Below are 57,671 nucleotides of genomic sequence, written 5' to 3'. Positions count from 1 at the left end.
TATTGAATCAGAAGTCTTTTTACGCTAATATTCAGAATCTAAGCGGTTTGTTGCTCTCTCTAAAACGAGTTACACAAGCCAAATTTCTGAGACTAGGTAGTTGCTCGGAATCTAAGCGGCTTGTTTCACTCTCTATCGTTTTGTTTATGCATGCGATAACAAAGGAAACATGAGTTGCTGATCATCAAAAATGTTTTCACCGTTATTATGAATGAACAGCGTTTCATCAGTTCTAAATTCATTTAATGGCTGATTGCCTGGCGTTGAAAAGCCCAAATGACAACTTATCGTAGTCGCACTGGCTAATTCATTCAAAATTTCTGGCAATTGGGCTGTTCTTTGACCAAAAATATCGAGACATTCCAAGTTATTTTTATTTTGAATCGCCACAACTACTACGTCACGTTTTTTCGAATAATACACACAATCGCGCATGAAATTATCACAGTAAAACATCAATAATCCGTAATTATCAATAAAAGATAATTTAGCATATGGGTTACCGGCTTGATACTTTTGTTGAAGTATTTTTTGATCAACCGTTTGGTCCATATTCAATTTTCTAAAATCACCGGTCTGAGGACGTATTGGCAGCGTAGTTTGATACTGTCGAGCTTTTTGGAAGCCAAACTTAGGGTAAAAGTCTAAGACAGTCTCATTCGCGAATAAATAAATGCCATCGCTTCGATCAGCAAAATCATTGAGGACCGTTTCCATTAAATATTTAGCTAAACCTTGATGTTGATAGTTTTCAGCCGTCATGACTGTGCCTAACTGTATATAGTGCTTGATCTGACCATCTAAAACCATCTTCATTCGATTGACCGAAACATTGGCAATAACTTTGTTGTCATCTACCAAACAATAAGGAATATAATCATCCGACCAAAAGCCCTTTTGGTACCACTGTTCAAACGATAAATCAAAAGTTGCTCTTGCCAAGTCAATAAAACTCTGGCGAAGCACTTCATCATCTCGAACTTGTTTCACTAATTTATATTTCATATTAACTCCTATTGCAAAACAAAACCCCAACGTCTGCCGTTGAGGTCTTTTTTTACTCGTTATATGGATGAACACAATCAGCCAAACGCGACTGAATATAATTCAACTCTGTTTTTTTAAGTTCCCGACTCTCATCGATTGTTTTGACAAGGCCAAGAATCGTCTCTTTATCAGTCTCGTTAGTCAAATCCAAACAGTACCCATTGCGACGCAAGAAGAAATCCATTGCAGCAATAGCTGTCTGAGTGTTGTACTTTTCAAAAATATCATCACTGATGATCGTACAGAACAAATGCGTCAAATAAACATTCAGTTGGTCAAATTGATTCAAGAACTCAACGTTACTAGCTAAGCGTTTTTCACTGAAAGTTATTTCTTCACTGTCATTGATAGCCAAATGAATCGCCACGATTTGATCGTAAGTTAGTTTTTCTAGTTTGTTATCCATTATTTTACCTAATTAAATTATTTTTTCGATCTCAAGTAAGTCGCTGACTTTGTGATCATAGTCAAAATCGACTTCATTAGCATTCAACAAGATCGTCTTTGCACCTACGTTATGCCCAAAATCGACGTCGATCTGCCGATCCCCAATGACCCAAAGGTCTTCTTTTTGGATGTCGTATTTATTCATCAAATAATTCAACATGTCAGGATCAGGTTTACGCTTGAAACCATTGGAAACACTAATTATTTCCTTGAAATAGTGTTCGATCCCTAACGATTCAGCTAAATCATAGATCGAATTGTCTCGATGCGTAATGATGAATTGCATCGCATGCTTTTCATCATAATACTTTAAGACATCTTCAATATGTGGGATCAAAGTAATTTTGTCGTGAAAGTCCTTTTCATAACGAAAGTAGGCTTTATAAAAAATATCGACTGCTTTTTGTGTATCATCTTCATCTTTTAATAGATCTGTTACAAATTTTCTAACTGAGTTTTTTTTAGATTCTTTAAAAATAGTATCCTTCGATAAACTAATATCAAAATTCTCTCTAAGAGACTTTTGCGTAGCTGAAACGATCCCTGGATAACTATTTGCAATCGTATCATCGAAATCCCATACAATACTTTCCATTATCAACGCTCCATCAAAATAGTTACTGGTCCATCATTGGTCAATGACACTTGCATGTCGGCACCAAATTCGCCAGTTTCAACATTCAAATCATAAGCACGCAAAGCCTGGTTGAAGCGGTCGTACTTTTGGCTGGATGTCTTAAAGTCTCCTGCTCCAGTAAAACTAGGTCGATTGCCATGCTTAGTATCAGCATACAATGTAAATTGAGAAATTGATAGAATTTCTCCATCAATATCTTTGATCGATAAGTTCATCTTATCATCGGCATCAGAAAAGACGCGCATATTAGCCACTTTCCGAGCCATGTATTCCAAAGTTTCATCTGTATCTTCGTCAGCAAAAGCTACTAGCAAACAAAATCCCTGATCGATTTGACCAAGGATTTTGTCATCTACGGTAACTTTAGCTTTCGACACTCGTTGAATAACAACTTTCATCTAAGCTACCGTCCTCTTGATTTCGTAAACATTCGGGATATTCTTCAGTTTAGAAATAATATTATCCAAGTGTTCCTTGTTATTGACACCAATACTTACATGAATGATAGCCAATTTATCTTTATCCAAACGGCCGATCACATTGTTGAGCGTATTGGTATTAGAATTTATTACTTGTAATACTTCGTTGATCAAGCCATTGCGGTTGAAGGCATAAACGTCCAAATCAGCTGTGTAGCGCTTCTCTTTAGTAACGTTGTCCCAGTTGACATCAATAAATCTTTGTTTAGCTTCGTCGCTTTGAACGTTAGGACAATCAGCTCGGTGAATCGTCAAGCCACGGCCCTTGGTGATGTAACCGACGATCTTGTCGCCAGGAATTGGGTTACAGCACTTAGCTAAACGGATCAACAAATTGTCGATTCCTTGAACAGAAATACTGCTGTTGGCATTGTTACGTTCCTTCTTTAACTTAGGACTGTCAACTTGAACCGGTGTCTTGTCATCGGTCGCAGTGATAACTTGCTCTTCAAGTTCCTTCTTTTCGGCTTCTTTTTTACGTTCAGGATCTTCACTGACTAACTTGTGAACCACGTTGATCGGTGAAAGTTCTCCATAACCGACCGCATTGAATAATTCATCAGGATCAGTGTAATTGAAGATCTTCATAGCCAATTCCAAGTGTTTCTTATCAAGATATTTCTTACTAGAAAGGGAACGGTTCTTCAATTCGTTTTCGATCGATTCACGGCCGAGAACGATATTCTCCTCACGGTCTTTAGTTCTGAAGTAACGTTTGATCTTGTTGCGAGCTCGGGCTGTATAAACGACGTTGACCCAGTCACGACTTGGTTCAGAATTAGAATTCGTCAACATTTCAACAATGTCGCCATTCTTCAACTGATAATTCAATGGCACCATTCTGCCACTGACTTTGGCACCAACAGAGTGGTTTCCGACCTCAGTGTGAACTTGATAGGCAAAATCCAAAGTGACAGCACCCTTAGGTAGTTCAATGACTTCGCCTTCAGGTGTAAAGACGTAAACTCGATCGTTAAAGATCTCGCCTTTGACTGACTTCATAAAGTCCGCCGCATTGTCAGAGTTCTCCTGCAATTCTAGGATTTCACGGAAGACATCGATTTTTTGTTCATCGTTGTCTAAGTGAACGCCTTCAAAGTTACCTTCCTTGTAAGCCCAGTGAGCAGCCACACCATATTCAGCCACTTGATGCATGGCAAAGGTTCTGATTTGAACCTCTAGTGGTTGGCCTCCTGGTCCAATGATCGTCGTGTGCAATGATTGATAACCATTGGCCTTAGGTACGGCAATGTAATCCTTAAAACGACCAGGGATTGGCTTCCACTTGGAGTGGATCGAACCTAAAACGGCGTAACAATCTTTGACGGAATTGACTACGATCCGGATAGCTAACAAATCATACAATTCAGAGAATTGCTTGTGTTTGTCACGCATTTTTTTATAGATAGAATAAATGTGTTTAGGACGGCCATAGATATCGTATTTGATGCCTAAAGCGTCGACGCTGGTCTTAATATAATCAATCGCTTCAGCGATATAAGCTTCACGTTGATCACGTTTACTATTCATCAAATGAACGATTCGATAGTATTGTTGAGGATTGATATAGTGCAAGGATAGGTCTTCTAGTTCCCATTTGATCTTACTGATACCCAAACGATCAGCTAGTGGAGCGTAGATTTCCAAAGTTTCATTGGCAATTCGACGTTGTTTGTCTGGACGCAAAGCCTTTAGAGTTCGCATATTGTGCAAACGGTCAGCTAATTTTACCATAATGACCCGCAAGTCCTTAGCAGTTGCTAAGAGCATCTTACGGTGATTTTCAGCCAACAATTCTTGGTGAGAATTATACTTGTACTTGCTGATCTTAGTTACGCCGTCAACGATCGTTGCCATTTGGTCGCCAAAGAGCTCACGCACATCCCCTAGAGTGATATTGGTATCTTCGACTACATCGTGTAAATAACCCGCAGCGACTGTGTAAGGGTCCATGTGCAAGGATGCCAAAATCTCAGCTACTTGAGTTGGGTGAATAATGTATGGTTCACCAGTAGCACGCTTTTGTTCTTTGTGAACATAGGCCGCAAAGTTGTAAGACTTATTGACAAATTCCACGTGTTCCTCATTCATGTAGTCCCGGCAAATATCTAGGACTTCTTCTGGCGTATAATCTTTAATTTTCTTCATAAAATATTCACCCCGTTACAATAAAAAGCACTCAACGAGTGCTTTACTTTACATATCATTATGCTTATTTAATCACAAAAACACAATTACTTTTCTTTTTCAAATAAGAAATATATTAGAATACTCAAAACTAAGTATATTCCAGCAAGAAAATAACCATAGCGACCATACTTCACTAATACGCTGATCACAAAGATCACTGGAAATATCACTAGATTATAAAACGACAACTGATATTTTCTCGTAAACCAGCCAATGAAGCCAGCAAAGAAAATATTAATAATGAAGAACAACCAAATAATTCGATTGGTTCTTCCTAAATGAAAGAGATTAAATAAAATTGGCATTACGAATACCAATAAGATTGAGATTAAAGCAATGTAAGTCGTCTTCGACTTTTCAACATTTTTCCAAATATTTTTCACGATCTGTTCCTCATTTTACAGTTAGTTCGTACTTATATGATAGCACTGATAGGAAATACATGGGTGCTGTTTCTGCTCGCATAATTCTTGGTCCCAAACCGACTGATAAAAAGTCCGCTTGATTCAAAAAGTCGATTTCTTCTGGGGCAAAGCCACCTTCTGGTCCAAAAGCACAGATGACTGATTTAGGCATTTCATTTAGAGTCTGAGCTAAACGACTGATCTCGCCTTGTTTAGCCGACTCTTCATAAGCTACCAAGTTAGCTTCAGCTTTATATTGAACTAAATCTTTCAATTTATCGACATAAATGACTTCTGGAATGATACGTCGCTTTGACTGTTGAGCCGCATTTTTAGCAATTTCTTGCAACCGAGCCAATTTCTTTTCAACGACGTTAGGTTTCCAATTCATGATCGAATATCTTGAATCAAAGAAAATGATTCGTTTAGCGCCCAATTCCGTCGACTTCTGCGTGATCCATTCGATCTTGTCCTTTTTGGATAAAGAACATGCAATCGTCACGTCGATCGGCATTTCTGTACTATTCTTAGTTGATTTTTCAACGTCGACTGCAATGAATTTACTATCAGGATCAATGGAATCGATTGTCGCCATGAATAAATTTTCAGTTGGATCAACTAGAGAGATCACATCACCAGATTTATGGCGCATTACTTTAGCCACATGCTTGATAGTTTCTGGATCTACTATTTGAAACTTATTACTATTAATTGTCTCTTTAACGAAGTATTGCTCCATCTTCCGCCTCGTACTCTTCTTTTCTTCTACAGATCAACGTTGACCAACCTTTCAAATGGAAGGCTTCCAAAACTACAAAACCGATTCCAGCCATTTTTTCAGTGATCAATGCTTCTTTTTCATTGATAATACCAGATAAGACGACAAAACCGTTCTTATTCAAATGACGGTCAATATCAGGAATGAATTGTTGAATAATATCTTGCAAAATATTAGCCACAATAACATCAACTTTGCCCTCAACGCCATCCAACAATGAATTTTCAAAGACTTCAATATCTTCACAGCCTGGGTTCAACTGAATATTCTCTTTGGCAGCTCTGACCGCTTCAGGATCAAGGTCATAAGCTTTGATATCCTTTACACCGAGTTGACGAGCTTGGATCGAAAGGATTCCTGAGCCAGTTCCAACATCGTACATCGATTCAGCGTCGCCTAGGATCAATTCCAACGCTTGCATACATGAATAAGTTGTTGGATGTGTACCAGTACCAAAAGATTTACCTGGGTCCATGACAATAATATGTTCATCGGCATATTTAGGCTGGTAGTCGACCCAATTAGGTACGACCGTTAGATAGCGACTAATTTTGACTGGGTGGTAATATTGCTTCCATTCATTTTCCCAGCTGCTATCATCCATTTCACTGACTGAAACTTCAACGCCAGTGATGTCAAAGCCAAATTTGGGCAAGGCCTTCAATTGTTGTTTTAAATCATTTAGAATTTTTTCGTCATAATTATTCTCATCAAAGTAAGAATTGATCTTTGTTTTTACATTATCATTTTCATCATCGACAAGCTCAGTTCCTTGAGCGCCAACACGCATAAAAATGTCAGAAATAATTTCTTGGTCGAAATCATTGGGAACTGCGACCGTTATTTTTTTCCAAAGCATAAATGTTCCTCCATTATTAATAAGATTACTAGAAAAAGTCCATAAAAAAAAGACGTTACCGTCTTTATTTAACTAAAAAATTAATTGTATTCATAAATTCTGCTTCATGGGATTGAATTTTGGCCTTTGAGGCTTCCAAACTCAATCGATCCAACAAGTTATGCTCGGTATCAAGACAATTGATGGCATCGATCAAATCAATGAAATAGTTATCGAGACTCTGGGCAATCAAGGAGTCCTCTAACTGGTACTTAGTGATATATGAGTTGCATAATCTGATAAATCGGTGAATGTTAGAAATATAATTATCAGTCAAACGTGCATAAGTTTCGTAACGTAAAGCTTCCCCGCGTTCAATGATTTTCATCGTCTTAAAATATTCCGTGAATACTTCCCGATAAGTTAAAAATCTTTCTAATAAAACATTGGTTTCTAAAATACGATATTTATTAGTTTCTAGCTTCATAATAGTACACCTCATTTCTTCTTTAAAAATAATATCATATGATATAAATTATTAAAAGTATTAGTTTTAAATAATAATAAGATTAAAAAAAAGAACAATCTACTTGTTGTCAGATTGTTCCTTAGTATCAAATGCTTTTTTTCGTAAAGATTCATTATCCTTAAATAACTTTTGAGCCTCAGATAATTTCTTAGGACTATTCTTAATTTCTTGAGAAATTTTACTAAAATCATTTTTGGCAGGATCTTCTTGATGCTTTCTGAAAAGACTCATACTAATCGCTCCTTATCCTGTTGTATCGCTATTTATTATATAACAATCATTGAAAATATATCATTAAAAATGAAAATAAATTATCACTTTCCAAAATATCTTTCCTTTTAAAAAATAATAGCTTTGTTATTATATACTAAGTAAGCTTTAAAGTAATAGGGATTGGTGACAAATAATAATGAGTAAAAAGAAAAAAGTACAAAAAACTCTCGTTGAAAAAATTCTCGATAAAGAAAAGGTCAGCTATGAACCCATCACTTTTGAAACTGAAGCTGATGGCGATACACAAGAATTAGTAACTGACCAAAGCACTCGCGACGGATACAAAATTTATAAAACTTTAGTCCTAACTGGTAACAAGACTGGTCCATTAGTTGGCATGTTGCCTTTGGACAAACACTTGAGCTACAAGAAGTTAGCTAAGATCTCTGGCAACAAAAAAGTTGGTATGGTCCCCTTGAAGGACCTTGTGAAGACAAGTGGCTTTGAACACGGAGCCAACAGTCCAGTTGGTATCCATTCCCTGCACAACTATCCGATCTATTTTGCTGATGAGGCCGATCACTCAGAAAAAATCATTGTTTCAGCTGGTAAAATCGGTCAATCGATCCTAGTTGAACCACATGAATTAGCCAAAGCTGTCAACGCTAGCTTTGGGGACTTTGCAGTTGATAATCCAGAATAATTCAAGTAAAAATGGTCTCTGATTCCAATCGAATCAGGGGCCATTTATTAGTTTAGCTTCACTTTCTAATTCATCTTAAATGATAATTCAATTTGCTTTCGCATCTCAGGATCAGATTCAGTCAAAAAACGACGGTCGACCTTAAATAATTCCTGGTAGAACAAACGACGAGCATAATTGTCAACATCATCCAAGAAACCAGCATTGCCAAAGCTGAATGTACTCAACCACAAGTTGTTTTGATCATCCAAAGCTCTAATATAAATTACTACATCATTGTCATTAACATCTTTTACTTCCATGGGACGATAAAAATTAGCGACAAAAATATTCTGACGGATCTCTTTTGACGATACCTTATTGACGCTGTCTTTTTTGCTTTCCGCAATGATCTTAGGAAAATCCCTTGCATAATAAGGTTTCCCGACAAACATCAAGTCGACTATTTGTTGATTGTGCTGTAAAATTTGATTCAAATCTTTTTTTAATTGTTCTTGAGTATATTCCATGATTGACCTCTTTCCTCTATTAAGACTATAATTTTATGTAAGCGAAAACACAAGGCCATAAATTGCTTTGAAAGCACAAAAAAACTCCAATGAGCTATCATTGAAGTTTAATTAATATAATTTATGCAGCTTTGTTTTTCAAATTTTCGATAGCTTTTTCAATGGTTGTACCGTTACCAAAGTGATTGCTATCATTAACATCAACTGCTGTGAATAATTGATCGTTAAGATCTAAAAGAATTTTGTATTTCATTATTCACGCCTCCTTTATGTTCCGTATATCTAAGAGATAGCGACTGATTGTTATATTACATGCTTGATCAATCAAAGTCAATCAAAAGGTCTTTAGCTTGATTTTATATAAATTATGAATATAATTTAAGACACAAATAAAAAAGGAGAACTAAATGAACAACATTTGGAAATACGTTTTGGGCTTCTTCATTGCCCTAATATTATTCTCACTCTTGATCCACGTGATATTACCTTTGGTATTTATTCTAGCCATCATCGGCGGAATTTATTACCTAATCAAGAGACACCAAAAGAGCAAGTTCACGCCTGAGGGTCGTCGTAAAGTAAACTAAAATATAATTTCTTTTATTTAATTCAAAAATCCACTGATTCTTAAATTTGAGTCAGTGGATTTTTATGTCTGCTTTAAAAGAGTTCAGCAAACTTATTTTCGGTTCTTTTTCATATTTGGTTGTTCACTGCCGTCTTCCATATTTTGTTGCACTCGTTAATTTTTACTTGGTTGGTTTATCAATATCAGCAGTAGCCGAGATCAACAACAATACTCCCCCAGCAACTGCAGCCGAGAGTAAATTGGAATTACTGAACCATTTAAAAATAAAGCCCAAAATAGCAACTACTAATAGTAATATGCCCAACCAGCGATCTAATTTCATTAATAAATTCATTTTGCACGTCCTTTTATTATTATTTTTAATCAAAAAATACTAAAATAGAAGGCGAATTGACTATTATTGATATTATACATTATCTGGAGGGATAAAAATGGACAAGGCACAGAGACTGAGTATTTTAGATGATTTGATCAAGTTGGAGACCGTAAATGGCAATGAAGAAATTGTTGCTAATTATCTCAAGGATCTCTTTGAAAAAAACGATATCGAAACTGAATTGAATAAATATTCTGATGGCAGATATAACTTGATTGCTACGATCAAAAAGGGCGACGGACCTATTCTTGGTTTCACTGGTCATGAGGATGTCGTCCCTACTGTTGACGATAATAAGTGGAATTACGGTCCCTTCAATCCTAAACACATCGATGGCAAAATCTTCGGCCGTGGCTCATCTGACATGAAAGGTGGACTCGCTGGACTTGCTATCGCTATGATCGAGCTAAACGAAGATGCAAACTTTACTGGCAACATTAAATTCATCGCCACTGTCGGTGAAGAAGTTGGTGAAATCGGTTCTGAAAAATTGGCTGCTGAAGGCTACGCCGACGATTTGAGTGCTTTGATTGTTGGCGAACCAAGTAACTCAACTTCAACTCTAGCAATGCAAAAACTGATCCACACCGGTTTGATCGAAACTAATGGTCAAACTCCAGAGACAAGAATTGCAGCTTTCTGTGCCCACAAAGGTTCAGTTACTTATAAGATCGTCTCACGTGGCCGTGCTGCCCACAGTTCCATGCCAGAGCTTGGCATCAATGCTTTGGATAATTTGATTGCCTACTACAACAAGCAAAACGATTACTTTACTGAATTAGTCAAAACTGAAGACGACGTCTTGGGGACAACTAAACCATCCGTTACGATTTTAAACGCTGGTAAACAAGAGAATACTATCCCTGATTACGCTGAAATGACCGTTAAGATCAGAACTATTCCAGAACACAGCAACGACGTTATCATCAAAGAACTCAAAGATTTAATTGCTAAAATGAATGCTGCTGATCCTAACATGAAACTTGAATTCCAATTATTGAGCAGCAACTGGCCTGTTAAAACTGATCTCGATTCCGACTTTATCAAACTCGTCAAAGCTAGCTACAAGGACGTTTTAGGCGTAAACATTTTGGCCGTCGGTGCTCCCGGTGGTACTGATGCTTCGAAGTTCGTCCAAGCAAACCACAATCTTGATGTTGTTGTCGCAGGACCCGGTAATGAGTCGGCTCACCAAATAAATGAATTCTTGTTCGAAGACGACTATTTGAAGTATATTGATATTTATAAGACTATTGCTACTAAGTATTTTGCATAAAATAAAAGTAATAAGTAAAACTGCACTTTATTAACAGTGCAATCTGAAAAAAGATCGATGCGGAAATAAATCCGTATTGATCTTTTAATTTTATATGGATTGTTGTCTTAAACGTCGATCAGTTTCATTTTTCAATAATTGATAGATTGTAGCTGCTATCGGAACTCCTAATAACATTCCTAAGATACTAGCGACACCCCCCACCAATGGTAATGCTGGCAAGCACCCAAATACCTGGTAAACCAATTGAGGTCCCGACGACACGTGGATAAATCAACTTGCCTTCAACCTCTTGTAAAACAAGAATGAAGAGAACAAATATCAACGCTTGAATTGGTGATTTGACTGCAATCAAGAAGAAGCCACCTGTTCCACCTAAAAATTCATTAGACAGAGTCCTTTGAAAGATTATATCTCTCTTCATATTTTCTATTATTGTCTCTCCATTAGTAATCATATATTGATTCGATCCACTGATACCCAAAGTTTTGTCATATGAAATCATGGCTTTATGCTTTGGAAAAGCTACTTATCCGTCCAACTGTATGTAAACGTTTTTATATACATTATTGCTAATCTCAATTTATTGTCATAACATTAAATTATCAATAAACTCGAAAGGATGATTTTATGTATACAGCAGCTAAAGATCGTTATTCAAGAGGTACCGTGCGTCACGCTGGAAAGACTGGCTTGATGCTACCTCCCATTTCATTAGGATTATGGAAAAAATATGGCAGCCAAGATCCATTCTACGACCGAAAAAAAGTTATCTTACATGCTTTTGATAAAGGAATCTTCCATTTCGATAATGCCAACCACTACGGTGATGGTGACTTTGGTAGTTCTGAAAAACTTCTTGGTCAAATTTTAAATGATGAGTTAAAGCCCTATCGTGATGAGCTGGTCATTTCAACGAAAGTTGGTTACGAAATCCATGATGGTCCTTATGGTATCGGTACTTCCAGAAAATCACTTATTCAAGGTATCAATGACTCACTGACAAGATTAAATCTCGACTACGTTGATATTTATTACGCCCATCGTTATGATGATTTGACACCAATTTCAGAAACTGTTCATGCCTTGGATGATATTGTTAAATCCGGTAAAGCTTTGTACGTTGGTGTTTCTAATTTTGAGAAACCTCAACTTGAAGAAGCCATCAGATTATTCAAACAACTTGGCACACCTTTTGTGCTCGACCAAATGAGTATGAATATTCTTAATAATCATGTTGAGAACAGTGGAATTATTGATGTTCTCAAAAACAACGGTGCTGGAGCTATTGCTTATGGTCCCCTTTCCGAAGGATTATTATCAGACCGGTATCTAAATGGTATTCCCGATAGTTTTAAAATCCATCATACTAACCAACAACTCTTTGATAACGGTAAAGATGTCTTGGTCAAAAAGCTCAACGACTTAAACGACATCGCCAAGAACCGTGACCAAACTCTCAGCCAAATGTCACTTGCATGGTTGCTGAGAGATCCGGTTGTTGCCAGTGTAATTATCGGTACGACTAGCATTGAACATCTTGATGATAATTTAAAGACACTTGATAATCTTGACTTCAGTCAGGATGAAATTGATGCTATCGACAAATTGATCAAATAATAATATCCAGTGAAAATTGAATTTTTATTGAAAAATATTTCAAATTAAAGTTGACTCTCATTTCAATTTAGTTTAAAGTACGCGAGTACTCTAAAAAGAAATGAGGGTCATTTTATGTTGGCAATCGAAACAGATAATCTATCGAAGAACTATCATGAATTTCAAGCACTTAACAATGTAAATCTTAAAATCGAATCTGGATCAATCTACGGTTTTATTGGGTTGAACGGAGCTGGAAAAACCACAACAATGAGAATTTTGTTGAACATGATTAAGGCTTCCAAGGGTAATGCACAAATTTTAGGACAAGATATCTCACATGTATCAGCTGAGTTTTGGAATCAAGTCGGCTACTTGATCGAAACACCTCATGCTTACAAAAATATGACAGTTAAAGAGAATTTAGATATTTATGGCGAACTAAGAATGTTATCTAAACACGATCGACGTAAACGCATTAATGAGCTGATGGATATCTTACAGTTGACACAATACAAGAACACATTAGTCAGAGATCTATCACTTGGTAATAACCAAAAAATTGGATTAATTAAAGCTTTGATTCATCATCCTAAAATTCTGTTATTGGACGAACCTACTAATGGGCTTGATCCAACAGGATTAACAGCAGTAAGAAGATTAATCTTAGACGAGGCCAAAAATTATGGCACGACCATCCTGATTTCAAGTCATATATTGGATGAAATGGAAAAAATGGTGACAGAAATTGGTATTTTAAATCATGGGCAACTAATTTTACAACAGTCCCGAAACGAGTTTGAGAAAGATGCTCGCAAAACACTACATTTAAAGTTTTCCTCTGCAAGTGACATGCAAGCAGCAAAAATAGTGATGAAGTATATTCTTGTTCGGGAATCTCCCAAAGAAAGGAAAATTGAGGTTCCAATTATTGCCGAGAAAACAGTGAATCAAGTTGAACAAACGTTAGCCACCAATCAAATATTTCCAATCAGTAATCATGTAGAACGTGAAAGTTTAGAAAAATATTTTTTGAGAGAGATTGGTGAAAAACAGTGAAAAGAAATGTAAAAAGTATTCGCGTTGCACTACAGGTGGAACTACAAAAAACTTTTAAAAGTAAATTAGTATTAATGGTTAGTCTAGCCTTTTTATTTCTGTTATTGATTCGACGAGGCCAAAACTGGCAGACCTTTACAGAGAATGCTCTCTTCTTATATACCTCATTAATTGGTATGGTCGGTTTTGGTGTGGTAAGCAGTTGGGTGTTTGCTCATGAATACCAAGACGGAGTGTTTAAGGACCTATTAGCCCTACCAATTTCACGAATGGAAATTATTATCGCAAAATTGTTGGTGATAGAGATTGCAGGAGTAATCATTGCCGGAATCTGTACGATAATTATGTTAATATTTGGTATAACCCTTTTCCATACGACAATTCCTGGAGACATAGTCGTCGAATCTATCAGAAAAATTCTAGTCATAACAGCGTTAGACTTACCCCTTGCACTTTTATGGCCACTACTTGCTTCTTTATGGAAAAGTGCAATCTTACCAATGTCACTGTCCTTTATAACCGTGATTATATCAGTCGTGTTTTCTTCGGAATCGATTGGCAGATTTATTCCGTGGGCCATTCCAGGCTACTATTTAGCAAACAATGGGAATTTACCATATTTAAGCACAGTAATCCTATCGTTAATTGGCATTGTTGGTATTATTGGAACGGCGTACATCTGGATTCGAAGGGATCAAAAATAAAAAACGATTGGAGTTGTTAAGATGACTAAAGCTCAAAGACGACGTGGTGCAGATTTAGAAAATGCAATTTTAAAAGTCGCTTGGCAACATTTAGACGAAGTCGGGTATGAAAACTTCTCAATGACTGAAGTGGCAAACTTGGCCGGCACCAGCAAAAGTGCTATATACAAACGATGGCCTAAGAAAGTTGCTTTAGTAATGGCGGCAATGGCCAAGTATACTCCAGACCTGAACTTACAAACTTCATTGTCAGGAGACCTGAGAACGGATTTAATTAATTCCCTATCGGTTTTAAAGCCAATTTTTACGGCAACGACTCCAAAAAACATTCAAGGAATCATCGCAGATGGATTAGTCTATTCAGAAACTCAGACATTTTTAAATGCCATTAATGGTGATAATTTAATAAATCAACAGGTTCGACACGTGTTAACCCAATTTGGTGACCTGCAGGAATGGACACAAAGGCAACTGCATCTTCCGGGTCTTTTGGTCATCAACGAAGTTTTGCAGAAAGGAACTTTGGAATCAAAAGATATTATAAGTATTGTAGATGAAGAATTAATACCAGTTTACAATGATAAATTGGTGAATACACAAGACATGCATCAATAAATTCTTCTTTAATTACTAATGTAAAAGCCCCATCAAATATTGGATGAAAAACTCCAAATTTGATGAGGCTTTTATTTTAATATTTTCACGAGGGTTCGTTCAATTCAAAAAGTAACGGATTGCAATCGGCAGATATATCGACATTCAGTTCTAATTTAGCTCTCGTAACACCAACATATAAAAGTCGTCGTTCTTCCTCAATAAAGGCTGAATACTCTTTGGTTGCGTTATACAAAGCAATAACTAATCCCATATTATCCTTAGCAGTCATGCTTCTCTTAATATCATTAACGTCAAAATTTTCATCATCCAATAAATCAGAATATTCACCGATCAAAGCATTCTCAAAATAACCATCCATTTTTTTCTTATAGGAAAATAACTGATTACTGAATATGCCAACAAAATCGTTAAAACTAATATTTGGATGAAAATACTCATTTATTTGTAAACTGCCACGATGAAGTTCTTTATCAGTTAAACCATATAAATAAACATATTTGAATTCTAATCCTTTTGCCTGATGCAAGGACAAGAACTGTACTTGAAATTTCTGCGAAACAAACTCACCCTTTTTAGTAAGTATGGCCTCTTTCTTATCTTCTTGAGTGAAAAAAGTATTTGGTGAGCTAATTTCTGAAACTTCATCTTCCAGATAAGTAAATAATTTTGTTAATTCCTTAATAGATATATATTTGTTGGAACACATAAAGTCAAAGTACTTCGACGACAATTCCTTGGCGGAATTAAATAACTTCAAGGTAATATCGGAATTATTTTTGGATCCACCATTTTTCTTCAACGCTTGAATCATATTGAATTCTTTAATTACCTGTACATCAAAGGATTCTCCATAATCGTCCAATTCAGTTTTAGTTAATGAACTCATGGTATCTTTTACCAAATCTAAATACTTACTTAATTTAACTATCCGAACTTTGCCATAACGAAGCTTTATCTCGTCAATATGATCTGTATAGTTTCTAAATCCAATTCGCCTTGATTGACCGTAGAAATATTTAAATTTATCATCCCATAAAGCACGCATGAGTTCTACGATAACTTTATAATAAGTGTTCTGCTGAAGGACTAACTTGTTATTGCCTAAATTAGAATAGATTTTCCTATTGGCTAACCAGTCAGCCGCAATCGATCTGGCCGAATTATAGCGGACTAGCACAGCAATATCATTATTATCAATATTGGAATTCTCAATTTGTCCCACCAGATGTTCAAGTATAGATTCAGTTTTAACTGTATTTTCTTGAGGTTTATAAAAGAAAATCTTTCCTGTCTGTGAATCAACAGCTCCTAACGATTTATTAAGTCGAATTGAATTCTTTGTGATGGAGGGAATCACGCAGCGTAAAATATTTCCTCCAGTACGATAATTGGTGGATAAATTCAATGTTTTAGTATTTGACATTAAATTGCGATAATTCATGATGTATTTAGGGTCACTACCTCTAAACGAATAAATACTCTGATCATCATCACCAATCACAATCAATCGATCCAGCGTCTCTTTACTCAATAACTTAGATATTATTTCCCACTGTAAACTATCAATATCTTGAAATTCATCGATCACAACTAATTTATAACGACTCATAATATCTCGATATTTTTTTAAGTTTCTCTCCTGTTTCATACTTCTCAGTAGAAGAAGCTTCATGTCATTGAAATCTATCAAACCATTTTGAGCTTTTAACTCTTGATAATAGTTTATGACCTCAAAATAATCTTGATAAAATCCCCAATCATGGACTTCACGTGTATATTGACTCAAAATATCAACTACTTGTTGATCAGTCATCTTTTCAGATCCATTAAGATTAAGGCCATCGATCGTTAAATTTTGATTGATCAAATAATTATTCAATGAAAAAATTTGATTCAAAATTTCACTTTTACTCATGACCTTACTAGGATGAGTTATCCTTTCGCTTAATTGTTTTTCGAAACAACTATATCCATCCAAAACGTGGATTTCCCTATATTCTTCATTTGTCATCAATAAGCGCAGAAATAATGAATGGAAAGTAAAAAAATCAGGTCTCAGATTTTCATAATTCAAACCTACATTGAAAAGCTCATCAACATATTCATTATATCGGTGATCCATATCCAACTTTGATTTTCTAGAGAACGTAATCCCTAATACTTCTTGTGGTTCGACTAAATTCCGTGTCAAAGCGACCAAAATCATCAGAATAAAAATGGTCGTCTTCCCCGAACCTGCACAAGCATTGATCAGTAAAGGAGTTTCATGGGAATTAGAAAGTATTCTTTGCTGCTCTTTTGAAAACGTCAGATCTAATCCCGATTCCATTAATGAAATAATAGTATCGGTCGAAATAATCGATTGCGTGTCCATGGTAGTTGATTCCTTTCTAGTTTCTTGATAGGAATATTATAAATAGACTCTGATATTTTAAGATACTCTTATTGGCAAATAAAAATAACTGAAAACAAATTGATTGTCATCTATACCTTTATACACATTGCTTTACTATCATTGTACCCAAAATTTATTAATGGAGGTTTTCATTATGACTGCAATTTACGATGATCCAGAGTTCTTTAAACACTATCAACAAATGTCCCGAAGCCAAAAAGGCTTACAGGCTGCCGGAGAATGGCCTGACTTCAAAGCTCTGCTTCCTAATTTGACTGGCAAAAAAATTTTGGATTTAGGCTGTGGTTATGGTTGGCACTGCCAGTATGCTGCTGATCAAGGGGCCACAAAAGTTTTAGGTGTCGATGCTTCTGAAAAGATGTTACAGATGGCACAAAAACAAACTGACTCTACTAAAATCACCTATCAAAAAGCTGACATCGAACATTTTACGGCTCCTAAAGAATCCTATGACGTGGTATTGAGTTCCTTAGTTCTACATTATATTCAAGATTTTTCAGCCGTTGTTCGAAATGTGCATGACATTTTAACCCCTGGCGGTATTTTTCAATTTACGGTTGAACATCCCATCTTCGCCGCTGAAGGACATCAAAATTGGATCTATGATGAAAATGGTCAACCGAAGTATTTCCCAGTCGACAACTATTTTAATGAAGGACCACGCCAAGTCGATTTTGTTGATAGTGTCGTTACCAAGTATCACCACACCTTGACCACTTTTGTTGATGGCTTACTCACGAATGGATTTCATATTCAACGTTTAATCGAACCACAACCAGCACCAGAGTTGCGTGATTTACCAGAAATGCAGACTTCATTAAGAGCTCCGATGATGTTGATCATCAAGGCACAAAAAATTTAAATCCTTGATTATTCTTGCTAACCTTTAGGTTCGCTTTTATATTAGTTGAATTAGGTATCTGATTCATTCAATCCAAATTCGAAAAAACAACTCACAGTCATGATGATTGTGAGTTGTTTTAGTGTCCAAGCAAGTAGCCTAAAATTTATCAATTTTTAATCTATCTGAATTTTCACAGTTTTTCCCATTGCCGCAGCCAATTTAGTCAATGTTGCAATACTAACATTTTTACCTTTCTCAGTTCTTGAAACAGTCGATCTAGGAACGTTTGCATGTTCCGCTAATTCTGCCTGTGACCATCCCAGATCTTCTCTTGCTAGAAGAATTGCGGCAGAACTCGCCAATTTATTATTTTCTTCTTCAAAGGCTGCTCTGAATTTTGGATCTTTTAATTCCTGTTTTAAAAAGTCATCAAATTTAACGTTTGCCATTTTAATTGTCCTTCCCTTTTAAATATTCATTTCTTAAAGTAATTCCACGTCTTAATTCTTTCAAAGGCGTTTTTTGAGTTTTCTTAGTAAAACCATGTGTAATAACGTAGCTATTCTTCTCGTAATGGAAGTAAATAGCTCTTTGAATATTATTAGATACTTTAGAACGTAGTTCATAAAGATTTTTATCCAGTTTTTTTACCCACTGTTCTTTAATAGCAATATTGATTCCGTATTCTTGAACGTTATTAATCGTTGCAAGTAATTTTATCCGGTCTTTATATGGTATTTTTTCCAAGAACTCCATAAACTCTACTTTTCCATTAGGTCGTTTATAAAACTCAAATTCCATCTTTTTCATCAGCTAGTGTATCATCTATGCTCCTCTTATGTCTAATATATGCAACAAAAAATCATCTATACTATTTTGAATTATCGACATAAACCATTTTTTATGAGTGTCGTTCTAAAGTAAAATACGAAAAAAATATTAAAGCTTCTTTTATTTTTTATAGCGCAAAAAAACACTATCAATTTAAATATTGGTAGTGTTTTTAACATTAAATTACATCAAAGTTCCTTATTACGAATCAAAAAAATCGAAGCAACAATCAGATCAGTGGTTTTTTGATTAAAGTTCCAAAATAGTATTAAAAACGCTCTGTGGTAATTTGATTTCATTTTTGACTGATTGACGTTTGTTTATACTCTGACGTCTCAACAAAGCTGCCTTTTTTGAGACACTATGTGCATCGCCGTTAACAGCTGCATTCTTTCTTAACGGTGGAACATCCACTCTTGCAACTGATTTACCCTCAACGATTGCCTGTACTGGTGTTGGATAAAGTTGTCTTGGTACGGCGTACTTTAAGTTGTGGACTAGAGTTTGGGTCATATTATTCACATCGCTTCGATGAACAACAAATGACAAGGCATCAACCGTGGCATAGTTCATATCAATTTCGACTTTCACTAAATCACTTTGCTCATAATCCAAGAATTCGGTACTTAAACTGGCAAAACCATGTGAAACCGACTTTAATTCGGAGAAGAAATGATAAGCAATTTCTGACAAAGGAATTTTAATCGTGACAACAACCAGATTACCATCATTTCCCATATCCAATAATTGTCCTTTATGTGAATCGACTAATTTTAAAACCGCGTTGAGACTTTCACTTGGCATCGTGATTTCAGCTTTAACAAAGGGTTCCTTCACTTCTTGGATCAACCCAAATGCTGGAAACTGAACTGGATTATTAATATTCATTCTTTGCCCGTTCTTCAATAGAACCTGATACGTTACATTAGGTGCGGTTGTTAAAACATCCAAGCCAAATTCATCAAATAATCTCTCTCTGATTATTTGTAAATGAAATGCACCTAAGAAACCACATCTAAATCCCATCCCTAATGCTTCCGAATGTTCTTCTACAAATGAAAAAGAAGTATCGTTCAAACTTAATTTCAAAATAGCATCCTTTAAGGCCGGATAATCATTATTTTTAGGATAAAGTCCCGCAAATACCATTTGTTGAGCAGGTTGATAACCTTTGATCGAATCAGAGGTTGGATTATTTTTCAAAGTAACTGTATCCCCCACTCTAATAGCTTTAGGATCCTTTAATCCCGTTACAACATAACCAACTTCACCCGCACTCAAACTATTCTTCTCTTGCATGTTTGGAGCAAATATTCCTAGTGATTTTAATTTAAAACTCTTTTTTGCCTGCATCAAAAGTAATTGATCATTTTGATACAATTCCCCATTAACCAGACGTACATAAGCAATAATCCCTTGATATGGATCGTATAAGGAATCAAAAATTAATGCCTTTAAAGGTTTATCTGTATTACCCTTTGGAGCGGGGATTCGGTTTTTAATTACTTCTAATACCGCTGGTACACCTAAGCCGGTTTTGGCAGAGATTAGGAGTGTGTTCTCTTTAGTAAAATTTGAGTCCAGATCACTTAATTGTGCCTGTGTCTGTTCAACTTCTGCCGATGCGATATCAACTTTATTAATAACTGGGATGATGATCAAATTATTCTGTTTGGCAATCCGATAATTAGCAATCGTTTGAGCTTGAACGCCTTGTGTAGCATCAACTAAAAGAATTGCTCCTTCGGTAGCTGCCAAACTTTTTGATACTTCATAGTTAAAGTCTACGTGACCTGGGGTATCAATTAAATTATATTCATATTCCTTTCCATCATTGGCAGAATAATAATTCCGTACGGTTCTGGCTTTGACTGTAACTCCATGTGCTTTTTCTACCGCCATATCATCTAACAGTTGTGATTGACGTTCTCTTTCGCTGACCGTTTGTGTTAATTCCATAATTCTATCAGCTAAGGTTGATTTACCATGATCGATATGTGCGATAATGGCAAAATTCCTAATTTGTTCTTTATTCATTTTTCTTATATTCCTTTAAATATTCTATTAAGTAATAATTCATTTGTTGGCGTGCTTCTGGGATAAGTTCTATCTCAAAATCAGGATAATCAACCTTCAAGTCAGTATGATTAAATCTTGTCAGTGAGGCCATATTCATCAAGCCACTGATAATTCCGCTTTGAATAATGAAAATGTGGCTAAATTGGTTTTGAGTTAATAAGCCATTAGTTTTTTCAAACAATTTTTGGCCCACTTGTTTACTAATTGCGTACAGATTATTACGTTTTGCAACTGTTTCATCCATATTAGCTTTACCTTCTAAAATTGGTCCTCTAATGGTATTCAGCCGGACCAATACATCATGATTTCTGATCAAGTTTTCCGTTTGATCAACCATAAAGCTTACGTATACTTCTTCAGAAATTTGGGAATACCCTTCCAACTTAATCAATAAATCAGTAAAGAATTGTTGATAATTTTCTAACAGAATACTCATAAAGAGATCTTCCTTGGTCGCAAAATAGTGAAAAGTAGTTCCTTTTGATGTCCCAACGGTATCGGCTATCTGTTTCATAGTTATTTCAGAATAACCTTGCGTTTTAAATAACTGAACAGCAGCTTGCATGATTGATTGTCTTCTAGCATCTTTTTGATTGGTAGTATATATATTTGACATATTCATCCTCCAAAGTTGACCGACGGTTAATTTACAAAAACATACTATCTCAAAATTAACCGTCGGTCAATAATAAATAACTTATTATTGAATTTTTTGTGTTATCACTATTGATCAATAAGTTGATTATGGCATATACGCTATAAAGATAATGCTATATAGTATTCAAAATATCCATTTTACGATTCACCGAAATCACAAGATAAGTTGACAGAAACATTAAATAAACTCAAAATAACTTATTAGAGAAAATATTTATCATAATAAAGAAAATGAAGGTATCAATAATGGATAAACAATCCAAATTTGTTAAATTATCAAATATCGGTTTAGATAACTTGGATCTATACAAATCTGAAAAAACTGGTTATTTAGATAACACTTGCTATTTATACACTAACAAAAATAGCAGCAGCACTTTTGTCGCCATGAACTCAACTGGAAAAGTTTTGGACTTCTACAAATTTCACACCGTTATGGATAAAGATGACATTATGAAGAAAATCATGGAACTCTTCAGTGATGATGAAGCAACTGATTTTGTTAAATTATTCGATGCTACAAAAGAATTCACTTTGACTGATAATGTTGTGGTCGAATTACCGCTTGGTAACGGAGTTTTTAAAATATAATTATTCATTAACTAAATAAAGACAGCCTGTAATCTATCAAGATTATCAGCTGTCTTTATTTTTTGTTATATAAGATATTATTGAACGTTCAAATTTTAGACCCATTTTTATCATTCTTGACAAATCAGTAATCTTTTCCTTTAGCCTTACCAAACATCTTCAACTGATTCGATCGAAGATTTCATTAATTGCTTCATTTCTTTAATAAAGCCGCTCTCAATCAATTTTTCTTGTGCTAAAAACTGATAGAACTTATTCATAGTTCTCTGAACCCGTTTTGTTTCCGTCATACTGCTGCCATGAAGGTATAAATTGCCAATCGATGAGGCATCATAATCGAAAACACTTTCAAAATGATAGGCCAAGTATTCATTCAAATAAAAAGTCAGAGTCTTTTGATATGATTTTACTGTTTTTTCGGAATAATCGTCTTCAATATAATCAATGAAACTGGCAATCAATTCATCATTCAGTTTTCCGATTTTTTCAATTTGTCGATCAAACTTTGTGTAGTCATCCGTAAATGAATAGTCTTCATCCATAACCGCTAATTTTTTCAATTTTTGACAGACATCTTGCAAATGTGTAACATCAATTTTTTTGAAATTTACTTTAGCTTTATGCCAAACGAAATTTTTTGCCATCAAAGTCTCCGGTACAGAACTGTAATGAACATTCCGAACAGAACTCGACAGATCATTTGAAAGACTTGCTTCATCCGTTTCATGGTCATCTAGATAAAATTGCACTATCATCGAAACATCATTCAAACGGCCAATTTGAGTTCTGTTGACAGTTGGCCCTATTTGCCAAGCACCAGCCACTCTTAAATATTCATCAAGCGTTGTTTGTGAAATCCCCACATTTTCACATACATCAGCCAACCGTTCCTCAAACCTTGCTTGCATTTGTGAACGATTTTTGGCATTGACATCAAATAAAACCACCGTCAAAGTACTAGCATCATGAGTGAAGATCACTATTTTTTTACGTTTATAATTCAAGTACTTCACATGCCACGAAAAAATGGGATTTGCCAAAGCGTTTTGCTTATCGGCTTTCATTGGATAATCCTTGAACAGAGACTGGGCTTTTTGAACGACATTAATAAACATTTTTGGCACCTCTACAAGTTTTATTTAATTAAACCAAATCGACAGAATCATAAAAAAACTATATATCTAGATTTGTAAATAATCTGATTTATAGTTCTTTTTTGTCGTCACGAATCTTTGTCATTACATGGTTCAACATCATTTGATGATACTTGTTCTGCAAAGTTGGATCCGCATTCTTGATATCAAGATACATCTGCTCGTTGATCTTATCCAGAATATTGTTGAATTGAAGCAATTCTTCATCATTCAAGGCTCGCAAGAATCTTGGTATTACTTGCATTCGCTTCTCAGTTTCTAGGCGCCCTTCTTTTGTTAGACTGACAATCGTTACCCGTTTATCAGTTGTCGATTTTTTGCGTGAAACCAATCCTCGACCTTCAAGTTTACGAACAAACTCAGCCACCGATTGAGGCGTCATATTTAATCTGTCAACCAAATCCTTTTGTGACAAATCGTCATTGTCAGATAAGGCTAATAAAATTTTCCCTTGACCTTGAAATAAAGTTTTATAGTCATTTTTATGTTGAGAATCATCTTCAGCAATGTTTTGTAACATCCCGAATTCAACCAGTTTACCGGCGGTTTTGCCTTGATTAATTAAGTCTGCCATTGAGTATATCCTCCAAACTTTATTATACTAGCTTCTGCAATTTAATTCAGGTCTCCCTGAATAATTTTCTTGATTTTTAGTAAGGGGTACCTTACAATGCATTTTGTCAGGTAGACCTGATTAATTATTTTTAAAAGAGGCTTTTACTATGCAAGTAGAAAATGCAATTGAAGTTAAACACTTATTCAAAAAATTTGACCAACAAATTGCCGTTAATGATGTTTCCTTTACTGTCAAAAAAGGCGAAGTCTTTGGATTACTTGGACCTAATGGCGCTGGTAAAACAACCATTCTTCGTATGTTGACTACCCTACTAAAGCCAAATTCTGGTGATATAACAATCTTTGGACACGACCTCAAAACTGATGGCAAAAAGGCCCGTGCAACGTTTGGTGTAACAGGTCAATATGCGTCGGTTGACGAAGATCTTTCAGCCAAAGAAAATCTAATAATATTTTCCAGATTGAATGGTCTTTCTAAAAAAGCTGCCCACATCCGTGCTAATGAATTATTGAAAGAATTTTCCCTCGAAAAAAGTGCTGATAAGTCGATCAAAAACTTTTCAGTTGGCATGAGACGACGGCTCGATTTGGCCATCAGTTTGATCACCCGTCCTGCTTTAATTTTTCTAGACGAACCAACAACGGGTCTTGATCCTCGAACACGCACACAAATGTGGGACACGATCAGAAGTTTAGTAAAACAAGGTTCGACTATTTTTCTAACGACACAATATCTAGAAGAAGCTGACAATCTGGCTGATCGGGTCGCCGTCATCGATCATGGAAAACTTATTAAAATTGGTACTCCAGATCAATTAAAACAACAACTTAGTGAATCAACTATGTCGTTGAAAGTTGAAAACAATTCTGATATAACTTCAGCTTCAAAAACATTGCAGCTTAGATTAAATAATCAACCTAAGATAATTGACAACACTATTACTATCAAATTTAAAAATACCGACCAAGTAATCGACAGTTTAGCTGAATTGAAGAAACAACAAATAGGAATCACTGACTTTACGGTTCAACAACCAACTTTAGATGATGTCTTCATGGCACTAACCGTCGGCACAAACTAAAAGGAGCATTTATCTTATGATGGAAATTAAAAAAAATCACACCAATACATTTCAAAATATCATCACCATGGCCTATCGCAATCTTTTAAAAACCTTACATAATCCCGACCAATTCATGGATGTCTTGATTCAGCCAATCATGTTTATGATTTTATTCGGATATCTCTTTGGTGGTGCCATTGCCGGTGGAGTTCATGCATATTTACCGATAATCGTCCCTGGAATCTTGGCCCAAACAATTCTTTCTGCGGCATCCGGTTCTGGTACCCAGATCAGAGAAGATATGGAAACAGGTATTTATGACCGTTTCAAATCACTTCCCATTTCTCACATTGCTCCATTAGCTGGGCAACTTTTGGCTGACATTTCCAGACTCTTTATTGCCTGTGTTGCCTCATTAATCACGGGATACTTCATGGGATGGCGTCCTAATGTTAGTTTCAGTTGGATCGTAGTAATTGTTTTGATTGCAATTTTTATCGGCTGGGCAATCTCTTGGATCTACGCTTTAGTCGGACTCTTAGCTAAGAGTGCCACAATGGTTGAAAGCATTTCTTTAATGACCATGCTATTACTCTCATTTTTATCCAATGCTTTCATTCCCATCAAAACTTTACCAAAAGTTTTACAGGCCATCGCCAATTTAAATCCCATGACTTATGTCATCACAGCTATTCGTCAAATCTTGGCACACGGAACTTTCTCAAATACTACTTGGATCGTTTTGTTAGCTGGGGTCGCCATCGTTTTGATTTTCGCACCTTTAACCGTCTGGGCTTACAATAAGCAAAATTAAGCAACGTTACTGCAACAACTGTCTCAATTCTGTTAAGATTTCTTCTTGTGATAATTGCCGTTCCTGGCGCTGAAAAGCATAACTGGTACTTTTAAGCATAGCAATCAACATATCGGTTCGAAATGTTAATGTTTTAGCAGACAAATTGGGAGTTAAACCGTTGATCACCGTTTGAAAAAGGCGTGTCAAATCCTGATAAAGCTCACTTTGATAAAATTGCAATCGACCTGGCTCCCCTGCTTCGACGCTCTTTAATAATTCCATATTAACTTCACGGATCTTCAAATAATCTCCAATTACGACATTGAATTGTTCAGTGGCATCTGCAGTGCTGGTGACAAGATATTGCTGATTATTGTTAATAAATGCTTGTATTCGCTCAGTAACTAAAGCTAAACACAAAGTACTCTTATGAGCATAATGTCGATACAACGTACCCGCACCAATTCCAGCAGATGTTGCAATATCCTTCATACTGACGTTTTCGACGCCTTGAGCCGCAAACAACTCACGAGCAGTCTTCAAAATTTTGGCTTGATTTTGTAATGAATCTTTTCGCACAGAATCACCTCTTACAATTAAGATACGCTAAACTAGTCCCCTTGACAAACGGAGCCGACTCCATTTAAATATAAATAACGATATATTTAAGGAGATGGACAAAGTTTGTTCACATTTGTTTCAGGATTATTGATTGGAATTTTTGTCAGTTTAATTGGTGGCGGAGGGGCCGCCTTGTATCTGGGAGTCTTGACTAGTCAGGTGGGACTGCCAACAGCAGTGGCTGTTCCAACCTCTCTGATTGTAGCTTTACCGGCTTTATTTTTCGGCTTTTTAACCCAGATGAGAGTTAAAAATGTTAATTTTCATATCGGCAATCAGATGATTATAGCTGCCATCCCCGGTATCATCATTGGGACCGTAAGTGCCAAATTTATTCCTCAGAATTTGTACAATTGGATCGTTGGCAGTATTTTCCTAGTTATGGGTGGAATGGTTTTATATAAATTCTTCCGAAATACCGATAAGACCCAAACTAGCCAAAAGAGATGGATGGCTTCACTCTTTGGTTTGCTCAGTGGCTTAATGGTCGGTATTGGTGGACTAAGCGGCGGTGCGACTACAGCCGCTGGTTTGGCAATTTTAGGTTTAACAGCCGTTGAAGCCGCCGGAACTGCAACTTACGTTTTAACATGTATGTCCGCAATTAGTTTGATTGGACACCTCTTCACTAGTACATTTGCCTGGCAAGCCGGATTAGTAATCATGTTGGGAGCTATCTTAGGATCCGTTATTACTCCGCTAGTTATTCGATATCTCGATTTAAATAAGGTGAATAAAGTTCTGACTCCTTTTTTAGGACTGCTCATTATTTACTTTGGTATCAAAATGTTTATTTAAAGATAATATGAATTTTAGACAAAAATAGACCATGAATTTTTTGCAAACTCATGATCTATTTTTTTACATTTAATCTACCAAAATAATTCTTAAATTATTTTAAATACAATCATATAATTACGATTTTACTTTCTTAAACACAATGCCTAACCCCAACATAATCACGCCAGCAACTGTCATCAAAATACCACTAGTAGCACCAGCTTGTGGCAATCTACTCAATCCACTTGCTGAACTCGTATTATTTGATTGTGCAGTATTAGTTAATGGAACCAAACCACTACCTCCATTTATTGAAGATAATGTCTTTTCTTCAATACTACTATTAGGATTTGAAATGCCTACTTCTTTACCATCAAAGTCTAAATCCCCTTCTGAACTACCGTTGATAATAATTTCTTGATCATCATCATCTTCTTCGTCCACATTTTCATCAGTATCTGGACTTGTTGGTGTTGGATCAATTGTAAAGCCAGGGTCAACTATTTCTTTACCTTCGTTGTTTTCATCTGGTTCGCCCGGTTCTTCTGGAACAGTCACAATATTGTTGTTATCTTGCAAGTCCCATCTGTGAGTTTCGCCACCAACAACATTCACCTGTTCAGCTACAATATTGCCATCTAAATTGTGATGAATATTGATTGTAGCGTCTGGAGCCAACACACTTCCTTGGAACGTATTATTCATTTCAATCACACCATCGAACTGCTTGTTAGTGTTTGTACTATCATAAAAGTTCCAAAGCAAGTGGTTGTCATCAAAATACTCTGTTTCTTGGTTTGGTCGTTCGATAGGATTTTCTGCACCATTATTGAATCTCAACTTGATCTGAGAATTCATTACATAAGGATTTTGCCCCTTAGTGTCAACGTTGATAATAATTGAAGTACCACCTTTGTCAGCTGATAATCCTGAAATTGTTAAAGGTGTACTGGCATTCAAAACTTCTGGATCTAAGTTGATCACGATTTGATTATTCGCATCAACTTCAAAATCACTGAGATCAATTACTCGTTGGTTTTGGTCTGGAAAATCAGCATTAGTAATTGTCTTAGAATTCGCCGAAACTAAACCTGCTGATTTGCTTTCCAAATTAATAAACTCTTGGTCAAAATCTAAATACTCATTAGAATCTTTATCTTGGAAAATTTCATTATTAAGTAAATGATTGATTGGTGTTTCATTAACTAATGGAGAAGTGTTGTCTTTGCCCAACTCTACGTCATTTACTTCACCAAAAATCACTTTATTTGTACGATGATCGTTGGAACTAACGAATGAGCTTTCTGACATATTTTTTACCTCTTGAACATAAGAAATATCCTTATCCAATAATTTTTCGTCCGTAATGTTTGTCCCAAAGTTAACATTTCCGAACAAAGATCCAACCGCAAGGTTTCCATTTGTATGTGCGTTTAAAGTTGCTTCTTTAGCAAAGATATGGAATTTAGAAGCGTATCCCAAATTGTTTTTGGATACGTCCTGGAAGTCGTCACTGACTTTGCCACCATTTTGAACTTCTGGATTGAGTGACTTCTCTGCTACTTTTTGAATTGATAGTTCTGCATCATCACTAGCTTTCACATTTGTGATTCCCATCCCTGATAATACAACTGTACTAATTGCAACGCATGCTAAAATATTCGCATTCTTCATTTTCATTAATATTTTGTTACTCCCTTATTGATTTCTTGATATAAATATTATCTTATGCAAACGATAAATTTATTTCAAATTAAAAAATAATTTTTTTGGATTTTGAATAAAAAAGCATTTTGGCATAAAAAAAGAGCTGAATTTTAAAAATCCAACTCCACGTGCCGATTGAGGATTTTGTCCAAATAAATCGACTTTTTATAGTTTCACTTAACACTAATAACGTTTTAGCCATTCTCTAATCAATCCTTCATACTCCTGTATCAATTGCTCTTGTTCAACAAATTTTCCAAAGGTATGAATCGAGTTCATCTCTTCAATCAACAAAGGATGCTTAACTTTTAACTCCTTGGTGCGTTTTACGCTTTCTTTACCAAATCTAACTAACCAATCAATTACTTGATTTGGAGTTTGAATATCCAATAGTTCCACTGGATTTCCCAAGAGCTGTGATAAATGATCAATAATTTGAATTCCGCTGCTATCTATATCGCCTAGATAAGTCATCTTAACACCCTGCTTCTTCAGCATTAACATAATTTGATTATTGGCTTGATTGAAATCATTACCTGACTGATTGATCAGTGGCCATTTAGGATGCAACTCGTGCAAATAAATGAAAACGCCATTATTTTCCAAAATGATAGCTTTTTTAGTCATAGAATTAATCGTTTGCATTTTTTCGATTTGCCATTGATTCAACGTCACTGGTTGTGGTAAATCTGTTTGAAATATATTAGCAGTCGTAAACGAAGTTCCGATTAATTGTGCGGACAATTCCTTAATTGGAAATTCGGTTAGCATATTTTTAGTAACCCACCGATAATAATTAAATATCTCAGGGTTCTCAGTTGAATCACTCAGCGTATGGGCCGTAAAGCCGGCATCAACTGCCTGCTGACCACGTGGCGGCAATTTTGCATCATTTTCAATTCTTCGGAACAAGTCATCTAAATTACTTGCTAATTTTGGGGCATGTTTCCCTGTAACAGACTCATATTCATCTATATATCGACTCAAATTAACTCTCCGCTATATCAAAGCTTGTCGAACTTGATTTTGATGAAATTTACCATCATCGCGATTTTTAGGTGGAATAACATCATAGGCAATATTTTCCACTCCATCAGCCAAAATTTTATTCTGAGCGCCACCAGGCATAGTTGCTAAGAAATTGAAACCGAAGTGATCAATTGTTTTAGCAAATGACTTGGCAGTTTCCGGATCCAATTTATCAGCAAATTCATCAAACATAACTAATGCCGGGGCATCAGTTAAACGAGAACGGTCAAGAATCATCTTAGGAACCAATAGCAGTGGCAAAACCATAGCTTGAGCTTTTTCAGCCCCAGAACCACCCGATTGAACGAACTTGTCATCTACTTCTTCAAAATGACCAGTCTCACTGTGTTTACGATGGATCCAAATCTTAAACTCTGACCATTGACGAATATCCAATAACTTTCGAGCTTCATCATTAAAATCATCTGCTTGAATATCGGTATCACTGGCTAATTTATTAAGGCGATTCTTGACTTCCTCTAACAATTTAGGTCGCTGATCTAAGTTAGAATTACGGGCCTCATCGATAACCTCTTGGTCAACGCTGGTTGGCTGCAATGATACTTTCAATCTAATTTCTTGTTCACTCGTTGAACCGTGAGATAACATTTCATTATATTTGTTTACCATCGCATACTGATCTGATATTTGATGAACTGCCGCTAAAAGATAAGCTTTTTGAGCCATCTTATTTCCTGATTCCAATTGATCCAAGGATTTTTTAATTGCAATTCCATCCTGTTCCATCAAATGCAAAGCTTCATTGATGTCAAATGGTACAACTTGAATATCACCCAAATCAATCGACTTTTGTTGGCGCATGATACTAGCAAAATCCCCATGTCCGCGTTCTTCAAAAATATCATCTAAGGCATACTTATCTTCACCATTAGAATTGCTTTTACGAATCTGGTCACTGATTTTTACTGACAATCTTTTAAAATCATTGTTCCGAATCTTACTCTTATGTTGGTGAGTGAATTCCATCAATTGACCAATATTTTTCAATTCATCTTGAACAACTAAATATGGTGCTAAATTATGTAAATCTTGACTGCAAAGTTTCGATAATTGTTCTAAGTCAGCAGTCGATTTAGCGATTGGTTCCTTGAGACTTTCTGAATTGGCTCTACTAGAAGCTTTTTGATTTTCCCAAGTCCGTTCTTGAGTTTGATACTTAGCTTGAGTCGTTTGTTCAGCGGCAAGCTTCGCATTTAAATCCGGATCGATCACTAATCTTTTAAGTTGTTCTTCATAATTACTTAAAATAGTTCGTTGCTTTTCAATATCATAATCCTGAAAATTTTCATCTAAATCATGTTGATTAATGTTGATTTCTCGCTGTAAATTTTCGATCAAACTAGTCTGATGCTGTAATTGGGTATTGATTTCATTAATCTGTTTGATTTGTTGAGTTAAATCCTTGGCAATACTTTTCAGAGTTTCAAAAAGGTTCTCCTGTTGCAGAATTTCTTTAAGATCAGCATGCTTTTCAAGTAGTAGTTTGCATTTTTGATTCAATTCTAGATACTGTAAGTTCATTTTGGCAGCACCGGCTTCGTGGACGTCTAGATTATCTTGCTTCAATCCATCTTTTATCCGACTAACCATTAATCCCTTAGTTCTAGAATCAATCTTTGAATCCATGTTTTCTCGAATCTCAGTAACAATTTTGATATCTCGACTGATATTTGCTTGATTCTTCTTTATAGCTTGATATTTGGCTAAAGCTTGATCCATTTCTAATAAATACTTTTTAAATTTCGATTCTACTTGTAGATAATCAGCTTGATCTATTATTGTTGATAAATCTTTTAGTACTGGTGAATCTGTTTTCAAATCAATCAATAAAGCCTTGATCTGACCTTCAGTCGCTTGAAAACTGCCCTTCAACTTTGATTTTATCTGTTGTAAATCAATCAGTTCAAGGTTTTGTTGCTTCAATCGTTCTTCCAAAATTTGATATCTATCAATTTCCTTTTGTAATAATGCGATTTGGTTTTGCTTGTCTTTTCGTTGTGCCTCAATACTGTCTTGATTAGTCTTCCTATTCTTCAAGTCAGAGACCCGTTGGTCGACCTGGGCCATCAATGGAATTAACTGTTCCAACTGCTGAGAATAATTGGCATATTGTCGTTGATATTTTTCGCTATTACTCTTCAGATTTTCCAAATCCTGTTGTTTCTTACTGTAAGGAATAACTATATATTGCTGCATCCAATTAAGATTACACCAAAAGATCTCTTTCTTTATTCTATGTAATCGTTTTTGAGCATGTTCAACCCTTTGATTAGTAAAGTTCTTCCGATTAACTTCTTTTTGCGTATCAGCTACCGAATCGATGATTTGATTATCGATCTCCTCTTGAGCATTCTTCATTGCTTCTAGAATTGGTGTAACCTTGCCACTTCCCGCCGTAAGAATTGGCGAAGCTAGTAAACGATAGGTTGTCGCTAAGCGATTTAAGTTATGTGGTTCAAAACCATACAGTTTTTCCGCTATATAATTTTGAAAATCTGTCACGGCCGTAAAAATTTTAAATTCGGTTCCTGAATTTTCATTTCTCTTAATAAATTCACTTTTGCTAAGACTCTTACCCTCATCATCGACGGCTGAGAAATCTAATTTTTCTTTAGGATCATCGCTCAAAATTACAAACCACCAAGTAGGGTGACGATTTTCACCGACAGCTCGATAAGCACCAATTCCTACAATTGCCTGACGCTTGATGGACTTCATTAACATATAGCTGTAACCGGTTCTCACTTTCATGGCACCAGTTCCCCAACCCAATAACATCGTTTCAAAAGTCCGTGAATCACGGGAACTATTTCTGACCTTGGTTGCTTTGTCCAACTTATCCGTTCCCTTGGCTGGGTTAAATGACGGTGTGGCAATCGAGCCATCAATCAACATTGGGAAAAAGCAATTAGCCAATGTTGTTTTACCAGCAGTGTTTTCACCTATCAAAGTTAAATTACCATTTTCAGAGGCATTGATATCCAAACTAAGATAATTATTAAAATTTCTCAGATGAAAGCTGACTGGAACTAATTTTTCTCTTAATTTCATTAACTATTATCCCCTAACAAATCATTTGAAAAAGCAAACCTTTTAACAATAACGGTAGGACTGACAAAATCATTTTTAATCTCCACTAAATCGAATTCCAACAATGCTTGCTTGACTAAACTTGGACTGACTGTTGACTTTGTTAACACTTTCTTTGTTACTTTTTTAATTTCTGCCATCAGTTCATTTTCTGGAATTCCTTCATGAATTTTTTGGGCAACCGCAATTGCTACAGCCGCTTGTTTAGATTTGCTTGGTTGACGTGTCTTATCTAGTAACAGTGCATAGTTATTGCCACATTCCAAATCAAATCGTCCTAGTTGCGACCACTGTTGTGCTATTTCTTCTTTATTTTTCAATAACTCCATCCACAATCTTGGTGAATTTTTTGGACTCAAGTATCGATGGATCAATAAAGCTCGATTAACTTGTTGAATTATCGTTAATTTATTTGAAGTAACGCTATTTTTTAGATAATTAACCATTCCTTGAGCAAAGAAATTGAAATTAGGATCCACATCCCAAAATTCGGTAACTTCTTGATCATGTTCCATATCCTCGTATTCGGGCAGATCTGGTGTAAATAACTGAAAACGATCCACAAAAAGTTTCACTATCAACCGATAAATAACCTTTTCATCCAGTTCGACCACTTCACTGTGAACTTGCCGGACGACAGCTGCAGTCTCAACCACTCGATCATCTTGATTATTTTGCAAATCAGGGAGATTGATAATCGTTTTTAAAGTCGCCAATATCACATGAATATTCTCTGCAGTTTCTGATGAAGAGCTCAGTAACAATAATAAATTCTCTTGAAAATTCTCCGGTTTCATACCCAATAGATCATCCAAATATTTATTGATCCGTTGTTGGGTCGAACCTTTTTTCAAAGAATTGATCACATCTATTTTAGATTTAGATGTTTGCCTAGTAACACTGCTGGTAAACACCCCCGTATCGAGTAATTGATTGATAATAGTACATTCTGAATTTGATAATTTGGTCGTCAATTAAATTTCCTCCTTGTTCCAAACTCAAAACTAAACCCCGTTGGTAAATAAACAGCATATTTTTCTTTGCCACAGTGAATTTTTACTCGACCTGCTTTGACAATTGGCTCCGCCTTTTTTATCGGACGACCAAAAATCGTAAAACTTTCATAATGATCATAACCGGAAGCACTATAGAGCTTGATGATCTCATCTCTTGCGACCATAGAATGTAATTCCAAATCACGGTCAACCTTTCCATGAAGATCGTCTATCATGACTAATTTTTTAAACTCTGCTAAATCATTTTGATTATTCAACGTATTATTTACTTCATCTTCAGCGATCTCAGGATTATCAGCTAAAGTTGCTACACGTTTTTTAGCATCCACAGCTTGGTACTTTATCGGTCCTAAAGTCGTAGCGTCAAGTAAATCGTCAGTACTGATATTTTCAAGATTTCTATCTTGTCCTAAGTGTCGTGGAATCTGTTCGGGAATCGACAATTGCTGATAATTTTGCAATAGAGAATCGATATCTTTAGTCAGTTCTTTAATATCAACTGTTTGCTGATTGATATGGTCATATTCTTGAATCAACAAGTCATTAACACCTATGATGCGAATGTAGATCAAATAAATTGAATCATAACTACTGTCGATTGCAGTTTTTGTTGGTTCAAAACTAGTCGACAGTTCCTGCAATTGCGTCTCCACATAGCTTTTATCTTGCTGAAATTGACTCGATAGTTTCACTTCATCGTTTAAAGCTCGACTAACTTCCAGACTTCCTTTTCCTTGACGACTACGGGCAACTTGATCAGAAAAGTTAGGTTGCTCATCGAGATATTGCAATTTAGGCCCTTGATCCACCAACTTTCGTAAAGCCGGAAGTGCTTGGTCATTCAACATTACCTGAAGATGTTCAGCTACTTTGCCACCACGATCAAAGGCCAAATCATTGGCCAATTCTTCCAAGTCCTCACTGAGTTTGTGCATTCCTTTCATGACATCTGAATAAGCCGACAACATATTGTGAAAGTTATTGAATAATTCAGTACTAGTATCGTCTTCCTCAAAGTGGCTTATTTTTTTAATTAAATCGCAGTACTCATCGATTCGATTAGTATTAGCCGTCACTGTACTTTCAGCATCCAATACTTTGGGAATCAAATTTAAGTATTCGATGCCTCGACTGGTAATTCGGTAAACTGAGGCTTGTTGCATATGATAATTACCGCTATTCATTAGGACCCGTATTTTACGCGGAAAAGTTTCGATTAGATGGGCTTGGTCATTTAAGACATCTAAAACATTTTTCAAAACTGTATCAGAAATAGGACTTTCATCATTTTCAATATCCAAGTAATTGTTGTACTGGTCACTGATAAACTTAAATGTTCTCGGCGTGTCCAAACTGATTCGATTTCCATATAAAATTGTCAAAACATTCCACCCAGCTAACGGGTGATCACGGCTCTGACCAAGATTAGTAGCAGTTAGTAAATCTTTCAATTCTTGCTTTATTTTTAGGACCATTATCTATTCCTTTTTACATTGATAATTCAAGTATGACTAAAAATTATAGGTCATGCAATACCTAAAACGACTCCAAAAAAATATTCCTAACGTCATTAGATTACGTCTAATAGCGCTAGGAATTTTTAAATTTTATATCAAGTTCGTTAATGAATCTTTTTGTTGTGAAAATATTCCACAATCAGAGAAATAACGAAACAAATAAAAGCAAGCAACATGAATGGCATCAACATCCGACCCGTTTCAACGACTGTGCCATCTGGTAAAATATCATCACCTAAATACATCGCATAAAAAGCTATACCAACAGTAATTAACAGGAAACCTATGGAAAAAAAGTGCGATTTAATTTTTTTCATAAAAGCCCTCCTCAACAGAAATCAATAATCTAGTAGCCGACCGTAATCATTCCAATCTCCAAACATTTTATTCCGTTCTGAATTAGTTATTAATTTATTCAAACGTTTTTCAAAAACTTCTCGATCTTTACTCTTATCACGTTGAATAGAATCGATTCTCACTCGCTGATAAAGTTCGGGGAAGCTTTTAAAATTGTCCCAGGCTTGCGAATTCTCATTAAAACGTTTTGCAATATCATTATCAATTTGAAAATTATTCGTTGTTAAATTTGGTAAGACAACTCTGCCTGCTTCAGTCATCTGACCAAGCTTTTCTAACCTTCGGCATCGTTCTTTATTCAATTCCGACCATGAACTGTTTTTAGTCCGCGGTGTGAACCTTTGCATATTGACGCCATCAATATTTTTGTGCATCGTATCGATCCAGCCAAAGCAAAGCGCTTGCTCAACGGCATCCAAATACCAGATACTATCACTAGGCTTGTTTTTACCTTTTTTTACAAATATCCAACACTCATTTTCTCGACGGCTATTTTTTGTTAACCAATCACGAAACTCCTGAATATCATTGATTTTTAAAAGATTTTTGACTTCCATTTTTCACTCCAATTATATTTAGCAATATATCCCAGTGAAAACAAATTGACTGATCACATATCTTTTTTATCATTTCGCATCGTCAACTGAATTCGGTTCCGATTCTCATCAACACTGAGTACCCAAACCGTTACGATATCACCAATTGTCACCACAGTACTTGGATCACTGACAAAATGATCGGAAAGTTGTGAAATATGGACTAAGCCATCCTGTTTGACACCAATATCAACGAAAGCACCAAAGTCGATCACGTTTCTGACCGTTCCTTGCAGTTCCATCCCTGGTTTTAAATCGGCCATTGTCAAAACGTCTTGACGCAACAATGGAGCTGGCATGCTATCACGCAGATCACGCCCCGGTTTACTTAGACCATCGATAATATCAGTCAAAGTTGCTTCACCAATATCCAATTTTTGAGCCCATTCCGTCTTATTTAGCTTACTTAATTTTTGTTGTAAGTCGGCTGTGCCAATAATATCAGGACTAGCATCAATTCCCGTTAACAATGTACGAGCAGCCGCATAACTTTCCGGATGAATATCGGTATTATCCAATGGATCACTTCCAGCAATGATTCTCAAGAAGCCAACCGCTTGTTGATAGGCTTTAGGTCCTAATCTTGGTACAGACTTCAAAATCTTTCGATTATCAAAAGCTCCATTTTCATCTCGAAACTTGACGATATTTTTAGCAGTCGTAGCGGTCAAACCTGAAATATGTGTCAATAACTCGGGACTGGCAGTATTCAAATTGACTCCAACTTGGTTAACTGCCGTTTCAACGACTCGGTCTAGTTGTTCATCCAAAGCCTTCTCAGGAACATCATGTTGATATTGACCAACCCCAATAGCTTTAGGATCAACTTTGATCAATTCAGCTAGTGGATCTTGCAAACGACGACCGATACTGATAGCCGAACGTTCTTCAACGTGTAAATCAGCGAATTCCTTACGAGCATTGGCGCTGGCAGAATATACTGACGCTCCTGCTTCATTGACGATTACGTAATACACTGGATGGTCCAAGGTCTTCAAAATTTCACTGACAAACTCTTCTGATTCACGACTGGCAGTTCCATTACCGATAGCAATCATTTCAACGTGATACTTTTTGAGTAATTTCTTAAATTCGGGACCGGCAGCCTCTCGTTGTTTACTGCTAGCTGGTTTGTGCGGATAAATAACTTGTTTAGCCAAGAAACGACCATTTTTATCCATGATGGCTAACTTGCAGCCAGTTCGATAAGCCGGATCAAAACCCATCACGACTTTACCTTTCAACGGTGCCTGCATCAAAAGATGGTACAGATTATTGCCAAAGACTTGAATCGCATGGGTATCAGCTTTATCAGACAATTGACGACGCAATTCACGTTCGATAGCTGGTCCTAAGAATCGTTTATAGGCATCCTCGAAAGCAGCGTCAATTTTTGCCACTGCTGGTTCTTGGTGCTGGTGAACTAAATGCGAGTGTCCAAAACGTAAAATTGCCGTTGGATCCACATCGATTCCGACAGTCAAAATTTTCTCTTTTTCACCACGATTAATGGCCAATACTCGATAAGGTGGCAACTGTTTCAAGGCTTGTTGAAAATCATAGTAAGTCGCATAAACTTGTTGTTCATCTTTTTCTTTAGCGCCACGTTTGACCTTGCTAGTTAATTGACCGTTTTGCCACGTGTAGCCACGAATCCATTCACGAAAATCAGCTCGATCACTGAAAGTTTCAGCTAAGATCTCATGGACACCATCCCAAACAGAATCTAAATCTGGCAAATCTTTATCTTTAGCAATAAAGGTCTTTGCTTTGGCATCTAATCCACTCTTGGGGAAAGTCAATAACCAGTCAGCCAACGGTTCTAGACCAGCTTCACGAGCAATAGTAGCTTTGGTACGACGCTTTTGTTTGTAAGGAAGATACAAATCTTCAACTTGTTGTAAAACAGTTGCTTGTTCCAATTGCTTTTTTAGGTTAGGCGTCAACTTACCTTGTTCTTGAATCAACTTCAAAACATCCTCACGACGTTGATTGAGTTTCATCAAGCGATTAGCCTCATCTTCAATTTGACGAATGGCAACTTCATCCAAAGTTCCCGTCATTTCTTTTCGATAACGAGCAATGAATGGAACTGTGTTGCCATCTTCCAACAGATTTAATACCGCTTGAATCTGTTGAACTCGAAATTGACTTAATTGTTGATGAACTGGTTGAGCTAAATCGATCAGATTATTTTCTGTTTTTGTTGCCATGTGATCCTCCATAAATCCAAACTATCCTTTAAGTACAGTAAATAAGATACTGATAATTATATCATGGACGGCGTTTCTCGATTTCTTGTGTTTTAATTATTTTGCTAGATTATAATATTAATATAAATTTCCTTTTTAGGAGCAATCAAAATGACTGATAAAATATTAATAATTGGTGGGACTGGCAATATTGGCTGGCCTTTGATTCAATACCTAAATCAAAAACAAATTAGGATAATTGCCGGCGTTCATAATTTAACTAAATCTGCCAATAAGTTCCAAGGAATGGATACAGTTGAAATTAAACACTTTGACTTTTTAGATCCTACAACTTTTGAAGCTGCTTTCGACGGTGTAAACAAAGTTTTCTTTGTCCGTCCACCACAACTGGCTGATCCTAAAACTGATATGTTGCCCTTTTTAAAATTTGCTAAGCAAAAAAACATTGAACAAATTGTCTTCGTGTCACTATTAGGAGTTGAAAAAAATCCTATGACGCCGCATCACAAAATTGAACAACTGATTTTAGATTTGGAATTGCCATATACCTTCATCAGACCAAGTTTCTTTATGCAAAATCTCAACACGACTCACAAAGAAGATCTTCAAAAAAATCACGATCTATTCGTACCTGCTGGCAATTCACGAACTAGTTTCATCGACACTAGAGACATTGGTGAAATAGCTGGTATCACCCTTTTAGACAGTCGATACATCAATCAAAAATTAAATATCACAGGCCCAATGGCACTATCTTATTCAGAGGTTGCCCAAATTATGACTAAAACCTTAGGAACAACATATACTTACAATCGTCCCAGTCTATTGAAATTTCGCAAAGTTATGTTACAAAGGGGTCTTAAAAAAGATTTTGTTAATGTAATGGTAATGCTTTATCTGATCACCCAACTTGGTAACGCAAAAGAAGTGACTGACACCGCTGCCAAAGTTTTAGGTCATAAGCCACGAAACATTCAAAATTTCATTGAAGATTATAAAGAAGACTTCCTATAATATAGTAAAAAAAAGTAGATTATCATTTTACAAATGATGACCTACTTTTTTGATATGAATTTAACGTTATTTCATCTTGTTAGTTCGACTAGCTAATGCTTGAATAAACACTGTTGCAATAACTAAAATTATCCCTAAGGAACCGACCCAGTTGAAAGTAACTCCCATAAAGATAACGGCAATCAAAGTTGAAGTAATCGGCTCAACTGACTGCAAGATTGCCACCATCTCTGGCTTTAACAATGGCACACTCTGTAACTCCATCAAGTATGCAAACGTTGTCGCTGGAATCACCATGAATACCAAGGCCCAAAAAATCGTCCAAGTAAAAGCTGGCAAACCGACCCAAATTGGATGAACCACGTTCATTACTAAACCACCGATAAGAAATGACCATGCCACTACTGGTACGGCTCCATATTTTATCAACAATTTTTTAGGCAATAAAATGTAAATTGAATCTGTCACCGCTGTCAAAAATCCCCAGATCAAGGCCGTCATCGAAATACTCAAGGCGTTCAAATGCCCTTCAGTAATCAGCAAAAAGGTTCCAATGACCGCTACTACCACTGTGATAGCATCGACTCGATTAGGCAGTTTACGATTTCGTAACGCTAAATACCCAATGATCAATACTGGTGAAGTAAATTGTAAGACTGTAGCAGTGGCAGCATTACTGTAATTAATAGTCATGAAATAAGTTAACTGAATTCCTAACATTCCAAACACGCTGAATAGAATCAGCATAAAAGCACTTTGTTTACTCTCCCAAATTGCCATCAAATCTTTAAAACCGTGTGTTACTCCCCAAAATACTAAAAGAATGATTCCTGCCAAAATCAATCTAAAACTCACTAACCATTCAACTGTAATAGCAGTGGCCACAAAGAGATACTGCGCAACATTCCCTGCCATCCCCCAAAGAGTCTGACTAACAAGCGAAATAGCTATTCCCCGTTTTTTATCGCTTGATGATATTACTCCTTTATCACTCATGAATAATAATCCCCTTTTAAGCCACGAAAAAAATAAATATATCTCATTTCTTTATAAGAAAATCATTGGCATATATATAATAAAATTTAATAATCCGTTTGTAATTATAACATTATGATGTAGTTTCGTTATTCTCAATTGCAGATAATGTTTGAAAAAAAGGATTTCGATAAAAATTTTAAAGTGAAGTCGTATCTTTGAATGTGCTCAGAAAAGCGGCACATTTTTATAGTCATTTCTTTACTATCTTTGGTTCCGTACATTTATATAAAAAACGATCAAAGAAGTAAAATAAAACACTTCTTCAATCTTTTTTTGAAATTATATTCAATTAAGATTCTAATTCTTTGATGGCATCAGATAAGCTTGTTAGCGGATGACCCAAAATCTTCTCAAATTCAGTTTTATCAGCCCTTTCTTCACCGTTATTTCTCTTGAGTGTATATTCTTGATAAGCTGCAGATACGTTTGTCAAATTTGCTGAAATACCTGCTGAAACTAGCTTTGGGATAAATTCATTACTCCTAACTGTCTCAATATCTAATCCATGTCCCACAGCCTTTTGAGCAGCAAGTGATATTTCTTCATAGCTTCGAGGTGTATTTGCTAAATTTATTATTGATCCAAAATCTCCCTTAGAAATAACTCTAGCACCAGCTTCGGCATATTCCCGTTTTAATGCAAAGGAAAGTTTACCTTCTGTTGCAAAATAAACAAATTTATCAGTTTTCTTAACATATTCAAACAAGGCTTGGTTAACTTCCATATACCAACTATTTCTTAGAATTGTATAAGCAATTCCTGACTCTTTGATCCATTCTTCAGTCTGCTTATGATTGATCTCCAAGCCGAATTTTGAATATTCAGGCTGAAAAATGCTTGTATAAGCAATATATTTAACATCATTTGCAATCGCAGCGTCAACGACATTCTTTTGAATTCCAGGTATCGGTGAAGAAACGAATAATAACCGATCAATGCCATTTAAAGCCTTTTTCATTGAATCAAAGTCCGCATAATCACCAATGCGAATTTGAATTCCTTTTTCTTTCAGGGCTGCTCCCTTAGCTTCACTTCTGACCAGGCCATAAACATTTGCATTCGGTGCCAATTTTTGAAGATAATCAATCGCCAGACTTCCATAACCACCATTTGCACCAGTTACCATAATATTCATATTTATATATCTCCTTCTATCAACTGTGAAGAACAATATAAATGATAAAATACAATTAATCATTAGATAAAAATGGTATTTCATATAAATTTTAGATGTTATATGCATTTTATATAAAAAGTGAGGCTAATTTTGAAAAACAGAACTAAGATACTTTTCGCAGAAACTTTTGAAAGAATGATCAAAACTACTCCCATCGACAAAATTCGTATTGTGGATCTTTGTAAAAAATGTAATACGATTCCGCAGACATTTTACTATCATTTTCACGATAAATACGAATTGATAGCTTGGATCTTCTTACGTGATTTTTCACGAACATATGATGCAGATACTCCTGAATACTCGATTTCAAGTATCGTAGACAATTTAACTAATATGAACAAACTAAGATCATTCTATCAAAAAACTTATACAGACGATTCACAAAATTCAATCAATCAATACATTCAAAAATTTAATCTTGAAACGGCTAAAATTGCTGTTGAAACTGTATTTAAAACCAGCTTATCAAGAAAACAACTATATGAAATAAAATATCATTCCTATGGGACCATGGGCTTATTCAAAGAATGGTTAGACGATGATACATTCATATCCATCACTGATCTAGCCACTTTTCAATATGACCATACTCCTGAATTTTTAAAGATTGCATATCAAAATTTTTCCTTCAAAGATACCAAATTCGTCAAATAATCTGGCTCTAATTTTCCTTAATCAACTGACAATTTCTTAATCACTTTGGCAGGTACTCCACCAACCAAACTATTATCGGGAACATCTTTGGTAATCACTGCTCCTGCCGCAACGACAACATTATTACCAATCGTAACACCTGGCATGATGGATGATTTGCCACCGATCCAGACGTCATTTCCAATCTTCACTGGAAAACCTTTGGCCAAATAGTCTCTTCTTCCTTTAGCTGTCATTGGATGATTGACTGTATAAATATCAACATTAGGTCCAATCATCACATTATTACCAATATTCACTGGAGCCACATCTAAGATGGTTAAATTATAATTACTCAAAAAGTAATCTCCGACGTGAATGTTTTTGCCATAATCACAATTGAAACGACTTTGAACTGAGACATTCTTACCATACGAACCGAATATCTCTTTGATCTTTGCTGTTTGCTTTTCAGATTCCGTGGCAGAAATTTCATTAAATTCCTGACAAAGTTTGGCGGCACGAGCTTTTCTCTTAATAACTTCATCATCATCAAATGAATACCACTCGCCATTATCCAACTTCTCTAATTCACTTTTACTCATAAAATTCTCCTTAATACTTAACATTATTAGATGCCAGTCTAAGTTCAACGATTCTTGAGTTCTTTGGTTGGAAACAAATACTTACCATTGCTTGGCCAACATCCTCTGGGGTCAAAAAGCCTGATTGGGCCACACCTTTTTTAGTACGGCCGTACCCCACTTCAAAATTCGTTGCCCCAGCATGAGGACAAATGACACAAGTTTTGATTCCGTCAGCCAATAATTCCTTATCTAACGACTGTGCCAATCCGCGCAAAGCAAATTTACTGCATGTATAAGCTGATTCGTCAGCGTGTCCTTTGATACCTGTGACTGAAGATACCATAATGATCTGTCCATCGTGACGACGTTTCATTTCAGGAACGACATACTTAGTAAAGGCAAAAGCTCCTCTGACATTTGTATTCATAACCAAATCAAAATCACTCATGCTAGTTTCTTCAATCGACAAGGTTCTGCCAATTCCCGCATTATTAACTAAAATATCAATTTGACCAAAATTTTCCATTGCCAAATTAACCGTCTTAATAGCAGTCTGTTCATCCTGAATATCACCAGCAAAATAGACGACTTTAACGCCAAATTCTTTACATTCTGTGGCTGCGGCTTGTAGTTTATCACTGTTGAAACCGGTCAAAACTAAATCGCATCCGGCCTTAGCGAATGCCAAAGCAGTTCCTTTACCAAAACCTGAACTAGCTCCTGTAATAATTGCTGTCTTACCTTCTAAGTTTTCCATAACTAATCCTCCAATGATTTCTTTGAACCTTCGAGAATCAGTATTACAAATGGCAGGATATTATTTAATAGTTTTAGTATAAAATGGAATTAATGTTCAATTTATTAACATAATTTATTTTCTGACTGAACAAAATGTTCAAATTAGGAGGCAATATGTCCGTAATTCAATTACTTAAACAAACTGACAATTTTACAAATAATGAAAAAAGACTTGCTGATTACATTTTAAAAAATCTCGATACGATTTCAAATCTAACGATCACTGATTTATCAGAAGCCACCTATACCTCGCATTCTGCCGTCATTCGGTTGGCCAAAAAATTAAATTTTGCAGGTTATAAAGACTTCAAGAATGCTTTAATCAAAGCTTCATTGGCTAAGATCGAGCAAAAAGTCCCAATTGACAACAACTTTCCTTTCAATGACTCTTCTTCAGACAAGGAAATCACTGAATTGCTTGCCAACTTGACTAAAAATACTATCACTGAAACAGTCTTACAGTTAGATACGAAAATACTTTCCAAAATTTGCGATTGCCTATTAAAATCAGACAAAATTTTGATCTATGGTCAAGGAGACTCACAAATAACTGGCCGATCTTTCCAAAATAAGTTAGTTAAACTGGACAAAATAGCTATTCTGGCTGAAGAATATCGCGAAGAAGCTTGGAACACTACTAATTTAACCCCAAATGACTGTGCCCTCTTTATCTCTTACGGTGGTCAGATGAAACATTATCATAAAATAATGGGGTACCTTCGATCACAAAACATTCCAATCATTTTATTGACTGGAAATCCTAATTCTAACTTATTGAATTTTTCAACTTATACATTGATCACTGACAACCAAGAAACTGAATTTGCCAAAATTGCCCCTTTTTCTTCACAAATAGGCTTCGAATTTCTACTGAATTCTATTTATGCTTGTATGTTTAAACGTCATTTTAAACAAAATATCAAAATCCTTCAAAAGCGTCAAAAAATCATTCAAGAAGGCATTCTTTCTGATAACATTTAGATATTTTTAATCTTTATTACCATCTGAATAGTACAATATATTTTATAACTATCAATTTTAAGGGGAAATTTTATGAGTTTAATCTATATTAGAAAAGCAACAATCAACGATGGAATCGTTATTTTTCCACCCATAGTGGATTCATAGCTCTTTAATCCCGAAGTTATTCCATAAATTTTAACATTATCATCTTCTAAAATATGAGTGTCATGTAAGATACTTGTAGGAACAATACAGTACATGATATTATCGTGATTTTCATCGATAGCAACACGTAATTCTGTTAATTTGTCATCTTCCATTACCTGAACCACTTCTCCATTATAAGTAACCTTTTTGGACATATTCTCTTTAGGAGTTCTGGCAAGACTATCATATGGAATTGTCGAATCGTAATCCGTAGCAACAAAAGCTTTATCAATCTTCTCAGCTTCTTGTTCCGGTGTTGGTTCTGAATTTTCTTCCTTTTTTTGAATTTTCACTTTCTTTTTTGGCTTGTTAATTTTTGTAGAGTGCTTCTTTTCAACATGTGAACTACGAACACCTGCTGAACTTTGTTTTTTTGAATGATTATTTTGATTAATAAATAAAATAACCCCTAAAATACAGATAATGCCTATAACGTTAGTCCAAAATTGCCACTTTCTAAAAAAATTTTTGTTTTTCATAATTCTCCCCTTTTTATAAAATAATCTTTTATTCAATTTGATCATGGGTAATATCATTAGACATTTGTCTAGACCAAATCATGATTATTTTTTATTTTAAGGAAAATCAAATATCAAAACAAGCAAAAACTGTTTTCAATTATTAATATTTTATTTATATTCGTAAACTTATTATTAAACATAAAATTTTCTAATTATCGGACAAAAAAAAGCGAATCCTCTTGGATTCGCTTTTTTGTTCTTAAACGACATTACCTAACGACATATCTTCTTGAACAGATTTTTCAGTTCCGTCGACTAAAGCTTGATCATAATAAGCACATTTGAAATCAAGTACCTTCATAGTTTCTTGCATTTGAGCTAATTTCTTAGCAAAGTTCTCTCGAGCATTATAAAATAACTCTCTCCGCTCTTGAAGACTAGCATCTCCTTGTTGACTGAGTTCTGTGAATCGTTTGATTTCTTTCATACTCAACCCAGCTCGTTTCAAACATTCGATTATACGTAGCGTGTTGATGTCATTTTGAGAAAATTGACGAACGCCATTGGCACTCTTTCGCAACCGTGGCAATAATTCTAATCCATCATAATATCTAATTGTCGAACTTGGTATCTGTAAAATTTCACTAACTTGACTGATTGAATATGTTTTTAACATTAATTTATTTCCTTTCATTACTTGCTTTAAAGTGCACTTTAAGTAATATCATAAAATCATATCAGAATGATTGGAGATATTGTTTAAACATGAATAAACCATATATTATTTGTCACATGATGACTTCAGTCGATGGTCGAATTGACTGCAACATGACTGAACACCTTCGTGGCGTTGATGAATACTATGATACCTTGAACTCTTTCAACGCCCCTAACCGTTTGAGTGGCCGTATCACTGGACAACTTGAACTTGCCGATGGCGTTTTTGAAGCCAAGAACAAACAAACCATTGCTCAGGAAGCTTTCCGTAAAAATGCCAACGCTGATGGTTATGAAATCGTCGTCGATACACATGGAACTTTGCTCTGGAATGACGACCAAAACGCCTCACGTCCACATCTAATTATTACTAGCGAAACGGCTCCCAAAGAATACTTCGATTACCTTGATACTAAACACGTCTCTTGGATCGCTACTGGGGCTGAAAAGATCAACTTAAAACGGGCTATGGAAATTCTTTTAGAGAAATTTGCTGTTAAACGTTTGGCCATAGTTGGTGGTGGTCACATTAACGGTTCAATGTTAGCTGAAGGTCTCGTCGACGAAGTCAGTATTTTAATTGGTGCCGGTGTCGATGGTCGTAAAAATCAGGCTGCCGTTTTTGATGGCTTGGATAAGAGTGAACAACCAATCGCCTTACATCTTGAAAGTGTTAAACAATATGATTCTGACGCTGTTTGGTTAAGATATAGTGTCACTCACTAATCTCAAGCATTAATGTAAAATAGTAGCAATCCAAATGAGGGATTGCTACTATTTTTTACACTTCTTGCCCAGTAGGTCTGATAACCATTTCATTGACGGCCATATTCTTAGGTGTATTGATCACAAAAGCTACTGCTTCAGCGATTTCTTCTGGTTGTAAAGCTTGCATATCCGCACCGGGTAGATCCTTTAAACTTTCAAGTTGTTCTCTAATATCCTTGTTATTTATCGACTTGAATAATTCAGTCTGAACAGTACCTGGAGCAATAACTGTCGTTTTAATATTATTAGCGCGTTCTTCCTGACGAAGGCCTTCCATAATGGCTCGAACGGCATATTTACTGCCAGAGTACGCTGCATAGCCAGGTAATACTTCGTATCCCAAAACTGACGAAGTTGTGATGATATGACCGCTCTGTTGTTTTTTCATTACTGGTAAAACTGAAGCAATACCATTCAAAACACCTTTGACATTGATATCCATAATATTTTGCCATTCCTCACGGGCAATGGCATCCAAATTATTGACCGGCATGATTCCGGCATTGTTGAACATCACATCAACACGACCATATTTTCCAACGGTCTTATCGATCACATTTTGAACTTCATCGGATTTTGAAACGTCGGCTTCAACTGGTAAAATTTCTGCTCCAGTATTATTTTGAACGATTTTTTCTAGTCGATTCATTCTCCGGGCCGCAATCGTTAATTTGGCACCACTTTTAGCTAATAGGTTGGCTGTTGCCTCACCAATTCCGCTGGAAGCACCCATTATTACTACTACTTTATCTTTTAAAGTCATATTTTATTCCTCAATTTTTTTAATTATCTTTGCTGGAACACCGGCAACGACAGTATTTTTTGCAACATCATGTGTTACTACAGCCCCAGCACCAACAACTGCATTTTCACCAATGGTGACCCCAGGAGTAACGATAACACCAGCACCTAACCAAGCATTCTTTTCGATGTGAACTGGTTTCAATACCAAATTTCTACGATTATTAGGTTGCATCTGATGATTGACCGAAACAATTGTGACATTGGGTCCAATCAAAACATTGTCATCCAAATAAATTCCACCCATGTCAGTAAACATTGAACCATTATTGATATAGACATTTTTACCGATATGAATATTGGCTCCAAAATCAGTTTGAAATGGCAATCTTATTTCGACTGATTCATCGAGTTCCTCGCCAATAATTTCACTGACAATTTTACGTGTTTGATCAATCGTCCGTGGTTTCATATTCAATTCTTGAACTAATTCTAAATTTTTATCGATCACTTTTTGAATCTCTTGATATTTTTCTGAATTCAAATCCATTTTTTCTGACATTATTCACCTGCATCATCTATTACCATTTACATTACGAATGTATAGATTAAAGCTTCAGCATGATAATGTCTAATACTTATATTGTATTTAAAATTATACATTTTTGTAATAATAGAATGAACAAATAAAGGCTCAATTCCCATGTATCCGATTATTTCGAATTATTGGAAATCGAGCCTCTTTTTAATCATATTTAACGGTACTTCCAAATCTCAGTGGAACAAAACCATAGTGGTTATAACGATCAATTACTTCTGCGTCGACCTTTTTTAATTGTGGCTCAACAAAGTAATAAATATCCCTATATTCTTTTGGTAAACCCGAAATACGTTCTTTCAACTTCAAAGATAAATCGGCCTGCCTTCAATTTCTTTGGAAAATTGAACTAACTGAATTTTGAAATTACTAAATTTGGGATCTTTGACATTGTTATAGGCCGGTCTGAGCAAATTCATTAATTCCGTTCTATTGGCCTTGTCTAACTTTTCTGCTTCAACTTTACTCATCTCATTACCTTCTGTATGTTCCAAAATATCACCTGGTTGGCAATCCAGAACTTCACAAATTTTATCTAGCGTGGCAAATCTGATACCTTTAGCTTTGCCAGTTTTTAAAATTGATAAATTTGCGGGCGTTATTCCAATTGCTTTGGCCAAGTCCTTTGAGGATACACCCCGTTTGACCATCATTAGATCAAGATTAACTTTTACCATCTACATCACACCTAAATTACTGTATTTGCATCGTTTTGCAATTCTACTCCATATTTGAAAACAAGGTAAATCGTATAGAGAATTGCTATAAATATAACGTAAATCCCAATTTGTGACCACGAATTAGCAAAGATATTACTGACTAATGAGAATATCACTTGAGCCACAATTGTTAATACTGATAATAATTTTAAAATCAAATTAGTTATATTTTTCATATTATCCCCTCCGTCACTTGTATTGTACTACATAATTATTTTAATGTTAATCGATATTTTATTATTGTTTTACAATAATTAAAAAGAGAGTTATCAATTTTTTTCAAACTGATAACTCTCTTTTTTAACGCCGTTTAATCTTCAACATCTGTTTGCGGGCTTTCTGCATTTGCTTCTTTCCACCAAACATCCGTTGGATCTTATCATTTTCCAACTGTCGAGAATTCATATCATCATATGACATTTCTCGTTTTAATTTAAAATAACTATTTAATCTATCCTGTGAAAGTCTTCCCTGTTCAACCGCAGCTTTCACCGCGCAACCTGGTTCTTTTTGATGAGTACAGTCACGAAATTTACAATTCAAAGCTAGTTGCTCGATATCGCTAAAGGTCTTCGACAAATCGCCAAGGTAAATCTGTAATTCCCTCATACCTGGGGTATCGATCACAATTCCGCCATTTGGCAAAGTCAATAATTCTCTAGACGTCGTCGTATGTCGACCTTTGTCATCAGCGAAACGGATTTCTTTAGTTGCCAAAACATCAGCTCCTATCAACCAGTTGATCAAAGTCGATTTTCCTACACCGGATGAACCTACAAAGGCCACAGTGCGATTGTGCGTTGTGAATGATAACAGTTCATCATAACCTTGTTTGTCGGTGACCGAACTGACAATGATATCAACTCCAAAACAGACCTCTTCCAAAGCTTTTAACTTATCAGCCAAGTCATCGCACAAATCCGACTTTGTCAAAACTACCACTGGTAAAGCGCCACTGTCCCAAGCAATCGTTAAGTATCTTTCTACCCGATGAACGTTGAAATTATCGTTCAATGACATACAGATGAAAACTACGTCAATATTGCTGGCGATGATCTGACCAGTTCGATCACTGCCTGAGTTTTCCCGACTCAAAACACTTTTACGCATTAATATTTTATGAATTACGGCTTGATCGGTATTTTTAGAAACCAATACCCAATCACCAACCGCCGGAAAATCACTTGATGTTTCACTCTCATGATGCAATTTTCCCGATACTTGTGCTTGATAAAAACCTGATTTTGTTACTATTTTGTAGAGATTGCGGTGTTGCTCAGTTACTCTAGCTAATTCCCATTGGGCATCTTGTGCTGCTGCTTTTTTAAATTCTTCAGTCAAACCATATTTACTTAAATTAATTTCCAATTTTATTTATTCCCTTCGCAAGTGGTATATCCAAATGCTTGCGACAAAAAAAGGTCCAGTCACCCGACTGCACCACAAATTAGAAAAGGACGCTTACGCCATTTTCAGTCTTCGCAAAGCATTAGGGTATACAAAATAAGCAGTTTATTAACTGTTTTTCTTTCATATTCTCTAAATCTTAACGAATGACCTTCATAAAGCATTTACCTCATATTTTTAATATAAACCAAAATTAACATCAAGTAGACTAACTGTCAACTCGTAAATTCATTTTATTTAAATCACTGTTGATCTCGCAAAAATTGCATTTTTTCATGTAGATATTTAATACTAGCTTTAATATCACTTTGCTTTTTATTAAGTGTCTCAATCTTTTCTCCCATCAACTTTAATCGTGTCGGAATCGTTTCGGGACCTTGACCGCGGTAATCAGTGTAAATATGAATTTCATCTAATGTAAATCCCGCTGCCTTGAGTCTTAACAATAAAGCCACATGATCTACTTGGGCATCCGTATATTGTCGCAACTGTCGAGGTCCTCGATGTGGATGTATCAGTCCCTTTTTTTCATAAAATCTGATGGTATCTGGACTTAGACCAGTTATTTTAGAAAATTCACCGATCGAATATAATTTTTTGTTTGACATGGACTTAACTCCATTATGTAAGATAGAATTTGTTGTTTTCAGAAAAATGGAGGAATCTTATCTTGAATACTCATGAATCACTCTTCAGTCGTGACTTTTGGTTCTTGGCTTTAACCAACTTATTCGTTATGACTAGCTATTATAGCTTGATGGTTACCATCGGACTATACTCAGTAAATCATTTGCAAACTTCAACTAGTACTTCAGGGCTTATTGTCGGAATAACCGTTATCGGAATACTGATATCACGTTTTTCGAGTGGCTATCTGACTCACATTTTTAGCAATAAAAGTTTAATGCTTGCTGGTACTATTCTATTAATTCCAACTGCTTTATTATATCAATTCGTCAATTCAGTTGGTTTTTTAATTATCGTGCGTTTAATCCAAGGAATCGGCATCGGTTTAGTCAGTACCGTCACTAATACCGCTGTGGTACTACTTTTCCCTAAATCCAGAACGGGTGAAGGAATTGGTTACTTTAGTTTGAGTACCATTTTGGCGACTGCCATTGGACCATTTGTAGGCTTATTAATCGAGCAACATTTAGGTTTCAACAATATGTTTGTCATGGAAACAATGTTATCAATCTGTGCTTTACTATTTTGTCTATTAGTTAATAATAAGAATATTACTTTTCACTTCACTGATAAGCATCCCCAAATTACTATTCGCGATTTTCTTGAACCAAAAGCACTCCCAATTGCCAGTACCATTTTTATTGTCGGTCTAGGTTACGCTGCTATCCAAGCTTATTTAAGTTTTTATACGACTGAATTGAATCTTACCAGTTACTCATCATTTTTCTTTTTGATTTATGCTTTTGCTATATTGATCTCCCGTCCATTCACAGGCAGGATCATTGACCGTTTTGGGGAAAATTCCGTGATTGTTCCCTCAGCTATTATTAATATGTTAGGCATGGTTCTACTCGCCACGGCCAATTCTGGTTGGATGATCTTAACTTCAGCCTTTTTGATTGGATTAGGATTCGGTAACTTTCAATCGACCTGTCAAACCGTTGCGGCTAAAAGTGTTCCCATCGAGCGTCTCTCACCGGCAACGGCCACATATTTTGTCCTCTTTGACCTTAGTCTTGGCGTTGGACCATATGCTTTAGGTGTAATTGAGCCAATGACTGGCTACCGAGGATTATTCTGGTTGATGAGCATCACGATAATTATTGGTTTACTATGGTATTTATTTATTCATGGTCGTAAGAGCAAAGGATTTGTAAATCCTCCAGTACAAGAAAAAACCGAGAACGAATTCGATTAATTCAAAAAAAGGATGAGAAAAATATGAAAACATTCGATATACCAAATCAAACTTATTTTTCTACCAAAGAAGTAACCACCATCACTGGCATGACTAAAGATGCTCTCAGATATTATGAACATCTCAATATTCTAGGCGACATCAAGCGGGACAATAATAATTATCGCCAATATTCTCAGGAAAACTTGGAACGGTTACGTTTTGTACAAATTTTCCAAACTCTTGGCATGAATTTAAACTTATTGAGTAAGAATAATTTTGACGTGACTGACCAACAAAAAGCTACCGACTTACGCGAGTACCGTCAAAATGTTCGACAACAAATCGCCCGTCTGAAGTCGATTGATCAATTCTTAACTAAAAAAATCGATTATTTTGAAAAATAAGCTTGCTATGGTGTTAACACCATAGTTTAAGATAACCTTACTTACTTAAAAGAAGGTTATAAATATGAAAACAATCGCAATTACAAAATATGGTTCCGCTGATGAATTTAAAGAAATAGATATGGATCGTCCAGTTCCCCAAGAAAATGAAGTTTTAGTCAAAATCCATGCCTTTAGTATCAATCCCATGGATATTGCTGGGAGAATGGGTGCTTTAGGTACACCTTTTACAGACAAATGGTCTTTCCCACTTGTTTTAGGCTGGGACTTCTCAGGTGTCGTTGTCCAAGTTGGTTCACAAATCACTGACTTTAAAGTTGGCGACGGAGTCTTTGGCTCTGCTAAAACTGCCCACGAAGCTAACAATGGTACTTACAGTGAATACGTCGCTACCGATACCACTGAATTGACGCATTTACCCAATGGCTTAACTTTTGACCAAGCTGCAGCTTTACCAATTGGTGGCGTCACAGCCTATTACGGTATGAATCACAGTCTCAAGCTTCAACCTGGTCAAAAAATCTTGATCCAAGGTGGTGCGGGAGGCGTTGGTCTCTTCGCTGTTCAAATCGCTAAAGCCTTTGGTGCTTATGTAGCAACCACAGCTAGTGAAAATCATCGTGAATTATTGAAAAGCCTTGGTGCTGACAAAGTTATTGATTATCATAAAGAATCTCCAGCTGATGTCTTGAATGATTTTGATGCTGTCTTTGATACCGTTGGCGATATTGATACTGGACTAAAGGTACTGAAACCGGAAGGAAAACTAATCACAATTGCAGCTCAACCAACCAAAGAACAGAAAAATGCCAGTTTTCAATTCACTCACGGTACTGGTAAAGATCTGGATGCTTTAGCTGAATTGGTTCTCTCGAAAAAGATCAAATTAGAGATTCAAAGTCTCCCCTTCAGCGTTGAAAGTGTCGTTGCTGCCCATAAGTCAATTGAAGGTCGCCATACGACTGGAAAAATTGTTATTCATGAAGAAAATTAATTTAAACAATCATTGAAATTATAAAAAAGGCGTTGAAATTTAACAAAAATAAATTTCAACGCCTTTTTAAACTCATTTCTAATCGGTAACCATTTGATTACGATACAAGCCAGCATAGAAGCCATTTTCTTTAAGCAGAGCTTCGTGATTACCTTGTTCAATAATATTTCCATCTTTTAGAACTACAATCTTGTCAGCATTCAGAATCGTCTTCAAGCGGTGAGCAATTACGAAACTTGTCCGACCTTGGATGACTCGATCCATAGCCGCTTGAATATTAGCTTCGGTAACCGTATCAACGTTTGATGTTGCTTCATCAAGGATCAACAATTGTGGATTAGTCAAAATCGTTCTGGCAATCGACATCAATTGTTTTTGACCAGCTGAAAAGACACTCTGTTCGTCAGAAACTTCCGTCTCATATCCCTTAGGCAAACTCATAATGAAGTCATGAATGTTAGCCTGTTTAGCCGCATCGATAACTTGATCCATATTGGCATTAGGGTCGCCAAAGCGAATGTTATCGGCAATCGTACCTGAGAATAATTGCGGATCTTGCAAAACGATTCCGACATTTTTCCGCAAATTCTGCAAGGAGAACTCACGAATATCGGTCCCGTCGATAGTGATCTTGCCACTGTCAACGTCATAGAAACGATTCAATAAATTCATAACCGTTGTTTTACCTGATCCAGTTGGTCCGACCAAAGCTACCATCTCACCCTTGTGGACTGAGATAGATACTCCGTGCAAAATTTCCTTGCCTGGCAAATAACTGAAGTGAACATCGTCGATCTGCAATTCCTTTTTGATGCCAGGTAATGTTTTGCCGTCCTTTGGTTGGATCTCATCTGGTTGACTTCTAACTTCATCAACCCGCCGAGCACCGGTAATAGCCAATTGAATCATACCGTAAAGCGAAGTCAAGGACATGATTGGTTGATAGTATTGTTGTGCATAGTTGACGAACACAACGACCAAGGCCAAAGCAGCTCCAGTTGAAAGGGTTCCGTTCAAAGCAAACCATTAGTAATGATAACTTTTTGAGCAGTGACTTGTTCATTGATGTAACCGTTCAATCGACCGATATCATCTTGTTGACGATTGACGGCCACGCCAGCTTTTTTCATCACTAAAGCTGCAACAATCAAGGCTATTGGCGTTGCAGCCATTGTGACCCAAGCCATAGTCGTATTTTGCGTAAACATTACGATCAACAAACCGATAAATTGCGCTACGGCCAAGAAAATTTCAATCAAAGCTTGATTCAAGGCGTTGAAGATATTATCCAAATCAGATGTATATCTAGCCAAAATATCTCCATCACTGTGAGAATCAAAGTACTGTACTTGCATCCGTTGCATCTTTCTAAAAAGTCCGACCCGCATCGTACCAGTTGAAAAGGCCGTGATCCTGGCGAGAACTAAACCGGCAATCAAAAGTGTTCCGGCATCGCCAAAATACAATCCTAAGTAAATCAAAAGCGTTTTATGAAAATTACCTAGATCAGCACTAGAATGCGTCGTTGCGCTATTCCATTGCTGCAAATAAGTGGTCAATTCAGAAACTGCGCGACCGAGATATGTTGGAGCAATTACGATACAGGCGGTTGAAATTCCAATCAAAATAGCTGTCATAGTAAATCCGAACCAGTATTTCTTTAGATAGTGCCAATAATATTTACTTGCATTTCTTAAATCACTCACGACATTCCCTCCTCTCGAGCTTTCTGCGTTAGATAAATTTCTTGATAGATCGAATTGTTGCCGACTAATTCCTTGTGATTGCCATTTCCGACAACTTCACCATCATTCATGACCAAGATACGGTCAGCTCTAATAATGGAAGAAATTTTTTCAGCAATAACGACAGTGGTTGTAGTCGTCAGATCTTTGTCCAAAGCTTCTTGAACCAACTTTTCTGATTTAGCATCTAGAGCTGAAGTCGCATCATCCAAGATCAAAATCTTTGGTTCAGCGATTACTCCACGTGTGATCGATAGACGTTGCTTTTGTCCACCTGAGAAGTTAGAAGAACGTTCTTCAACTGGAGCGTCGTATGTCAAAGGCAAACGTTCGATAAACTCTGACGCCTGGGCAATGTTGGCTGCCCACTGCATTTGACTCGTTGATGCATCAGCTTTTACTTGGCGCAAGTTAGCTGAGATCGTACCTGAGAAGAGCGCTGAACGTTGTAAAACATAGGCAACTGTCTCACGTAATGATTCTTCAGAAAGTTGTTTGACATCTATTCCGCCAACTTTGATGACCCCTTCATCAGGATCATACAAACGAGCGATGAGTTGTGCCAAAGTCGTTTTACCAGAACCTGTGGCACCGACGATACCAATCATTTCACCAGCGTTAACTTTAAAACTGACATCTTTCAAAGTTGGTTTATCATCACCTGGATAAGTGAAAGTGACGTGGTCAAATTCAATATCTCCGGCAACTGGATCTGTATTGCCTTCAACGTAAGTCATGCTTGGATCAGTGTCCATAACTTCGCCGATTCTTCCGAGTGAAACATTAGCTCTTGAAGCCATGATCATTAAAAAACCACCATTGATAACCGAATATAAAATCTGCATTAAATATGAAATAAAACTGGTAATGGCAGCTAAATAAGCTGGATGCATAGTTAAATTCTGACCGACAATATAAACTGATACTGCCACAGCAATATTAGCGGTTAAAAAGAACGCTGGCATTAAAATGGCAAAATTATAACCAATTTTAGCTGTAACATTGGTCAATTTATCTGAAGCCTTAGAAAATTTATCGATTTCATGCGGCTCTTGAACAAATGACTTTACCACCCTGATTCCCATCAAGTTCTCACGAGCGACCGTATTGACATCTTCAATGTACTGTTGCGTCTGGACAAAGTAATCACTCATCTTCTTGTATGAATACCAGCTGACTCCCAAGACGATTATCATCATCGCAATCAAGACCCACCACTGTTGTGGCATCGTGATCATTGCTAAAGTGAAGGCTCCGATGAAGAATAGCGGAATTCGACTGATCTGTTGGAAACCAGCCATGACGATCTGTTGAACTTGGTTAATATCGTTAGTCATTCTAACGACTAAGTTCGAGGCCGAAAATTTTTCAACGTCCGCATAAGCAAAAGTCTGCACTTTCTCATACAGATCTGCTCTTAAATCAGTAGCTACCCCAAGTGCTACCCGAGCTGAATAAATAGTATTGATCACCCCAGCGATGATTCCGATTATCGCCAAAATGATCAAGATGATTCCTTGTTGGAAAATAACGGTTTTATTCCCCTTCAAAATGGCATTCATAATTACTTGTAGTAATCGTGGCTGCCAAAGTGTCGCAAATACTAAAGCGATGACCGAGACAAGTGCAATATAAGCATCTTTACGATATCGCTTGATATATGGCATCAATACTTTCATAAAATACCTCCCTTTTGACCGAGTTTTAATCCAGCAGTTAAAAAAGGACAAGATACCGACTAGTATCTTGTCCAGCCTGAATATTCACAGACCCTCCGATAGTGCAAATGAATTAAAACGTTATTAGAAATAGTACACTGATTAAATTAAAGTGCTTCATAATTGTTAGACAAGAAATCTAACAGTTATGGAGCCTTTTTT

61 protein-coding genes and 2 pseudogenes are annotated in these 57,671 nt (G+C 36.1%); 19 read left to right on the top strand and 44 right to left on the bottom strand.

Going from position 1 to position 57,671, the window contains the following annotated elements; translation table 11 throughout:
- Positions 1-144 precede the first annotated feature (144 nt).
- The 10 genes from FD29_RS03855 to FD29_RS11515 form a co-directional block, all read right to left on the bottom strand.
- The gene (locus tag FD29_RS03855) at positions 145-1,005 is read right to left on the bottom strand and encodes a GNAT family N-acetyltransferase (RefSeq protein WP_057887644.1); all 861 of its coding nucleotides are present in this window, start codon (positions 1,003-1,005) and stop codon (positions 145-147) included.
- Between the two features lie 52 nt (positions 1,006-1,057).
- Positions 1,058-1,453 carry a hypothetical protein gene (locus FD29_RS03850; protein ID WP_057887643.1) on the bottom strand — a complete coding sequence of 132 codons (396 nt, stop codon included), beginning with the start codon at positions 1,451-1,453 and terminating at the stop codon, positions 1,058-1,060.
- Between the two features lie 12 nt (positions 1,454-1,465).
- Positions 1,466-2,089, bottom strand: coding sequence for an HAD-IA family hydrolase (locus tag FD29_RS03845; RefSeq protein ID WP_057887642.1), 624 nt, complete (start codon positions 2,087-2,089; stop codon positions 1,466-1,468).
- Positions 2,090-2,091: 2 nt separating this feature from the next.
- Positions 2,092-2,529 carry a D-aminoacyl-tRNA deacylase gene (gene dtd / locus FD29_RS03840; RefSeq protein WP_057887641.1) on the bottom strand — a complete coding sequence of 146 codons (438 nt, stop codon included), beginning with the start codon at positions 2,527-2,529 and terminating at the stop codon, positions 2,092-2,094.
- The gene (locus FD29_RS03835) at positions 2,530-4,758 is read right to left on the bottom strand and encodes a RelA/SpoT family protein (protein WP_057887640.1); all 2,229 of its coding nucleotides are present in this window, start codon (positions 4,756-4,758) and stop codon (positions 2,530-2,532) included.
- A gap of 86 nt (positions 4,759-4,844) precedes the next feature.
- Positions 4,845-5,183 carry a hypothetical protein gene (locus tag FD29_RS03830; protein WP_057887639.1) on the bottom strand — a complete coding sequence of 113 codons (339 nt, stop codon included), beginning with the start codon at positions 5,181-5,183 and terminating at the stop codon, positions 4,845-4,847.
- 10 nt (positions 5,184-5,193) lie between these two features.
- On the bottom strand, positions 5,194-5,943 hold the full coding sequence (locus FD29_RS03825; RefSeq protein WP_057887638.1) for an RsmE family RNA methyltransferase: 750 nt from the start codon (positions 5,941-5,943) through the stop codon (positions 5,194-5,196).
- Positions 5,924-6,841, bottom strand: coding sequence for a 50S ribosomal protein L11 methyltransferase (gene prmA / locus FD29_RS03820; protein ID WP_057887637.1), 918 nt, complete (start codon positions 6,839-6,841; stop codon positions 5,924-5,926). Before prmA ends, FD29_RS03825 begins: the two co-directional genes overlap by 20 nt.
- Positions 6,842-6,905: 64 nt before the next feature.
- On the bottom strand, positions 6,906-7,307 hold the full coding sequence (locus FD29_RS03815) for a hypothetical protein (protein WP_057887636.1): 402 nt from the start codon (positions 7,305-7,307) through the stop codon (positions 6,906-6,908).
- A 99-nt stretch (positions 7,308-7,406) separates the two neighbouring features.
- A complete protein-coding gene (locus FD29_RS11515; protein WP_169787453.1) occupies positions 7,407-7,580 on the bottom strand; it encodes a hypothetical protein in 174 nt (57 codons plus the stop codon).
- 178 nt (positions 7,581-7,758) lie between these two features.
- On the opposite strand from FD29_RS11515, the gene FD29_RS03810 reads away from it, so the two are divergent.
- Entirely contained in the window at positions 7,759-8,265 is a 507-nt protein-coding gene (locus tag FD29_RS03810) for an aminoacyl-tRNA deacylase (RefSeq protein ID WP_057887635.1), read from the top strand.
- Between the two features lie 65 nt (positions 8,266-8,330).
- Here the strand turns inward: FD29_RS03810 and FD29_RS03805 are convergent, their stop codons facing one another.
- Positions 8,331-8,774: a hypothetical protein gene (locus tag FD29_RS03805; RefSeq protein ID WP_057887634.1), complete on the bottom strand. Its 444-nt coding sequence runs from the start codon at positions 8,772-8,774 to the stop codon at positions 8,331-8,333.
- Between the two features lie 121 nt (positions 8,775-8,895).
- Positions 8,896-9,027: a hypothetical protein gene (locus FD29_RS11745; protein ID WP_268872000.1), complete on the bottom strand. Its 132-nt coding sequence runs from the start codon at positions 9,025-9,027 to the stop codon at positions 8,896-8,898.
- A 154-nt stretch (positions 9,028-9,181) separates the two neighbouring features.
- On the opposite strand from FD29_RS11745, the gene FD29_RS03800 reads away from it, so the two are divergent.
- Positions 9,182-9,361 carry a hypothetical protein gene (locus FD29_RS03800; RefSeq protein ID WP_057887633.1) on the top strand — a complete coding sequence of 60 codons (180 nt, stop codon included), beginning with the start codon at positions 9,182-9,184 and terminating at the stop codon, positions 9,359-9,361.
- Positions 9,362-9,523: 162 nt separating this feature from the next.
- On the opposite strand, the gene FD29_RS11370 is transcribed toward FD29_RS03800, so the two are convergent.
- A complete protein-coding gene (locus FD29_RS11370) occupies positions 9,524-9,697 on the bottom strand; it encodes a hypothetical protein (protein WP_157049379.1) in 174 nt (57 codons plus the stop codon).
- A gap of 97 nt (positions 9,698-9,794) precedes the next feature.
- Here FD29_RS11370 and FD29_RS03795 point away from each other — a divergent pair, with 97 nt between their 5' ends.
- Positions 9,795-11,015 (top strand): M20/M25/M40 family metallo-hydrolase, encoded by a 1,221-nt coding sequence (locus tag FD29_RS03795; RefSeq protein ID WP_057887632.1) that lies wholly within the window; start codon positions 9,795-9,797, stop codon positions 11,013-11,015.
- Between the two features lie 187 nt (positions 11,016-11,202).
- Here FD29_RS03795 and FD29_RS11605 read toward each other — a convergent pair whose 3' ends face one another.
- Positions 11,203-11,439, bottom strand: coding sequence for a hypothetical protein (locus tag FD29_RS11605; protein WP_222593572.1), 237 nt, complete (start codon positions 11,437-11,439; stop codon positions 11,203-11,205).
- Between the two features lie 206 nt (positions 11,440-11,645).
- Between FD29_RS11605 and FD29_RS03785 the strand changes: the two genes are divergently transcribed.
- From FD29_RS03785 to FD29_RS03770, 4 genes are all read left to right on the top strand, one after another.
- Complete coding sequence (locus FD29_RS03785; protein WP_057887630.1) at positions 11,646-12,635, top strand: aldo/keto reductase; 990 nt, start codon at positions 11,646-11,648, stop codon at positions 12,633-12,635.
- Positions 12,636-12,749: 114 nt separating this feature from the next.
- The gene (locus FD29_RS03780; RefSeq protein WP_057887629.1) at positions 12,750-13,673 is read left to right on the top strand and encodes an ABC transporter ATP-binding protein; all 924 of its coding nucleotides are present in this window, start codon (positions 12,750-12,752) and stop codon (positions 13,671-13,673) included.
- Complete coding sequence (locus FD29_RS03775; RefSeq protein ID WP_057887628.1) at positions 13,670-14,377, top strand: ABC transporter permease; 708 nt, start codon at positions 13,670-13,672, stop codon at positions 14,375-14,377. Before FD29_RS03780 ends, FD29_RS03775 begins: the two co-directional genes overlap by 4 nt.
- A 21-nt stretch (positions 14,378-14,398) precedes the next feature.
- The gene (locus FD29_RS03770) at positions 14,399-14,992 is read left to right on the top strand and encodes a TetR/AcrR family transcriptional regulator (RefSeq protein WP_057887627.1); all 594 of its coding nucleotides are present in this window, start codon (positions 14,399-14,401) and stop codon (positions 14,990-14,992) included.
- A gap of 85 nt (positions 14,993-15,077) precedes the next feature.
- On the opposite strand, the gene FD29_RS03765 is transcribed toward FD29_RS03770, so the two are convergent.
- Positions 15,078-17,369 (bottom strand): UvrD-helicase domain-containing protein, encoded by a 2,292-nt coding sequence (locus FD29_RS03765; protein ID WP_057887626.1) that lies wholly within the window; start codon positions 17,367-17,369, stop codon positions 15,078-15,080.
- Between the two features lie 175 nt (positions 17,370-17,544).
- Here FD29_RS03765 and FD29_RS03760 point away from each other — a divergent pair, with 175 nt between their 5' ends.
- Positions 17,545-18,273 carry a class I SAM-dependent methyltransferase gene (locus FD29_RS03760; protein WP_057887625.1) on the top strand — a complete coding sequence of 243 codons (729 nt, stop codon included), beginning with the start codon at positions 17,545-17,547 and terminating at the stop codon, positions 18,271-18,273.
- A 155-nt stretch (positions 18,274-18,428) separates the two neighbouring features.
- Here FD29_RS03760 and FD29_RS03755 read toward each other — a convergent pair whose 3' ends face one another.
- The 4 genes from FD29_RS03755 to FD29_RS03740 all read right to left on the bottom strand — a co-directional run bounded on the left by FD29_RS03755 (position 18,429) and on the right by FD29_RS03740 (position 21,781).
- Positions 18,429-18,704 (bottom strand): helix-turn-helix transcriptional regulator, encoded by a 276-nt coding sequence (locus FD29_RS03755; RefSeq protein ID WP_057887624.1) that lies wholly within the window; start codon positions 18,702-18,704, stop codon positions 18,429-18,431.
- A 1-nt stretch (position 18,705) separates the two neighbouring features.
- Positions 18,706-19,065 carry a type II toxin-antitoxin system RelE/ParE family toxin gene (locus FD29_RS03750; RefSeq protein ID WP_057887623.1) on the bottom strand — a complete coding sequence of 120 codons (360 nt, stop codon included), beginning with the start codon at positions 19,063-19,065 and terminating at the stop codon, positions 18,706-18,708.
- 270 nt (positions 19,066-19,335) lie between these two features.
- A complete protein-coding gene (lepA, locus tag FD29_RS03745; RefSeq protein WP_057887622.1) occupies positions 19,336-21,123 on the bottom strand; it encodes a translation elongation factor 4 in 1,788 nt (595 codons plus the stop codon).
- A complete protein-coding gene (locus tag FD29_RS03740) occupies positions 21,116-21,781 on the bottom strand; it encodes a TetR/AcrR family transcriptional regulator (protein WP_057887621.1) in 666 nt (221 codons plus the stop codon). The genes lepA and FD29_RS03740 overlap by 8 nt, the downstream gene beginning before the upstream one ends.
- 287 nt (positions 21,782-22,068) lie before the next feature.
- On the opposite strand from FD29_RS03740, the gene FD29_RS03735 reads away from it, so the two are divergent.
- Positions 22,069-22,413: a hypothetical protein gene (locus FD29_RS03735; protein ID WP_057887620.1), complete on the top strand. Its 345-nt coding sequence runs from the start codon at positions 22,069-22,071 to the stop codon at positions 22,411-22,413.
- A gap of 146 nt (positions 22,414-22,559) precedes the next feature.
- Here FD29_RS03735 and FD29_RS03730 read toward each other — a convergent pair whose 3' ends face one another.
- Together FD29_RS03730 and FD29_RS03725 are read right to left on the bottom strand one after the other, a co-directional pair.
- Positions 22,560-23,528: a DUF6933 domain-containing protein gene (locus FD29_RS03730; protein WP_057887619.1), complete on the bottom strand. Its 969-nt coding sequence runs from the start codon at positions 23,526-23,528 to the stop codon at positions 22,560-22,562.
- An 88-nt stretch (positions 23,529-23,616) separates the two neighbouring features.
- On the bottom strand, positions 23,617-24,141 hold the full coding sequence (locus FD29_RS03725) for a MarR family winged helix-turn-helix transcriptional regulator (protein WP_057887618.1): 525 nt from the start codon (positions 24,139-24,141) through the stop codon (positions 23,617-23,619).
- 148 nt (positions 24,142-24,289) lie between these two features.
- Here FD29_RS03725 and FD29_RS03720 point away from each other — a divergent pair, with 148 nt between their 5' ends.
- Both FD29_RS03720 and FD29_RS03715 read left to right on the top strand, forming a co-directional pair.
- Positions 24,290-25,225: an ATP-binding cassette domain-containing protein gene (locus FD29_RS03720; RefSeq protein WP_057887617.1), complete on the top strand. Its 936-nt coding sequence runs from the start codon at positions 24,290-24,292 to the stop codon at positions 25,223-25,225.
- Positions 25,226-25,244: 19 nt separating this feature from the next.
- Positions 25,245-26,021 carry an ABC transporter permease gene (locus FD29_RS03715; RefSeq protein WP_057887647.1) on the top strand — a complete coding sequence of 259 codons (777 nt, stop codon included), beginning with the start codon at positions 25,245-25,247 and terminating at the stop codon, positions 26,019-26,021.
- Between the two features lie 6 nt (positions 26,022-26,027).
- Here FD29_RS03715 and FD29_RS03710 read toward each other — a convergent pair whose 3' ends face one another.
- Positions 26,028-26,582, bottom strand: a complete 555-nt coding sequence (locus FD29_RS03710; RefSeq protein ID WP_057887616.1) for a TetR/AcrR family transcriptional regulator — start codon at positions 26,580-26,582, stop codon at positions 26,028-26,030.
- Positions 26,583-26,687: 105 nt separating this feature from the next.
- Here FD29_RS03710 and FD29_RS03705 point away from each other — a divergent pair, with 105 nt between their 5' ends.
- Positions 26,688-27,422 carry a sulfite exporter TauE/SafE family protein gene (locus FD29_RS03705; protein WP_147007894.1) on the top strand — a complete coding sequence of 245 codons (735 nt, stop codon included), beginning with the start codon at positions 26,688-26,690 and terminating at the stop codon, positions 27,420-27,422.
- 117 nt (positions 27,423-27,539) lie between these two features.
- On the opposite strand, the gene FD29_RS03700 is transcribed toward FD29_RS03705, so the two are convergent.
- The 8 genes from FD29_RS03700 to FD29_RS03665 form a co-directional block, all read right to left on the bottom strand.
- Positions 27,540-29,084: a collagen-binding domain-containing protein gene (locus tag FD29_RS03700; protein WP_057887615.1), complete on the bottom strand. Its 1,545-nt coding sequence runs from the start codon at positions 29,082-29,084 to the stop codon at positions 27,540-27,542.
- Between the two features lie 210 nt (positions 29,085-29,294).
- Positions 29,295-30,098 carry a DUF2399 domain-containing protein gene (locus FD29_RS03695; protein ID WP_057887614.1) on the bottom strand — a complete coding sequence of 268 codons (804 nt, stop codon included), beginning with the start codon at positions 30,096-30,098 and terminating at the stop codon, positions 29,295-29,297.
- Between the two features lie 12 nt (positions 30,099-30,110).
- On the bottom strand, positions 30,111-33,212 hold the full coding sequence (locus FD29_RS11600) for an SbcC/MukB-like Walker B domain-containing protein (protein WP_057887613.1): 3,102 nt from the start codon (positions 33,210-33,212) through the stop codon (positions 30,111-30,113).
- Positions 33,212-34,225: a hypothetical protein gene (locus tag FD29_RS03685; RefSeq protein WP_057887612.1), complete on the bottom strand. Its 1,014-nt coding sequence runs from the start codon at positions 34,223-34,225 to the stop codon at positions 33,212-33,214. Before FD29_RS03685 ends, FD29_RS11600 begins: the two co-directional genes overlap by 1 nt.
- Positions 34,222-35,742, bottom strand: coding sequence for a hypothetical protein (locus tag FD29_RS03680; RefSeq protein ID WP_057887611.1), 1,521 nt, complete (start codon positions 35,740-35,742; stop codon positions 34,222-34,224). The genes FD29_RS03685 and FD29_RS03680 overlap by 4 nt, the downstream gene beginning before the upstream one ends.
- A 146-nt stretch (positions 35,743-35,888) precedes the next feature.
- Positions 35,889-36,101, bottom strand: coding sequence for a hypothetical protein (locus FD29_RS03675; protein WP_057887610.1), 213 nt, complete (start codon positions 36,099-36,101; stop codon positions 35,889-35,891).
- A 21-nt stretch (positions 36,102-36,122) separates the two neighbouring features.
- On the bottom strand, positions 36,123-36,698 hold the full coding sequence (locus tag FD29_RS03670) for a YdeI/OmpD-associated family protein (RefSeq protein ID WP_057887609.1): 576 nt from the start codon (positions 36,696-36,698) through the stop codon (positions 36,123-36,125).
- Positions 36,699-36,751: 53 nt separating this feature from the next.
- Positions 36,752-38,950 (bottom strand): Tex family protein, encoded by a 2,199-nt coding sequence (locus FD29_RS03665; RefSeq protein WP_057887608.1) that lies wholly within the window; start codon positions 38,948-38,950, stop codon positions 36,752-36,754.
- Between the two features lie 150 nt (positions 38,951-39,100).
- Between FD29_RS03665 and FD29_RS03660 the strand changes: the two genes are divergently transcribed.
- Positions 39,101-39,964 carry an SDR family oxidoreductase gene (locus FD29_RS03660; protein WP_057887607.1) on the top strand — a complete coding sequence of 288 codons (864 nt, stop codon included), beginning with the start codon at positions 39,101-39,103 and terminating at the stop codon, positions 39,962-39,964.
- 66 nt (positions 39,965-40,030) lie between these two features.
- Here the strand turns inward: FD29_RS03660 and FD29_RS03655 are convergent, their stop codons facing one another.
- Both FD29_RS03655 and FD29_RS03650 read right to left on the bottom strand, forming a co-directional pair.
- Positions 40,031-40,960, bottom strand: coding sequence for an EamA family transporter (locus FD29_RS03655; RefSeq protein WP_057887606.1), 930 nt, complete (start codon positions 40,958-40,960; stop codon positions 40,031-40,033).
- Positions 40,961-41,291: 331 nt separating this feature from the next.
- The gene (locus FD29_RS03650; protein WP_057887605.1) at positions 41,292-42,137 is read right to left on the bottom strand and encodes an NAD(P)H-binding protein; all 846 of its coding nucleotides are present in this window, start codon (positions 42,135-42,137) and stop codon (positions 41,292-41,294) included.
- Between the two features lie 132 nt (positions 42,138-42,269).
- On the opposite strand from FD29_RS03650, the gene FD29_RS03645 reads away from it, so the two are divergent.
- Positions 42,270-42,836 carry a TetR/AcrR family transcriptional regulator C-terminal domain-containing protein gene (locus FD29_RS03645; RefSeq protein ID WP_235804254.1) on the top strand — a complete coding sequence of 189 codons (567 nt, stop codon included), beginning with the start codon at positions 42,270-42,272 and terminating at the stop codon, positions 42,834-42,836.
- A 17-nt stretch (positions 42,837-42,853) separates the two neighbouring features.
- On the opposite strand, the gene FD29_RS03640 is transcribed toward FD29_RS03645, so the two are convergent.
- Together FD29_RS03640 and FD29_RS03635 are read right to left on the bottom strand one after the other, a co-directional pair.
- The gene (locus tag FD29_RS03640; RefSeq protein ID WP_057887604.1) at positions 42,854-43,420 is read right to left on the bottom strand and encodes a sugar O-acetyltransferase; all 567 of its coding nucleotides are present in this window, start codon (positions 43,418-43,420) and stop codon (positions 42,854-42,856) included.
- A 10-nt stretch (positions 43,421-43,430) separates the two neighbouring features.
- On the bottom strand, positions 43,431-44,159 hold the full coding sequence (locus tag FD29_RS03635; protein WP_057887603.1) for an SDR family oxidoreductase: 729 nt from the start codon (positions 44,157-44,159) through the stop codon (positions 43,431-43,433).
- A gap of 155 nt (positions 44,160-44,314) precedes the next feature.
- On the opposite strand from FD29_RS03635, the gene FD29_RS03630 reads away from it, so the two are divergent.
- Positions 44,315-45,181 carry a MurR/RpiR family transcriptional regulator gene (locus FD29_RS03630; RefSeq protein ID WP_057887602.1) on the top strand — a complete coding sequence of 289 codons (867 nt, stop codon included), beginning with the start codon at positions 44,315-44,317 and terminating at the stop codon, positions 45,179-45,181.
- A gap of 83 nt (positions 45,182-45,264) precedes the next feature.
- Here the strand turns inward: FD29_RS03630 and FD29_RS03625 are convergent, their stop codons facing one another.
- Both FD29_RS03625 and FD29_RS03620 read right to left on the bottom strand, forming a co-directional pair.
- On the bottom strand, positions 45,265-45,849 hold the full coding sequence (locus FD29_RS03625) for a hypothetical protein (RefSeq protein ID WP_057887601.1): 585 nt from the start codon (positions 45,847-45,849) through the stop codon (positions 45,265-45,267).
- A gap of 241 nt (positions 45,850-46,090) precedes the next feature.
- Positions 46,091-46,507: a MerR family transcriptional regulator gene (locus FD29_RS03620; RefSeq protein ID WP_057887600.1), complete on the bottom strand. Its 417-nt coding sequence runs from the start codon at positions 46,505-46,507 to the stop codon at positions 46,091-46,093.
- Between the two features lie 89 nt (positions 46,508-46,596).
- Here FD29_RS03620 and FD29_RS03615 point away from each other — a divergent pair, with 89 nt between their 5' ends.
- Positions 46,597-47,274, top strand: a complete 678-nt coding sequence (locus tag FD29_RS03615) for a dihydrofolate reductase family protein (RefSeq protein ID WP_057887599.1) — start codon at positions 46,597-46,599, stop codon at positions 47,272-47,274.
- A gap of 55 nt (positions 47,275-47,329) precedes the next feature.
- Here FD29_RS03615 and FD29_RS03610 read toward each other — a convergent pair whose 3' ends face one another.
- From FD29_RS03610 to FD29_RS03585, 6 genes and pseudogenes are all read right to left on the bottom strand, one after another.
- A complete protein-coding gene (locus FD29_RS03610; protein WP_057887598.1) occupies positions 47,330-48,079 on the bottom strand; it encodes an SDR family oxidoreductase in 750 nt (249 codons plus the stop codon).
- A 3-nt stretch (positions 48,080-48,082) separates the two neighbouring features.
- Positions 48,083-48,619, bottom strand: coding sequence for a DapH/DapD/GlmU-related protein (locus FD29_RS03605; protein ID WP_057887597.1), 537 nt, complete (start codon positions 48,617-48,619; stop codon positions 48,083-48,085).
- Between the two features lie 512 nt (positions 48,620-49,131).
- Positions 49,132-49,332: pseudogene (locus tag FD29_RS11595) on the bottom strand (helix-turn-helix domain-containing protein); the annotation flags it as partial.
- Positions 49,333-49,343: 11 nt separating this feature from the next.
- Positions 49,344-49,550: a hypothetical protein gene (locus FD29_RS03595; protein ID WP_057887596.1), complete on the bottom strand. Its 207-nt coding sequence runs from the start codon at positions 49,548-49,550 to the stop codon at positions 49,344-49,346.
- A 124-nt stretch (positions 49,551-49,674) separates the two neighbouring features.
- Complete coding sequence (rsgA, locus tag FD29_RS03590; protein WP_057887595.1) at positions 49,675-50,742, bottom strand: ribosome small subunit-dependent GTPase A; 1,068 nt, start codon at positions 50,740-50,742, stop codon at positions 49,675-49,677.
- Between the two features lie 281 nt (positions 50,743-51,023).
- Positions 51,024-51,389, bottom strand: a complete 366-nt coding sequence (locus tag FD29_RS03585; RefSeq protein ID WP_057887594.1) for a MerR family transcriptional regulator — start codon at positions 51,387-51,389, stop codon at positions 51,024-51,026.
- Positions 51,390-51,451: 62 nt separating this feature from the next.
- Here FD29_RS03585 and FD29_RS03580 point away from each other — a divergent pair, with 62 nt between their 5' ends.
- The 3 genes from FD29_RS03580 to FD29_RS03570 all read left to right on the top strand — a co-directional run bounded on the left by FD29_RS03580 (position 51,452) and on the right by FD29_RS03570 (position 54,046).
- Positions 51,452-52,666: an MFS transporter gene (locus tag FD29_RS03580; protein ID WP_057887593.1), complete on the top strand. Its 1,215-nt coding sequence runs from the start codon at positions 51,452-51,454 to the stop codon at positions 52,664-52,666.
- Between the two features lie 23 nt (positions 52,667-52,689).
- A complete protein-coding gene (locus FD29_RS03575; RefSeq protein WP_057887592.1) occupies positions 52,690-53,052 on the top strand; it encodes a MerR family transcriptional regulator in 363 nt (120 codons plus the stop codon).
- Positions 53,053-53,116: 64 nt separating this feature from the next.
- Entirely contained in the window at positions 53,117-54,046 is a 930-nt protein-coding gene (locus FD29_RS03570; RefSeq protein WP_057887591.1) for an NADP-dependent oxidoreductase, read from the top strand.
- 78 nt (positions 54,047-54,124) lie between these two features.
- Here FD29_RS03570 and FD29_RS03565 read toward each other — a convergent pair.
- Positions 54,125-55,752, bottom strand: a pseudogene (locus FD29_RS03565) (ABC transporter ATP-binding protein).
- Positions 55,749-57,470, bottom strand: coding sequence for an ABC transporter ATP-binding protein (locus FD29_RS03560; RefSeq protein WP_057887590.1), 1,722 nt, complete (start codon positions 57,468-57,470; stop codon positions 55,749-55,751). Before FD29_RS03560 ends, FD29_RS03565 begins: the two are co-directional and overlap by 4 nt.
- Positions 57,471-57,671 lie beyond the last annotated feature (201 nt).

The organism is Companilactobacillus mindensis DSM 14500 (assembly GCF_001434275.1).
GTDB lineage: Bacteria > Bacillota > Bacilli > Lactobacillales > Lactobacillaceae > Companilactobacillus > Companilactobacillus mindensis.
This window is presented reverse-complemented; position numbering and strand designations above follow the sequence as displayed.

Excerpts from the sequence above, each read along its gene's own strand:
- FD29_RS03855 (WP_057887644.1), bottom strand. The coding sequence starts at position 1,005 with ATGAAATATAAATTAGTGAAACAAGTTCGAGATGATGAAGTGCTTCGC.
- FD29_RS03850 (WP_057887643.1), bottom strand. The coding sequence starts at position 1,453 with ATGGATAACAAACTAGAAAAACTAACTTACGATCAAATCGTGGCGATT.
- FD29_RS03845 (WP_057887642.1), bottom strand. The coding sequence starts at position 2,089 with ATGGAAAGTATTGTATGGGATTTCGATGATACGATTGCAAATAGTTAT.
- dtd (WP_057887641.1), bottom strand. The coding sequence starts at position 2,529 with ATGAAAGTTGTTATTCAACGAGTGTCGAAAGCTAAAGTTACCGTAGAT.
- FD29_RS03835 (WP_057887640.1), bottom strand. The coding sequence starts at position 4,758 with ATGAAGAAAATTAAAGATTATACGCCAGAAGAAGTCCTAGATATTTGC.
- FD29_RS03825 (WP_057887638.1), bottom strand. The coding sequence starts at position 5,943 with ATGGAGCAATACTTCGTTAAAGAGACAATTAATAGTAATAAGTTTCAA.
- prmA (WP_057887637.1), bottom strand. The coding sequence starts at position 6,841 with ATGCTTTGGAAAAAAATAACGGTCGCAGTTCCCAATGATTTCGACCAA.
- FD29_RS03815 (WP_057887636.1), bottom strand. The coding sequence starts at position 7,307 with ATGAAGCTAGAAACTAATAAATATCGTATTTTAGAAACCAATGTTTTA.
- FD29_RS11515 (WP_169787453.1), bottom strand. The coding sequence starts at position 7,580 with ATGAGTCTTTTCAGAAAGCATCAAGAAGATCCTGCCAAAAATGATTTT.
- FD29_RS03810 (WP_057887635.1), top strand. The coding sequence starts at position 7,759 with ATGAGTAAAAAGAAAAAAGTACAAAAAACTCTCGTTGAAAAAATTCTC.
- FD29_RS03805 (WP_057887634.1), bottom strand. The coding sequence starts at position 8,774 with ATGGAATATACTCAAGAACAATTAAAAAAAGATTTGAATCAAATTTTA.
- FD29_RS11745 (WP_268872000.1), bottom strand. The coding sequence starts at position 9,027 with ATGAAATACAAAATTCTTTTAGATCTTAACGATCAATTATTCACAGCA.
- FD29_RS03800 (WP_057887633.1), top strand. The coding sequence starts at position 9,182 with ATGAACAACATTTGGAAATACGTTTTGGGCTTCTTCATTGCCCTAATA.
- FD29_RS11370 (WP_157049379.1), bottom strand. The coding sequence starts at position 9,697 with ATGAATTTATTAATGAAATTAGATCGCTGGTTGGGCATATTACTATTA.
- FD29_RS03795 (WP_057887632.1), top strand. The coding sequence starts at position 9,795 with ATGGACAAGGCACAGAGACTGAGTATTTTAGATGATTTGATCAAGTTG.
- FD29_RS11605 (WP_222593572.1), bottom strand. The coding sequence starts at position 11,439 with ATGAAGAGAGATATAATCTTTCAAAGGACTCTGTCTAATGAATTTTTA.
- FD29_RS03785 (WP_057887630.1), top strand. The coding sequence starts at position 11,646 with ATGTATACAGCAGCTAAAGATCGTTATTCAAGAGGTACCGTGCGTCAC.
- FD29_RS03780 (WP_057887629.1), top strand. The coding sequence starts at position 12,750 with ATGTTGGCAATCGAAACAGATAATCTATCGAAGAACTATCATGAATTT.
- FD29_RS03770 (WP_057887627.1), top strand. The coding sequence starts at position 14,399 with ATGACTAAAGCTCAAAGACGACGTGGTGCAGATTTAGAAAATGCAATT.
- FD29_RS03765 (WP_057887626.1), bottom strand. The coding sequence starts at position 17,369 with ATGGACACGCAATCGATTATTTCGACCGATACTATTATTTCATTAATG.
- FD29_RS03760 (WP_057887625.1), top strand. The coding sequence starts at position 17,545 with ATGACTGCAATTTACGATGATCCAGAGTTCTTTAAACACTATCAACAA.
- FD29_RS03755 (WP_057887624.1), bottom strand. The coding sequence starts at position 18,704 with ATGGCAAACGTTAAATTTGATGACTTTTTAAAACAGGAATTAAAAGAT.
- FD29_RS03750 (WP_057887623.1), bottom strand. The coding sequence starts at position 19,065 with ATGAAAAAGATGGAATTTGAGTTTTATAAACGACCTAATGGAAAAGTA.
- lepA (WP_057887622.1), bottom strand. The coding sequence starts at position 21,123 with ATGAATAAAGAACAAATTAGGAATTTTGCCATTATCGCACATATCGAT.
- FD29_RS03740 (WP_057887621.1), bottom strand. The coding sequence starts at position 21,781 with ATGTCAAATATATATACTACCAATCAAAAAGATGCTAGAAGACAATCA.
- FD29_RS03735 (WP_057887620.1), top strand. The coding sequence starts at position 22,069 with ATGGATAAACAATCCAAATTTGTTAAATTATCAAATATCGGTTTAGAT.
- FD29_RS03730 (WP_057887619.1), bottom strand. The coding sequence starts at position 23,528 with ATGTTTATTAATGTCGTTCAAAAAGCCCAGTCTCTGTTCAAGGATTAT.
- FD29_RS03725 (WP_057887618.1), bottom strand. The coding sequence starts at position 24,141 with ATGGCAGACTTAATTAATCAAGGCAAAACCGCCGGTAAACTGGTTGAA.
- FD29_RS03720 (WP_057887617.1), top strand. The coding sequence starts at position 24,290 with ATGCAAGTAGAAAATGCAATTGAAGTTAAACACTTATTCAAAAAATTT.
- FD29_RS03715 (WP_057887647.1), top strand. The coding sequence starts at position 25,245 with ATGGAAATTAAAAAAAATCACACCAATACATTTCAAAATATCATCACC.
- FD29_RS03700 (WP_057887615.1), bottom strand. The coding sequence starts at position 29,084 with ATGAAAATGAAGAATGCGAATATTTTAGCATGCGTTGCAATTAGTACA.
- FD29_RS11600 (WP_057887613.1), bottom strand. The coding sequence starts at position 33,212 with ATGAAATTAAGAGAAAAATTAGTTCCAGTCAGCTTTCATCTGAGAAAT.
- FD29_RS03680 (WP_057887611.1), bottom strand. The coding sequence starts at position 35,742 with ATGGTCCTAAAAATAAAGCAAGAATTGAAAGATTTACTAACTGCTACT.
- FD29_RS03675 (WP_057887610.1), bottom strand. The coding sequence starts at position 36,101 with ATGAAAAAAATTAAATCGCACTTTTTTTCCATAGGTTTCCTGTTAATT.
- FD29_RS03670 (WP_057887609.1), bottom strand. The coding sequence starts at position 36,698 with ATGGAAGTCAAAAATCTTTTAAAAATCAATGATATTCAGGAGTTTCGT.
- FD29_RS03665 (WP_057887608.1), bottom strand. The coding sequence starts at position 38,950 with ATGGCAACAAAAACAGAAAATAATCTGATCGATTTAGCTCAACCAGTT.
- FD29_RS03660 (WP_057887607.1), top strand. The coding sequence starts at position 39,101 with ATGACTGATAAAATATTAATAATTGGTGGGACTGGCAATATTGGCTGG.
- FD29_RS03655 (WP_057887606.1), bottom strand. The coding sequence starts at position 40,960 with ATGAGTGATAAAGGAGTAATATCATCAAGCGATAAAAAACGGGGAATA.
- FD29_RS03650 (WP_057887605.1), bottom strand. The coding sequence starts at position 42,137 with ATGAATATTATGGTAACTGGTGCAAATGGTGGTTATGGAAGTCTGGCG.
- FD29_RS03640 (WP_057887604.1), bottom strand. The coding sequence starts at position 43,420 with ATGAGTAAAAGTGAATTAGAGAAGTTGGATAATGGCGAGTGGTATTCA.
- FD29_RS03635 (WP_057887603.1), bottom strand. The coding sequence starts at position 44,159 with ATGGAAAACTTAGAAGGTAAGACAGCAATTATTACAGGAGCTAGTTCA.
- FD29_RS03630 (WP_057887602.1), top strand. The coding sequence starts at position 44,315 with ATGTCCGTAATTCAATTACTTAAACAAACTGACAATTTTACAAATAAT.
- FD29_RS03625 (WP_057887601.1), bottom strand. The coding sequence starts at position 45,849 with ATGAAAAACAAAAATTTTTTTAGAAAGTGGCAATTTTGGACTAACGTT.
- FD29_RS03620 (WP_057887600.1), bottom strand. The coding sequence starts at position 46,507 with ATGTTAAAAACATATTCAATCAGTCAAGTTAGTGAAATTTTACAGATA.
- FD29_RS03615 (WP_057887599.1), top strand. The coding sequence starts at position 46,597 with ATGAATAAACCATATATTATTTGTCACATGATGACTTCAGTCGATGGT.
- FD29_RS03610 (WP_057887598.1), bottom strand. The coding sequence starts at position 48,079 with ATGACTTTAAAAGATAAAGTAGTAGTAATAATGGGTGCTTCCAGCGGA.
- FD29_RS03605 (WP_057887597.1), bottom strand. The coding sequence starts at position 48,619 with ATGTCAGAAAAAATGGATTTGAATTCAGAAAAATATCAAGAGATTCAA.
- FD29_RS03595 (WP_057887596.1), bottom strand. The coding sequence starts at position 49,550 with ATGAAAAATATAACTAATTTGATTTTAAAATTATTATCAGTATTAACA.
- FD29_RS03585 (WP_057887594.1), bottom strand. The coding sequence starts at position 51,389 with ATGTCAAACAAAAAATTATATTCGATCGGTGAATTTTCTAAAATAACT.
- FD29_RS03575 (WP_057887592.1), top strand. The coding sequence starts at position 52,690 with ATGAAAACATTCGATATACCAAATCAAACTTATTTTTCTACCAAAGAA.
- FD29_RS03570 (WP_057887591.1), top strand. The coding sequence starts at position 53,117 with ATGAAAACAATCGCAATTACAAAATATGGTTCCGCTGATGAATTTAAA.
- FD29_RS03560 (WP_057887590.1), bottom strand. The coding sequence starts at position 57,470 with ATGAAAGTATTGATGCCATATATCAAGCGATATCGTAAAGATGCTTAT.